Raw genomic sequence first — 56,930 nt, forward strand, 5'->3', positions numbered from 1 at the left:
TGGGCGATGCAAGTTTCGAACTTGCGACCCCCACAGTGTGAAGACTATGGCAGTTCGCCAATTTACCCAATTAAATCAACAATTTAGCCACTTACACAAGTCTCAAAGTAGTATAGTTGTAGTATATCAATGAATATTAAATTATTAATTTATATCAATTATTTAGAACTTGTAGGACATCTAGCGTAAAGACTTTTTACGCTTGAGATTTTTTCATCTCAGAAACCAAACTATCGCTCCCAATTCCTATGGCTGACTGCTCAGCTGTTGGCGGACGTAAGATTTCTAAACGCCTGCTTATTTGGATCTGGTCAGTTCAACCGCCTTGACAATGTCTGAGATCAATTTTTCCTTTGCTGAATAGTCAGACCCTGTCCAAGAAAATGTCACATTGTCGGTACCGTAGGTCAGCATCTTTCGATCAATGGGGCCTTGAAGAATGCCATGCGCTGCATTTTCGTAGCGAACTAAATCAATCGTAGCGCCCTTCTCCTTCATCCTTGCCATCCAATCCACAGGCTTTTCAGTTTGGGCTTGCGGGTTAGTTCTACCGTTGCAGTTTTTAGCATTGCCTTCCGAAATCCATTTGACATAGGCATTGATGCGGCAAAACTCCGATCTATCAGACATCCAGTCTGTGTCATGTTTACCACCGTAGTTATCAATGGCGCCATAAACAAGCCTGACTGGCACAGACAAATTGTCTGGTAAACCAATTCCCATGCCGGGTAACCCCTCTGCGATCACCAACCTCACATGCTTGGGGTCGACTACGCTGGCCAAATTCACAACCACTGCGGCACCATTGGAAACGCCCTGCAAATAGATGGAGGAGGTATCTACCTTGTCTGATTGCAATAAGGACCATTGGTAAGCACCTAGCGCCGCTTTATAAATCATCCTTTGACGTGATTCATTTGTTGCCTGCGATCCCCAGAATGGATAGCCCTGGTAGAAGCCATTCATCTGATAGGCATCAAACAAGAGGGTCGCAATGTTGTTTTGATAAAGTGCCGCTACCATGTTTCTTTCTAAGAGTCCTGCGCCTCCACCACCATGAGCAATGATGACCAGTGGTGGCTTCACATCCAAAGGTTTGCCCAGAAACTTGGTTGGTATTTTGAACTCTACTGAACGATGGCAGGGGTCGAAGTCAGCTACCTCTGCGCCCACTGTGTGGAATCTAGGCCGAATCTCTATCAGCTTTGTAGCGCCATCTGGATGAGGTTTGCACTGCGAGCTTGGTTGTGCAGCTACGACAATTGCAGTCACAGTGGTAAAAAAAAGAATCAGCAGGTTTTTGATTTTCATTTTGTATATTTTTTCATGAAATCAAGCGTAATTTTTTAGGGCATGGTATTTTTGAGTTTCAGAGGAAGAGCCAACAGTTAGGACGATTGTTCTGCTTTTCCAGAAAGACAAATTCAAAATACTAGCCACTACAACCTGTACAACGCATATGCTGCAACAAACCTTAAGGGAGGGTGCTCGCAGTTTTTTTAATTTGCGCTTAGAGCCCTTGCTCACGAAGCGTGAGCATATGAAGTTTTGTAAGCCGTAGCAAACAGAATTGGCGCGAAGTCTGAAACAACAAGGTGTAGCTTTTCTACGGGCAAAAAAATGCTTCCTAGGGAAGCATACGCCTAACTCTTGAAAAGTAAATTCTGAAAAGAACTTAAGTGGTTGATATCTTTCAGTATTTGCAAAAATGGTGGGCGATGCAAGTTTCGAACTTGCGACCCCCACAGTGTGAATGTGGTGCTCTACCCCTGAGCTAATCGCCCATCTTTACCGTTTTTCCGTCTCTGGAAAGACAGCAATTATGTCACAGAATTTTCCAGATTCCGCCACACTGTTTTGCCCGCGCTAGATTTGTCCAACTGAACCAGCACATCGGCGTGTTGCGTCAACTCTTGTTCAGTGGCGGCAATGATGGGCAACTGGAAGCTACTGAGATCCACACGCATGGTGCTGCGGGTTTGCTGGTCGTTGCTCTCCACTTCCATGAGCAAGGCATCTTGACCGCGTGTCATGTTGATGTACACATCGGCCAACAGCTCGGCATCTAGCAACGCACCATGCAAGGTGCGGCCTGAGTTGTCAACCTCTAAGCGGTCGCAAAGCGAGTCGAGTGAGTTGCGCTTACCCGGGAACATTTCTTTGGCCATCACCAAGGTGTCGGTGATGCCGTCCACAAAGGTGTGGAAACGCGGGCGGCCTTGCAGTTCTAGTTCTTTGTTCAAAAAGCCCACGTCAAACGGGGCGTTGTGGATGATGATTTCTGCGCCCTCGATGTATTCGAGCAACTGATCCACCACGTCTGCAAACTTGGGCTTATCTTTCAAGAACTCGTTAGAGATGCCATGCACGCGCAAGGCTTCTTCGTGGCTGTCACGTTCGGGGTTTAAGTAGAAATGTAGGTTGTTGCCCGTGAGCTTGCGGTGCAGCAGCTCGACGCAACCAATCTCAATCACGCGGTCGCCGTTGTCAGCCGAGAGGCCCGTGGTTTCGGTGTCTAGAAAAATCTGGCGCATGGTCAGTGGTTTTCTTTGGCGTGGTTGATGGTGTACTTTGGAATCTCAACCACCAAGTTTTGCTGTGCCACGATGGCTTGGCAACTCAGGCGCGAATTAGGCTCAAGGCCCCAAGCACGGTCAAGCAAGTCGTCTTCGTTTTCATCGGTCTCGTTGAGGGACTTGAAGCCCTCACGCACGATGACGTGACAGGTGGTGCACGCGCAACTCATGTCGCAGGCGTGCTCGATGTTGATGTTGTTTTCCAACAGCACTTCGCAGATGGTGCTACCGGCTGCAACTTGCAGTTCTGCGCCTTGTGGGCAGAGCTCAGCGTGGGGCAAGATTTTGATGACTGGCATTTAAAGGTTCTCGATGTTTTGACCGGCCAAGGCATGTTGAATGCCTCGGTTCATGCGTTGTGCGGCAAAGGCTTCTGTGCCTTTAGCCAGAGCCTCGGTGGTGGCTTCAATGGCGGCGGCGTCTTCTAGCTTTTTAGCTTCGAGTGTGGCCACCATCAAGGTGTCGATGCGGGTGCGGTCTTCGGCATACAACAAATCGCCATCGGCTTGCAAAGCGCTTTGCGTGGCTAGCCACATGCGGTCGGCGTCCACCCGCGCTTCCACCAAAGCACGGGCTTTGATGTCTTGCTCTGCCGTCTTAAAGCTGTCTTGCAGCATGTTGGCAATTTGGTCGTCTGACAAACCATACGAGGGTTTGATCGTGATGTTGGCTGCGACGCCACTAAGCTGTTCTAGGGCACCCACGCTCAGCATGCCGTCTGCATCGACGGTGAAGGTCACGCGAATGCGGGCAGCGCCTGCGGCCATCGGTGGAAAACCGCGCAATTCAAAGCGGGCCAAGCTGCGGCAGTCGGCCACCAAATCGCGCTCGCCCTGCACCACATGCAAGGCCAAGGCGGTTTGGCCATCTTGATAGGTGGTGAAGTCTTGCGCCATGGCTGTGGGAATGGTTTGGTTGCGCGGCACGATACGCTCCACCAACCCGCCCATGGTTTCAATGCCCAGCGACAAAGGAATCACATCAAGCAACAGCAAATCGCCATCGGGGTTGTTACCCGCCAGTTGGTTGGCTTGAATAGCAGCACCGAGGGCCACCACTTCGTCAGGATTGAGGTTGTTCAAAGGAGCGCAACCCAATAAATCGGCCACGGCCTGCTGCACTTGGGGCATGCGGGTGGAGCCACCCACCATCACCACACCTTGCAAGTCGTCGTGGCTCAGCTTGGCGTCGCGTAAGGCTTTGCGCACGGCAGACAAGGTACGTTGAGTTAAAGCGGTTGAGGCAGCTTCAAACTCTGCGCGTGTGACGGTGTGACTCAAAGCGCCGCCAGAGAGGGCCACTTCAAACGTCGCGCTATCAGCAGCAGACAAAGCTTCTTTGCACGCACGTGCGGCCACCAACACATTAGATTTATCGGCAGGTGTGGCAATGGTGCAGCCCGTTTGGCTTTGCACCCAATCGACCAAAGCACGGTCGTAGTCGTCGCCACCCAAAGCGGAATCACCGCCCGTGGAGAGCACTTCAAACACACCGCGTGACAAACGCAGGATAGAGATGTCAAACGTGCCGCCGCCCAGGTCGTACACCGCATACACACCTTCGCTGCCTTGGTCCAAGCCATAGGCAATGGCAGCAGCGGTAGGCTCGTTGATGAGGCGCAGCACGTTGATGCCCGCCAGTTGCGCAGCATCTTTGGTGGCTTGGCGTTGGGCGTCGTCAAAGTAGGCGGGCACGGTGATGACCGCGCCGTACAAATCGTCGTTGAAGGTGTCTTCGGCACGAAAACGCAAAGTGGCCAAAATTTCTGCACTCACCTCGACGGGCGATTTCTCGCCCATACGGGTTTGAATAGCCAGCATGCCAGGCTTGTCCATAAACACATAGGGCAGCTGGTCGCGGTTGGCAATGTCAGCCAAACCACGACCCATGAAACGCTTCACAGACACCAGCGTGTTTTGTGGGTCTTCTGCTTGCGATGCCAAAGCAGCTCGGCCAATTTGGCGGCCGTCGTTTTCAAGGTAGCGCACAGCCGACGGCAAGATGGCATGGCCCTCAGCGTCAGGCAAGCACTCGGCCACGCCGTTGCGCATAGAAGCCACCAAGGAGTGGGTGGTACCCAAGTCAATGCCCACCGCGATACGTCGCTGGTGCGGGTCTGGCGCTTGGCCAGGTTCGGAAATTTGTAACAACGCCATAAATGTGTATTGTCTCAGTCGATTCGGGCTTCGATGTCGCGTAAAAACTTTTCAATGAACATCAGCCCCCTCACCTGCTGCGCGGCAGCGGGCAGGTCGTGGCCCGTGTCAATAAGTTGAGCGCATTGCTGCAGAGCGGCTTTGTGGGCTTGCTGCACATCATCCAACAAGGCTTCGAGCGCGGATACATCGGTGGCATCGTCCATAGCTTCACGCCATTCCATCTGTTGCATCAAAAATGCGGCGGGCATGGCGGTGTTGATCTCGGCATCAATGGGTGCGCCACCCAGTTCACACAAATAGGCGGCACGACGCATCGGGTCTTTCAGGCGTTGGTAAGCCTCGTTGATGCGCACCGACCACTGCATAGCCACACGCTGAGCGGCAGTGCCTTGAGAGGCAAATTTATCGGGATGGACTTCGCGCTGGAGGTCTTTCCAACGTGCGTCCAGATGCGCGCGGTCTTGTGCAAACTGCTCGGGCACACCGAAGAGTTCAAAGTCGCTGACAGCAAGCTGCTCCGACAACGGCTGGGCCGGTTCGATCAAGTTGCGCCTCGCTTTAACCTATGGGAATTTAAATACGGAACGATTCGCCGCAACCGCAACGGTCACGTTCGTTCGGGTTCAAAAATTTGAAGCCCTCGTTCAGACCTTCACGCACAAAGTCGAGTTGCGTGCCATCAATGTAGGCCAAGCTTTTGGGGTCGATCAGTACTTTCACGCCATGATCTTCAAAAATTACGTCTTCGGGTTCTTGGTCGTCCACGTATTCGAGCTTGTACGCTAAACCTGAACAGCCTGTGGTCTTGACGCCCAAGCGCACACCCACGCCTTTGCCGCGTTTGGAAAGGTAGCGGGTCACGTGTCGTGCCGCGGCTTCAGTCAGTGTGATCGCCATGATGTTCTTTTTGGTTTATGCAGCGGTAGCGTGTTTCTTTTTGTAATCTTCCACCGCAGCCTTGATGGCGTCTTCAGCCAAGATGGAGCAATGGATTTTTACGGGTGGCAGCGCCAACTCTTCGGCAATTTCGCTATTTTTCAAGGCGGCCGCTTGGTCCAGGGTTTTGCCCTTGACCCACTCGGTCACAAGTGACGACGAAGCAATGGCAGAGCCACAACCATAGGTTTTGAAACGAGCATCTTCGATCACGCCCGTCACAGGGTTGACCTTGATTTGCAACTTCATCACGTCGCCACATGCGGGCGCACCCACCATGCCGGTGCCCACAGAGTCGTCACCCTTATCAAAGGCGCCCACGTTACGGGGGTTTTCGTAGTGATCGATAACTTTTTCAGAATATGCCATGGTGAATCTCCTAAATTAGTGAGCAGCCCATTGGATGGTGCTGATGTCGATGCCTTCTTTGTACATGTCCCACAAGGGGCTGAGTTCGCGCAGCTTGGCCACGTTGAGGCGAATGGTTTCGATGGCGTAGTCGATTTCTTCTTCAGTGGAGAAACGGCCTACTGTCATGCGCAAACTGCTGTGCGCCAACTCATCGCTGCGGCCCAAGGCACGCAACACATAGCTGGGCTCCAAGCTGGCCGAGGTACAGGCCGAGCCCGACGACACTGCCAATCCTTTGATGCCCATTATGAGCGACTCGCCCTCTACATAGTTGAAACTGATGTTCAAGTTGTGGGGCACACGATGTTCCATGCTGCCGTTGATGAAGACTTGCTCCATATCTTTAAGACCATCAAGCAAACGCTTTTGCAAGGCTTTGGCCTTAGCCAAATCTTTGGCCATATCTTCTTTGGCAATTCGAAAAGCCACCCCCATCCCCACGCATTGGTGAGTGGGCAGGCTACCGCTTCGCATGCCACGCTCGTGGCCGCCACCATGCATTTGAGCTTCCAAGCGGACGCGAGGCTTGCGGCGAACGTACAAAGCACCAATGCCTTTGGGACCATAGGTTTTGTGCGAGGCTAAGCTCATCAAATCAACTGGCAAAGTGGCCATGTCAATCTCAACTTTGCCAGTGGACTGCGCAGCATCCACATGAAAGATGATGCCTTTTTCACGGCACATCGCACCAATACCTGCAATGTCTTGAATCACGCCAATTTCGTTGTTCACATGCATGACGCTGATCAAGATGGTGTCTGGGCGAATCGCGGCTAACAGCGCATCCATATTCAGCATGCCGTCTTCTTGCACATCAAGGTAGGTCACATCAAAGCCTTGACGCTCCAACTCGCGCATGGTGTCAAGTACAGCTTTGTGCTCGGTCTTTACAGTGATGAGGTGCTTGCCTTTGGACTTGTAGAAGTGAGCTGCGCCTTTGATGGCGAGGTTGTTGGATTCGGTCGCGCCAGATGTCCACACGATTTCACGTGGGTCTGCGCCGATCAAAGATGCCACGTCTTCACGGGCTTTTTCAACCGCCGCTTCTGCCTCCCAGCCCCAAGCGTGGCTGCGGGAAGCGGGGTTGCCAAAGTGCTCGCGTAGCCAAGGAATCATGGCGTCCACAACCCGTGGGTCACATGGATTGGTAGAGGCGTAATCAAGATAAATGGGGAAATGAGGTGTCATGTCCATGATGGGTCAATCAAAATTTAAAGAAACGTGAATTAGTTTTTGGCAAAGGCATTGCCCAAAGCAAACACCGAATTGGGCGCGTTGACGCGGATGGGCTTGACCACGGGCATAGGTTGAATGGCACGCTTCAGGGTGGGCTTATTTTCAATTTCCACACCTTTGGCAAGTTGCTCGTCCACCAGTTTTTGCAGGGTCACGGAGTCCAAAAACTCCACCATGCGTTGGTTGAGCGAAGCCCACAACTCGTGCGTCATGCAGCGGCCGGTTTCGCCCAAACAGTTTTCTTTGCCACCGCAGTGGGTGGCGTCGATGGGCTCGTCCACCGACAAAATGATGTCGGCCACGGTGATCTCAGCCGCCTTGCGACCCAACGAGTACCCACCGCCGGGGCCGCGTGTGGACTCGACCAGATCGTGGCGGCGCAGCTTACCAAACAGCTGCTCGAGGTAAGACAGCGATATTTGTTGGCGCTGGCTGATAGCTGCCAAGGTTACGGGGCCGCTGTTTTGACGTAGGGCCAAATCAATCATGGCAGTGACCGCAAAACGGCCTTTGGTGGTGAGACGCATAGCAAACTCCTGGATAATTAGGCTTTGTCGACTAATTTGGTCAAGTATAGATCAATCCCTACGGATTTGCTCGGGTACTCAGTCAAAAGCCCTATTTGTCGATGACAAAGCTCATGGGTTGAGGGTCAGACTTTTTACGCCAGCACCGCCACGTTGTCGTGTCCCGCACCGCCAAAAGCTTGTTCGCGCAAGGTAGCCAGTTGGTCACGCACACGGGCAGCATTTTCAAACTCGAGGTTGCGGGCGTGTTCCATCATGAGCTTCTCTAAGCGCTTGATTTCTTTGGCCACATCGCGTTCGCTCATGTCTTCAATGGCGGCGCGTTGCAGTTCGCGTTCTTGCGCTTCTTTACCCGCCTTCTCGCTGTAAACGCCATCAATCAAATCGCGAATTCTCTTAACCACACCGCGCGGCGTGATGCCCATCTCGAGGTTGTGCGCAATTTGTTTGGTGCGACGACGCTCGGTTTCGCCGATGGCTTTTTTCATCGACTCGGTCATGCGGTCGGCATACAAAATGGCTTTGCCACTCAGGTGACGCGCAGCACGGCCAATGGTTTGAATCAAGCTGCGCTCTGAGCGCAAGAAGCCTTCTTTGTCGGCGTCCAAGATGGCCACCAGCGACACCTCGGGCAAGTCGATGCCTTCACGCAACAAGTTGATGCCCACCAGCACATCAAAGGTACCCAAGCGCAGATCGCGCAAGATTTCCACACGCTCCACCGTGTCCACATCGCTGTGGATGTAGCGCACTTTCACGCCGTTGTCAGTGAGGTAATCGGTCAACTGCTCAGCCATGCGCTTGGTCAGCGTGGTGATGAGCACGCGCTCGTTCAGCTCCACACGGATGCGAATTTCTTGCAGCACATCGTCCACTTGGTGCGTGGCGGGACGCACTTCAACCATGGGGTCGACCAAGCCTGTCGGGCGCACCAACTGCTCCACCACTTTGCTGGCATGCGTCTTTTCGTAGTCGGCGGGCGTGGCAGAAACAAACACCACTTGGCGCATGCGCTTTTCAAACTCTTCCAGCTTGAGCGGCCGGTTGTCTAAGGCGCTGGGCAAACGAAAGCCATACTCCACCAGCGTGGTTTTGCGTGCACGATCGCCGTTGTACATGCCACCGAGCTGACCCATCATCACGTGGCTTTCGTCCAAAAACATGATCGAGTCTTTGGGCATGTAGTCAGTCAAGGTGCTGGGCGGCGCTCCCACTGGCGCACCCGACAAATGGCGGGTGTAGTTCTCAATGCCTTTGCAGTGGCCCACCTCGCTAAGCATCTCTAAATCAAAGCGTGTGCGCTGCTCTAGGCGCTGGGCTTCGACCAGCTTGTTCATGCCCACCAACTCTTTGAGACGGTCTGATAACTCCACCTTGATCGTTTCTACCGCTGCCAACACGCGGTCGCGCGGTGTGACGTAGTGACTAGATGGGTAAATAGTGAAACGAGGAATCTTTTGGCGAATTCGGCCCGTGAGTGGGTCAAACAGTTGCAGGCTTTCGATTTCGTCGTCAAACAACTCAATGCGAATCGCCAGCTCGGAGTGTTCGGCAGGGAACACATCAATCGTGTCACCGCGCACGCGAAATTTTCCGCGTGAAAAATCTTGATCGTTGCGCTCGTATTGCATCCGCACCAATTGCGCAATGGCGTCGCGCTGCCCAACTTTGTCACCGGCACGCAGTGTCATGATCATCTGGTGGTAGCTCTCGGGCTCACCAATGCCGTAAATGGCCGACACCGATGCAATCACAATCACATCGCGGCGCTCCAAGATACTTTTAGTACAGCTCAAGCGCATTTGCTCAATGTGCTCGTTGATGGCGCTGTCTTTTTCGATGAACAAATCACGATGCGGCACATAGGCTTCGGGCTGGTAGTAGTCGTAGTAACTGACGAAATACTCCACCGCATTGTTGGGGAAAAACTCTCGAAACTCGCTGTACAGCTGCGCGGCCAGAGTTTTGTTGGGAGCAAAGATGATGGCAGGCCGCCCTAGCTGAGCAATCACGTTGGCCATGGTGAAGGTTTTACCTGAACCCGTCACGCCCAACAGGGTTTGAAACACCTCGCCGTCATTCACGCCTTCTAACAGCTGTGCAATGGCCGTGGGCTGGTCGCCCGCAGGTGGGAAAGGCTGAAACAGCTCAAAAGGCGAGCCAGGATAGCTGACGAGGACGCCTTTTGACGCCTCTGTGGCCCCTGCCGTCTCGGAGGCACGCTTAGCGTCAGCAAGTGTTTCTATGGTTTCAGACATGGTGGTGAAAACTGTATAGCTCGAAAAAAACGTGCGGCGCTCAAAAAACTGAGGGTTGACCCTTAAAATTCAAGCCGAACGTGCAAGCCTACCGCAGACTGCGCCTGTTTACCTAACCCCCTCTCTTTATCCGTGTTCAAGGACTGACGATGTCAATGTTTACCGCTGTCGAAATGGCACCCCGCGACCCCATCTTGGGCCTCAACGAGCAATACAACGCCGACGCCAACCCCAACAAGGTCAACCTCGGCGTAGGTGTGTACTTCGATGACAACGGCAAACTACCCTTGTTGCAATGCGTGCAAGCCGCAGAAAAAACCATGATGGCCACGCCCACTCCACGGGGCTACCTGCCGATCGACGGCATAGCTGCCTACGACGCCGCTGTTAAAGGCTTGGTGTTTGGCTCTGACTCTGAAGCTGTCACCTCTGGCCGCGTGGCTACGGTGCAAGGCATTGGCGGCACAGGCGGCTTGAAAATCGGGGCTGACTTCTTAAAGCGCCTGAGCCCCAACGCCACCGTGTTGATTTCTGATCCAAGCTGGGAAAATCACCGAGCTTTGTTCACCAACGCAGGCTTCAAGGTCGACACCTACGCCTACTACGACGCAGACAAACGCGGCGTGAACTTTGACGGCATGTTGACTTCTCTCAATGCCGCTGCCGCCGGCACCGTGGTGGTGTTGCACGCCTGCTGCCACAACCCCACCGGCTACGACATCACTGCAGCCCAATGGGACCAAGTGGTAGCCGTGGTCAAGGACAAAAACCTCACCGCTTTTCTAGACATGGCCTACCAAGGCTTTGGCCACGGCATTGCCGAAGACGGCGCTGTGATTCAAAAATTCGTAGCCGCCGGCCTGTGCTTCTTTGTGTCCACCTCGTTCTCCAAGAGCTTCAGCTTGTACGGCGAGCGTGTAGGTGCTTTGAGCGTCTTGTGCGCCGACAAAGAAGAGTGCAGCCGCGTGTTGTCACAGCTCAAAATCGTGATTCGCACCAACTACTCCAACCCACCTATCCACGGCGGCGCGGTGGTTGCTGCGGTGTTGAACAACCTCGAGCTTCGCGCTTTGTGGGAAAAAGAATTGGGCGAAATGCGCGTGCGCATCAAGGCCACGCGTCAAAAGCTGGTTGATGGCCTCAAAGCCGCGGGCGTGAAGCAAGACATGAGCTTCATCACCACCCAAATCGGTATGTTCAGCTACTCAGGTTTAAGCAAAGACCAAATGGTGCGTTTGCGCTCTGAGTTTGGTGTGTACGGCACTGACACCGGCCGCATGTGCGTGGCTGCGTTGAACAGCAAAAACATTGACTACGTGTGCCAAGCCATTGCGAAAGTGATGTAACAACACACCGTTTGCACGCATCACGTGCAGCAGAGGAAAAGGGCCGTGAGGCCCTTTTTTTCTAGCCCCAAATGACAGAGCGCATCGCAATTGATGCCAACTGATACCCCTCGTTGAAAAACTCAACCGGCTCACCCGCATCTGCCGCCCCTGCAGCGTAGAGCAAAGGCAAGAAATGCTCGTAGCTGGGGTGAGACATTTTGGCTTTCTCGTCTTGGGCTTGGAAATCTGCCAACGCTTCTAGGTGGCCCGATGTGATTTGCTGAGCTACCCATTGGGCAACAAAGCAGGCATGCGTGTAATATTTATGTATGTATTCGCAATTAACGTGTGTGGTTGCTTGCATTGAGCAAATTGGGGGACAGACTCCATTTTCAACCAAGTAACAACTGCTATATTGCACTGCAACATACTGAGATAAAACCATGCTTTACCAAATCTTCGAAACGCAACGTAGCCTCATGGAGCCGTTCGCAGACTTTGCGCAAGCGGCCTCCAAACTTTACGCTCAACCCAACTCAGTCATTGCACAAAACCCCTTGGCGCAGCGCGTATCCGCGGGCTACGACCTGCTGTACCGTTTGGGCAAAGACTACGAAAAACCACAATTTGGCATTCACACTGTGGAAGTTGAGGGCAATGAAATTGCCATTCATGAACGCGTTGAAGTCGACAAGCCATTTTGCGAACTGCTACGTTTCAAACGTTTCACAGACGACATCGACATGCTGAGCGAAATCAAAGGCCAGCCCGCGGTGCTTATCGTTGCTCCGCTGTCTGGTCACTACGCCACCTTGCTGCGTGACACCGTGCGCACCATGCTGAAAGACCACAAGGTGTACATCACCGACTGGAAAAACGCACGCTTGGTGCCGTTGACCGAAGGTGAATTCCACCTCGACGACTATGTGAACTATGTGCAAGAGTTCATCCGTCACCTCCAAAGCAAATACGGCAACTGCCACGTGATGAGCGTGTGCCAGCCCACGGTGCCTGTATTGGCAGCTGTGTCATTGATGGCCAGCCGCGGCGAAAAGACCCCCATCACCATGACCATGATGGGCGGCCCGATTGACGCCACCAAGTCGCCCACCTCAGTGAACAACTTGGCTATGAACAAGAGCTTCAGTTGGTTTGAAAACAACGTCATCTACCGTGTGCCAGACAGCTTTCCGGGCGCGGGCCGTCGCGTGTATCCTGGTTTCTTGCAGCATACGGGCTTTGTGGCTATGAACCCTGACCGCCATTTAAAGAGCCATTACGACTACTTCCAAGATTTGATCAAGGGCGACAACTCAAACGTTGATTCGCATCGCGATTTTTACGATGAGTACAACGCCGTACTGGACATGGATGCCGACTACTACCTTGAAACCATCACCACGGTGTTTCAAGAATTCAAGCTGGTGCGTGGCACGTGGGAGGTCAAAAACCCGCAAGGCAAGCTCGAACTGGTTCGCCCACAAGACATTCGCACCACAGCCCTGTTGACGGTCGAAGGCGAGTTGGATGACATCTCCGGCTCTGGCCAAACCGAAGCAGCTCACAAGCTGTGCAGCGGTATTGTGCGAAAAGCGCAGCACCATCTTGAAGCCAAAGGCGCAGGCCACTACGGTATTTTCAGTGGCCGCCGCTGGCGCGACATGGTGTATCCACATGTCAAGAGCTTCATCTTGGCGCACAGCAAAGCTGACAGCACAGACGTTGGCGCAGCCGTTGCAGCTAAGCCCAAGGCTGTAGCTAAGATAGCAAAACCCGTGGCTAAAAAAGCTTCACCCACAGTGGCTAAAGCTACCCCAGCCGCTAAAAAAGCAACGGCAAAGCCTGTTGCCAAAAAAGCCCCTGCCGCACAAAAGTGAGCCTGATCGAGCAGCTCAACAACGCCCTGCCACAAACGCAATGCACGCGTTGTGGCTACCCTGACTGTCAGCGTTATGCCCAAGCCATTGCGCTAGGCGAGGCTGTTATCAACCAGTGCCCGCCTGGCGGCACTGAGGGCGTTGAACGGCTGGCTGCTCTTACAGGAAAGCCTGCCCTCCCCCTGAACCCAGACAACGGCTTTGAAGGCCCGCGCACCATCGCCATCATTGACGAGGCTTGGTGCATTGGCTGCACTCTGTGCATTGCGGTGTGCCCGACCGATGCCATCGTGGGCACTAACAAACGCATGCACACCGTGGTGGAGCCCTATTGCACCGGCTGCGAGCTGTGCATTCCGGCCTGCCCTGTGGATTGCATCTCGCTTGAGCCCATCGACATCCATTTGAGCGGCTGGGCCTCATGGCCGCAAGAAATGGCCGATATCGCACGCCAACGCTATGACGTGCGCACGGCGCGTCTCAAGCGTGAAGCGACAGAACACGACGAACGGATGCAAGCACAAGCCGTCGAAAAACTTGCAGACCTGCCTGCACACACCAAAGGCGCAGAACACGCGCCTGAGGCTGATCGTAAACGTGCGATCATCGAGGCCGCACTCGCTAAAGCTAAAGCACGCCAGCCCTCCAAGGCCTAGTCCGCCAAGCGTTTTTGGGGCCTCTACTGCCCCATGTGCGATACCTGAAATTTCCATGCACACCCAATTAACTGCGCGCAGAGAACTTCTGCTTCTTTTGTCGCTTGCCGGCATTCAGTTCACACACATCGTGGACTTCATGATCATGATGCCGCTGGGGCCCCAGCTCACCCGCCTGTTTGATATCAGCTTTGCTGAGTTTGGCTTGTTGGTCTCTGCCTACACGGTGGCAGCGGGGCTGTCTGGCTTGTTTGCCACCACCTTCATTGACCGCTTTGACCGCAAGCGTTTGCTGCTCACGCTGTATGTGCTGTTTGCCCTCACCACCGTGGCCTGCGGCATTGCGCCTACCTATGGCTGGCTGATGGCGGCGCGCATTGCATCAGGCTTTTTTGGTGGCGTGTTGTCCACCATGACGCAAACCATCATTGGCGATGTAGTGCCCTTTGATCGCCGTGGTCGCGCCACAGGCATTGTGATGACATCTTTCTCGGTGGCCACCGTGGCAGGCGTGCCAGCAGGCTTGTTGTTTGCCAACCTGTGGGGGTGGCACAGTGCCTTCTTTGCCATTGGTGTGCTGTGCGTAGCTGTGGGTGCAATGGCCAACTACAGCGTGCCCAAGCTTGATGCCCATGTAGCCCACGCCAAAGACAAACATGTGCTGCACGCCATGGGGCAAGTGCTGGGCGAGCCCAACCAACGCATGGCCTTGCTCTTGTCAGCCACCATGATGTTTGGTGTATTCACCATCATTCCGTACATCACGCTTTATTTGCAAAACAACCAGATCATGGCGGCTCACGAAATTCCATGGCTCTACTTTTGTGGCGGTGTGGTCACACTCTTCAGCGGGCGCTGGGTGGGCGGGGTGACCGACCGTTTGGGTAAGCGCAAGACCTTTCAACGTGCCGTGTTGTTCTCCATCGTTCCAATGGTGGTGGTCACTCTGCTAGTGCCTATGCCCCTGCCCTTTGTGTTGCTGGCATCGACCACTTTGTTTTTTGCCATGAACGCTCGCATGATTCCAGGCATGGCCTTGCTCACCTCAGCGGCCAACCCTAAATTTCGCGGCACCTTCATGTCGCTCAACGGCGCGGTGCAATCGTTTTCGATGGGCGCAGCCGCATGGGTAGGCGGCATGTTGTTGCAAAGCGAACCCAGCGGCCAAGTGACGCATTATTGGTTGTGTGCCGTGGTAGCTACGTGTGCGTCTTTGACGGCATTTGCCCTCGCCAAACGGGTAACGATGCACGAATAGCGCGTTAGGCGTGCGCAGCCGCCAAGGCCGCAAAGGCCTGTACGACTTCAGCCGGAGCTTGCACCAACTCAATCAACACACCTTCGCCGCTCAAAGGAAACTCGTCGTTCGCCTTGGGGTGCATGAAGGTAATGTCAAAGCCAGCAGCACCTTTGCGGATGCCACCGGGTGCAAAACGCACACCTTGGGCAGAGAGCCATTCCACCGCCACAGGCAAGTCATCGATCCACAAGCCAATGTGATTCAAAGGCGTGGCGTGAACCGCTGGTTTTTTGTCGATGTCCATGGGTTGCATCAAGTCGACTTCAACCTTAAAGGGGCCAACGCCAATGGCACAAATGTCTTCGTCCACGTTCTCGCGCTCGCTTTGAAACGTGCCCGTGACTTCGAGACCCAACATGTCCACCCACAGTTTTTTCAAACGCCCCTTATCGGTGCCGCCGATGGCGATTTGCTGGACGCCTAGTACTTTAAAAGGTCGGGTGATGTGGCTCATTTATTCGAACTCCACAATCATCTGGTCCACCGTGAGTGACTCGCCTTTAGCCGCCACCACTTGTTTAACCACGCCGTCTGCAGCAGCAAACAACACGTTTTCCATCTTCATGGCCTCGATCACAGCCACACGCTCGCCCGCTTGCACTTTTTGACCGGGGGTCACGGACACCTCAACCAACAAGCCCGGCATGGGCGACAACACGTATTTACTCAAGTCTGGAGGTAGCTTGAATGGCATCAGCTTGTGCAACTCGGCCATGCGTGGCGACATCACCAAGGCGTCAATTCGTGTGCCGTTGTGCTGCACTTGTAAAGCCAATGGATTTTTCAAAGTGCCGCGCTCGACTTGTGCCGTGAAAGCCTGACCGTTACAAGTGCCTTGAATACAAATGTCGTTCAAGCGTGACTTGCTTTCGATGGCGTAGGTTTTGCCCGCGATGTTGATTTGCGCCACACCGGGCTTGCCCACAAACTCGTCCACATGCACTGACACATAGCGGTTGTCGCCACCTTGACCCAGTTCGACCACTGCGTAGTCTTGCCCAATTTGCACGTCATAGCCAGGCAACTGACCGCTTAAACCTGCTGCGCGTTCGCGCGACTTGCGACGCACAAACGCAGCCAAGGCAGCCAAGAAGTTGTGGTCGTCGTGCGGCACGTCTTCGGCTCGAAAGCCCTTGCCGTATTGCTCGGCAATGAAGCCGGTGTTGAAGTCACCCGACACAAAACGCGGGTGGGCCAACAAAGCGGCCTGGAAGGGGATGTTCGAGCTGATGCCGCGAATCACAAAACTATTCAAAGCTTCGCGCATTTTGGTAATCGCGTCGTTGCGGTCCTTGCCGTGCACGATGAGCTTGGCGATCATCGAGTCATAAAACATAGGGATCTCGCCACCGTCTTGCACACCCGTGTCCACGCGCACGCCCAACAAGTCAGCTGTGTTGCCTTGAAACATGGTTTGTTTCGGTGTTTGGAAACGCACCAAACGACCTGTGGAAGGCAAGAAATTGCGGAATGGGTCCTCGGCGTTGATGCGGCACTCGATGGCCCAGCCATTGCATTGCACGTCTTTTTGCTCAATAGGCAACTTCTCGCCCGCGGCCACGCGAATCATCATCTCCACCAAGTCGAGCCCGGTGATGGCTTCAGTCACTGGATGCTCCACCTGCAAGCGGGTGTTCATCTCCAAGAAGTAAAAGCTTTGGTCTTTGCCGACCACAAACTCCACCGTACCGGCCGATTGATATTTGACGGCCTTGGCCAACTGCACCGCTTGCTCGCCCATGGCTTTGCGAGTGGCGTCGCTGATGAAGGGCGACGGCGCTTCTTCAATCACTTTTTGGTGACGGCGCTGAATCGAACACTCACGCTCGTTCAGATAAATCACATTGCCATGGCTATCGCCCAGCACTTGTATTTCGATGTGACGAGGCTCCTCGACAAACTTCTCGATGAACACGCGGTCGTCGCCAAAGCTGTTGCGCGCTTCATTGCGGCAAGAGGTAAAGCCTTCAAACGCTTCTTTGTCGTTGAACGCCACGCGCAGGCCTTTGCCGCCGCCACCGGCCGATGCTTTGATCATCACGGGGTAGCCAATGCCTTTGGCGATCTCGACTGCTTTTTCAGCAGTTTCAATCGCATCGTTCACACCGGGTATGCAGTTCACGCCCGCAGCGCCTGCCAGCTTTTTGGACTCAATCTTGTCGCCCATGGCGGCAATCGAAAAGTGGCGCGGGCCGATGAAAGCAATACCTTCATCTTCGCAACGCTTAGAAAACTCAGCGTTCTCGCTCAAAAATCCGTAGCCTGGATGAATGGCCTGGGCCCCAGTAGCCTTGGCAGCGGCAATGATTTTGTCAGCCACAAGGTAAGACTCGCGCGAGGACGCTGGGCCTATTAATACCGCTTCGTCAGCCAGTTGCACATGGCGTGCTTCTTTGTCGGCTTCCGAGTAAACCGCCACGGTTTTGATGCCCATTTTGCGGGCGGTGGCGATAACGCGACAGGCGATTTCGCCACGGTTTGCAATCAAAATTTTGGTAAACATCTTATTCTTCTCCTTGGCCATCACAGTGGAATGTTGCCGTGCTTGCGCCATGGGTTGTCAAGCTTCTTGTCTTTCAACATCACCAGCGAGCGGCAGATGCGCTTGCGTGTTTCGTGCGGTTGTATCACGTCATCGATGAAGCCGCGAGCGCCAGCAACAAACGGATTGGCAAAGCGAGCTTTGTATTCGGCTTCTTTGGCCGCCAGTTTTTCGGGGTCGCCTTTGTCTTCTCGGAAGATGATTTCCACCGCACCCTTGGCACCCATCACCGCGATCTCGGCGTTGGGCCAAGCAAAGTTCACGTCGCCGCGCAAGTGCTTGGAAGCCATCACATCGTAAGCACCGCCGTAGGCTTTGCGAGTGATGACCGTGATTTTTGGCACCGTGCACTCGGCATACGCGTACAGCAATTTGGCGCCGTGTTTGATGATGCCGCCGTACTCTTGCGAGGTACCGGGCATGAAGCCAGGTACGTCCACAAACGTCACCACGGGAATGTTGAACGCATCACAAAAACGCACAAATCGTGCGGCCTTGATGGAGCTCTTGATGTCTAAGCAACCTGCCAACACCAGAGGCTGATTGGCCACGATACCCACGGTTTGGCCTTCCATACGGGCAAAGCCAATCAGGATGTTTTTGGCGTAGTCGGGTTGCAGTTCAAAGAAGTCGCCATCGTCCACTGTTTTGACGATGAGCTCTTTCATGTCATAGGCTTTGTTAGGGTTCTCGGGTACCAAGGTGTCCAAGCTCATGTCCATTCGACTTGAGGGGTCACCGCTGGCACGCACAGGCGCTTTTTCACGGTTGTTCAAAGGCAGGTAGTTGTAGAGGCGACGCAGCATCAACAGCGCTTCCACATCGTTCTCAAAAGCCATGTCGGCCACGCCGCTCTTGGTGGTGTGCGTCACAGCACCACCCAGTTCTTCGGCGGACACTTCTTCATGGGTCACGGTCTTCACCACTTCGGGGCCGGTGACGAACATGTAAGACGTGTCTTTGACCATAAAAATAAAGTCGGTCAACGCTGGCGAATACACAGCGCCGCCCGCCGATGGGCCCATGATCATGCTGATCTGGGGCACCACGCCACTGGCCATTACATTGCGCTGGAACACGTCGGCATAGCCACCCAATGCGGCGACACCCTCTTGAATTCGAGCACCACCCGAATCATTGAGGCCAATCACAGGTGCGCCGACCTTCATGGCTTGGTCCATGACCTTGCAAATTTTTTCAGCATGCGTCTCGGACAACGAGCCGCCCAGCACGGTGAAGTCTTGGCTGTACACAAACACCAATCGGCCATTGATCATGCCGTAGCCAGTGACCACGCCATCGCCCGGAATTTTGTCGTCGCCCATACCAAAGTCGGTGCAGCGATGCTCCACAAACATGTCCCATTCTTCGAAGGTGCCTTCGTCTAGCAACACTTCGAGGCGCTCACGCGCCGTAAGCTTGCCTTTGGCGTGCTGCGCGTCAATGCGCTTTTGTCCGCCACCCAAGCGGGCTGCAGCGCGCTTTTGTTCTAGTTGTTCGTTGATATCTTGCATGCTCTCTTTTCTCCGGGGAAATTCTCAAATTAACTCTGCGCCCTAAGCTTTCGATTCATAGGCGCCGAGCAGTTGACGGGCAGCAGTCGAAGCGGCCAGTTGGCCCGCCGCGACTTGTTGGCTGAGTTGGGGCAGCAGCGTTTGCACACGGCCATGCGCCCTGAAGTTTTGTTTTAAGCCAGCGTCGATGCGTTCCCACATCCACGACAAGGCTTGGTGCTGGCGTCGCTCTGCAAAGCGTCCGCTGTGTTGTTGCAGAGCTTGAAAGTCCCGCACGGACGCCCAAAACTCAGCCACGCCTTGGTTGAGCAAGGCGCTGAGCTGCACCACTTTTGGATGCCACACCTCGGTGTTGCGATGCGCATGGCCCGCACTGCCGTGCATGCCCAGCAGTTGCAAGGCACTGGTAATTTGCAGCTGCGCGCGGGTGGCCGCATTGACATCGATGTCGGCTTTGTTGATCACCACCAAATCGGCGATTTCCATCACGCCTTTTTTGATAGCTTGCAAATCGTCGCCCGCATTGGGCAATTGCATCAAAACAAACATGTCCGTCATGTTGGCCACCGCAGTTTCACTTTGGCCCACGCCTACGGTTTCGACAATCACCACGTCGTAGCCTGCGGCTTCGCACACCAACATGGACTCACGCGTTTTCTCAGCCACGCCCCCCAAGGTACCGCTAGATGGACTGGGGCGAATGTAGGCTTGGTCGTGCACACTGAGCAACTCCATGCGGGTTTTGTCACCCAAGATGGAGCCGCCCGATACCGTGCTGGATGGATCGATGGTCAGCACCGCCACACGATGGCCTTGGGCAATCAAATACAAACCCAGTGCTTCGATGAAGGTGGACTTACCCACGCCCGGTACACCGCTGATGCCGAGTCGAAACGCATGGCCTGCATGCGGCAACATGGCCGTGAGTAACTCATCGGCAGAGGCGCGATGATCCGCGCGCGTGGACTCGAGCAAGGTAATTGCTTTGGCCATCGCACGACGCTGCGTGGGCGGGTTGCCCTGCAGCAAATCATCGAGCAACTGTGCAGGCGTCACCCAATGGCCTTTTTGATTTGCTCCAGCACATCTTTGGCGCTAGCTGGAATAGGAGTGCCCGGGCCGTAAATGCCTTTGACGCCCGCTTCATACAAGAAGTCGTAGTCTTGACGCGGAATCACACCGCCCACGAACACAATGATGTCGTCAGCGCCTTGCTTCTTGAGCTCTGCAATGATGGCCGGCACCAAGGTCTTGTGACCCGCCGCAAGTGTAGAAACGCCGACCGCATGGACGTCGTTTTCAATCGCTTGTCGTGCGCACTCTTCAGGTGTTTGAAACAGTGGGCCCATGTCCACGTCGTAGCCCAAGTCAGCAAACGCAGTGGCCACCACTTTGGCGCCACGGTCATGACCGTCTTGGCCTAGCTTAGAAATCATCACGCGAGGACGACGGCCTTGCGCGTCTGCGAAATCGGCAATGTCAGCCTTCAGGGCATTCCAATAGTCCATGGTGTCTCCCACGTTTTCGCCATCGTCATAGGCGGCGGCGTAAACGCCGGTCACTTTTTGAGGGTCAGCACGGTGGCGGCCAAACACTTTTTCGAGTGCATCGCTCACCTCACCCACCGTGGCTCGAAGGCGCATCGCTTTGATAGTCAAGTCAAGCAAGTTGCCCGCGCCAGACTCAGCCGAGGCCGTGATTGCGTCCAACGCAGCTTGCACTTTGGCGTTGTCGCGTTTGGCTTTGATTTTTTGCAAACGTTCAATCTGGCCGTCACGCACGCGCACGTTGTCGATCGACAAGGTTTCGATGGGGTCTTCTTTGGCCAGCTTGTATTTGTTGACGCCCACGATGACGTCTTTGCCAGAGTCGATGCGCGCTTGCTTTTCGGCAGCAGCCGCTTCGATCTTCAACTTGGCCCAACCGCTTCCCACAGCTTTGGTCATGCCGCCCATGGCTTCGACTTCTTCGATGATGGCCCAAGCTTTGTCGGCCATTTCTTGCGTGAGCGACTCCATCATGTAAGAGCCGGCCCAAGGGTCGATCACGTTGGTAATGTGGGTCTCTTCTTGAATGATCAGCTGCGTGTTGCGAGCAATGCGAGAGCTGAACTCGGTGGGCAATGCAATGGCTTCGTCAAACGAGTTGGTATGCAGCGACTGTGTGCCGCCAAACACCGCAGCCATAGCTTCGATGGTGGTGCGCACCACGTTGTTGTAGGGGTCTTGCTCGGTGAGCGACCAGCCTGAGGTTTGGCTATGCGTGCGCAGCATGAGACTCTTGGGGTTTTTGGCGTCAAAGCCCTTCATGATGCGGCACCACAGCAAACGGGCGGCGCGCATCTTGGCGATTTCCAAATAGAAGTTCATGCCCACCGCCCAGAAGAACGACAAGCGACCCGCGAAGGCATCGACATCCAAACCTGAAGCAATGGCGGTCTTTACATACTCTTTGCCGTCGGCCAAGGTGAAGGCCAATTCCAAGGCTTGGTTGGCACCTGCCTCTTGCATGTGGTAACCCGAAATCGAGATCGAGTTGAACTTAGGCATGTGCTGGGCGGTGTAGCCAATGATGTCGCCAATGATCTTCATCGACGGCTCGGGCGGGTAGATGTAGGTGTTACGCACCATGAACTCTTTCAGAATGTCATTCTGAATCGTGCCGCTCAGTAATTCTTGGCTGACGCCCTGCTCTTCAGCCGCCACCACGTAGCCTGCCAACACAGGCAACACAGCGCCGTTCATGGTCATGGAGACCGACACTTTGTCCAAGGGGATTTCGTGGAACAAGATTTTCATGTCTTCCACTGAATCAATGGCCACGCCGGCCTTGCCCACGTCTCCGGTGACACGCGGATGATCAGAGTCGTAGCCACGGTGGGTGGCTAAGTCAAACGCCACCGACACACCTTGGCCGCCAGCAGCCAGAGCCTTGCGGTAGAAAGCGTTGGACTCTTCTGCGGTAGAGAAGCCCGCGTATTGACGAATCGTCCAAGGGCGAACCGAATACATGGTGGCTTGTGGACCACGCAAATAAGGCTCAAAGCCCGGCAAGGTGTTGGCGTAGGGGAGGTTTTGGGTGTCTTCAGCGGTGTACAGAGGTTTGACGCTGATGCCGTCCAAGGTTTTCCAGTTCAGTGCGTTGACGTCGCCGCCTGGGGCTGATTTGGCCGCGGCACGCAACCACGATTCGTGGCTGCTTTCGGCAAATGTGGGCCAAGCTTGCGCGTTGGCACTTGTGAATTCGGTCGGCTTTTGGCTCATGGCAAATCACTCTTCAAAGGGGTGTGCAGCAATCAAAGAAACCCAAGCTTAGCCTAGGGTCTGATCGTTTAAAAGGATCATATCATTTATAATTATTGATTCAAAATCCCATACAAGCTTAGAATTCAAGTCATGGCTGCCGTCACCCTCACCCCTCGTGCTCTGTATGAAGAAGTGGCTGAACTGCTGCGCCAGCGCATTTTTGCTGCCGAGTTAGAGCCTGGCAGCTGGATTGATGAGATGCGCTTGGCCGAGGAATACGGCATCAGCCGCACGCCCATGCGCGAAGCGCTCAAGGTGCTGGCTGCCGAGGGTTTGGTCACCATGAAGGTGCGACGCGGCGCCTATGTGACCGAGGTCAACGAAAAAGACCAGCGCGACGTGTACCACCTGCTCTCTTTGCTCGAATCAGACGCCGCAGGCGTGGTGGCCACTGAAGCCACAGCCGAACAACTGCAGGACTTGCAAACTCTGCATTCGGAGCTGGCAGCCAACGTGACTGACCGCCAAAAATTCTTTGAAGTCAATGAGCGCTTTCACATGCGCTTGCTAGAAATTGCTAACAACCGCTGGCGCGACCAAATGGTGGCTGACCTGCGCAAGGTGATGAAGCTCAACCGCCATAACTCGCTTTTCAAAAGTGGCCGCCTACAAGAATCGCTCAAAGAGCACCAAGCCATCATGGATGCCTTGATGTCACGCAATGCCCCCTTAAGTGCGCAGCGCATGAGCGAACACTTTGCCAACGGCTTAGAAGCAGCGATCTAAGTTAGCTTGTAGGGGGTTGTTTGACGGCTAACACCAAGCCAACGCCTGACAAGATAAAAAGGCCACCCGCCAAGTGGTGCAGCCCTAAGGGCTCGCCCAACACCCACCAGCCGATGACGGCCGTGTAGAGGGGACCGAGATAAAGCGTCATCGCCACGCGGCTGGCACCTAGAATTTTTTGTGTCCAGCCATAAATCCAATAAGCCCCCACACCAGGCAACAAGGCCACAAACACCATCATCAGCAGCGCATGGTGGCCAACAGTGGGGGTGTCAGCCTGCAACAGCTCCCATGCAGCGAACGGCACCAGCACCACCACGCCACCCCAACATATAGCCGCCAATTGCGCGGTAGCACTCATGGCGGTGGGCCAACGTTTTTGTAACAAGGCGTATGCGGCCCAAGAGATCGCCGCAGCCACGATCCACAAATCCCCTGGCACCAACTTCACCTGTGACAAGTGCTGCCATTCCCCCTTCACCACCACGTGCACCACGCCCATCAGCGCCAGCATGACCCCAAACGCTTGGCGCTTAGAAAATCTCTCGCCCAGCCACAACACCGACCCCACCGCGATCATCACGGGGGAGGAGGCATAGATCAGGGATATGTTCAGGGCCACCGTGCTCTCGCCCGCCAAATACACCCAAGCGCCGCAAATCCACATACCGCAAGCACCCAAGGCGATATAGCGCCAAACCTGCGCACGTAAGGTGTGACGGTTCTGCCAAAGCTCTTGGCGACTCACCATCGCCAAAATCAAGCCAGCAATAACCCATCGACCCAAGGCCAAGACATGCGGTGAAACCACGCCAGGCGCTTGGCGAGCCACCACCATATTGACTGTCCAAAGCAAAGGGATGAACCACATCAAGCACAGCGCGATGCGTGTTTTGGCTTTGAGCTGCAAGGCCTCAGTGGGCATCCAGAGGTCTTTCTGCACCTTTTGCCAAAGCCTCACGCGCAATAGCCAAGACCTCACGCGGCGGCAAGGGTTTGAGTTTGTGGTTACTCCACACTTGGCGCCACAAACGCGCACCGCGCTGGCCATGAAACAAACCCAGCATGTGACGTGCAATCGGATACCAAGGGCAGCCGTCTTCAGCAAAGGCTCGTTCCATGTAAGCCACCATCGCCTCCTCCACCGCTTCGCGGCTGAGTGTCTCGTGCGGATCGTTGTAAAACTCGGCGTCCCATGTGGTCATCAACCAAGGACGGTAATAGGCTTCGCGGCCTAGCATCACCCCGTCGACATGCTGCAAGTGCCTGGCCATTTGTGCATTGGTGGTGATGCCGCCGTTGATGACGATCAACAAATTAGGGAAATCTTTTTTCAGCTGGTAGCCAAGGTCGTAGCGCAGGGGCGGCACTTCGCGGTTTTCTTTGGGGCTCAAACCATCCAGCCACGCGTTGCGCGCATGCACGATGAACACCTTGCAGCCCGCGTTGCTGACCGTGCCCACAAAGTCGCGCACAAAGTCGTAGCTCTCGATGCGCTCAATGCCAATGCGGTGCTTGACCGTCACAGGAATACTCACCACATCCATCATGGCTTTCACACCATCGGCCACGGTGTGTGGCTCGTTCATCAAGCACGCACCAAACGCGCCGCGCTGCACGCGGTCTGAAGGGCAGCCGCAGTTGAGGTTGATTTCGTTATAGCCCCACTGCTCGCCCAGCTTGGCGCCATGCGCCAAATCGGCCGCATCGCTACCACCCAGTTGCAAAGCCACAGGATGCTCTTCAGCGTTGAAACGCAAATGCCTTTGCGTATCACCATGGCGCAGCGCACCGGTGGTGACCATCTCGGTGTAGAGCAAGGTGTTGCGGCTAAGCAGGCGGTGGAAGTAACGACAGTGACGATCTGTCCAATCCATCATGGGTGCAACTGAGGTGCGCCAAAGCGAGGCATCGGGAAAATTCATGAAGCAATTATCCCGTGCGACCCTTTTCAAATTGGGCACAATGCGGATGAACCTAAAAATATTCACTTTGAAGGCATGTTAAATGGATAACCCCACCCTCTGGTTGATCGTCGCTGGCGGACTCGTGATCGCCGAGCTGATGACGGGCACGTTTTACTTACTCATGCTGTCGCTCGGGGCTGCAGCGGCTGCGCTGACAGCCTATGCGGGGGGCACACTCACTTGGCAAATCGTCACGGCGGCCTTTGTGGGTGGGGCCGCTGTGGTGTTGTGGCACCTAAAAAAACCGATCAGCAACGACGCGCTTGACAGCAATGTGCACCTTGACATCGGCGAAACCGTCACCGTTGACGCGTGGGACGCACAAGGCCACACCCAAGTCAAATACAGAGGTGCGCAGTGGGCTGCGGTATGCACGCCAAATGCAGCTCTCGAGCCCGGCTTGCACCGCATCAGCGAGATGCAAGGCAACCGCTTGGTGCTAGAAAAAATTTAATTTATCGCAAAGGTCTACTTATGGAAATCGCAATTCTCTTTTTGGCTATCGCCGTTTTGTTCATCATCAAAACCGTGAAAGTGGTGCCTCAGCAAAACGCTTGGGTGGTCGAGCGCTTAGGTAAGTTCCATGCCAGCCTGACACCCGGTCTGAACTTTGTAGTGCCCTTCATTGACAAGGTGATTCAAAAGCACAGCCTCAAAGAAATTCCACTTGATGTGCCTAGCCAAATTTGCATCACGCGTGACAACACGCAGTTGCAAGTCGACGGCATTTTGTATTTTCAAGTGACCGACCCACGCTTGGCCAGCTACGGCTCGTCCAACTACATCGTGGCTGTAACACAGCTGGCACAAACCAGCTTGCGCAGCGTGATTGGCAAACTCGAACTAGACAAAACCTTTGAAGAGCGCGACATCATCAACGCACAAGTGGTGGCAGCGATTGACGAAGCAGCTTTGAACTGGGGCGTGAAGGTATTGCGCTACGAAATCAAAGATCTCACACCCCCCAAAGAAATCTTGCATGCCATGCAATCGCAAATCACGGCCGAGCGAGAAAAGCGTGCGCTGATTGCTGCCTCAGAGGGCCGTCGTCAAGAACAGATCAACATCGCCACAGGCGAGCGTGAAGCCTTCATTGCCCGCTCAGAAGGCGAGAAGCAAGCGGCCATCAACAAAGCCCAAGGCGATGCAGCCGCCATCACAGAAATGGCCAACGCGACGGCACAAGCGATTGAGCGTATTGCAGCCGCCATTCGCCAACCCGGTGGTGAACAAGCGGTGCAACTCAAAGTGGCAGAGCAAGCGGTGCAGGCTTATGCCAAGGTGGCTTCTGACGCCAAGACCACACTCATTGTTCCAAGCAATATGACCGAGGTGTCGGGCTTGATTGCCTCGGCCATGCAAATGGTCAGCATAGGCAAGTCGGCGTCTTAATCTTTCGCGTTCAAGGCCACGCGAATCGACTGCGTGGCCACATCTTCCAGCCAGCCCAAGTCCATGTGCTGATGGGCTTCGCATATGAACCACGGCTCGCGCGAATCCGGCTCTAACATCACACCACGCGCAATCAACTCCCACGCAAACTTGCGGAATAACTCGCTGTTGGTCACGCGCCAATCGCGGTAGTTGGTGGGTACTGTCGAGCTGAAGTGAATGCCAAACATGGCAGGCGGCCCTGCAAAGGCATGTTCCAAGCCAGCCGCAGTGAACACGCGTCCCAGCACGGCTTGGATTTGTTCACCCGCATGGTTGATGGTTTGCTGCGCATTGGTTTCGGCCAAAATTTTGAGTGTGGCGTGTGCTGCACTGAGGGCCACCAAATTTGCCGTATAGGTGCCGCCATGCACCACACCGCCGACGTGTGAGCCCACCACATCCATCACATGAGCTTTGCCGCCAAAGGCCGCGACAGGGTAGCCGTTGCCCATAGCTTTGGCGTAGGTGGTGAGGTCACCATGGATGCCGTACAACTCTTGCGCCCCACCCTTGGCCACACGAAAACCAGACTTCACCTCGTCAATGATGAGCACCGTGCCGTGCTGAGTGCACAGGTCACGCAACCGTTGCAACCATTCTTGGGTGGCGGCAACGCTGCCCGCGTTACCAATGATGGGCTCGATCACCACACAGGCCAAGGCGTCGCCTTGGGTTGCAAACAAATTTTCTAAGGATTCAAAGTCGTTGTGGCTGATGATGCTCAGCAACTCACGGCTGCGCTCGGGAATGCCGCTGCCAAATGGAATGACCTTTGGTGCAACCTGGCTGCCCGGCTGCCAGCGCTCGATGTCTGACTTCCACATCATCTCGTCGTATAAGCCGTGGAAAGAGCCTTCCACAATCGCCACACGGTCACGCTGGGTGAAGCCGCGTGCGGTGCGCACCGCTCCCATCACGGCCTCTGTGCCCGAGTTGGCAAATCGCATCTTGTCGATGTTGGGGCACAGGGCTTTGACTTGCTTGACTACTGCGGTATCGAGCTCGGTCGAGAAGCCAGACAGCGTGCCGCGCTGGGTAATTTGCTCTATCACCGCGTTGTCCACGCGTTCGTCGCGGTAGCCCAAGATGATGGGGCCGTAGCCTAGACGAAAGTCCACATAGGTTTTGCCATCCACATCGGTGAGCGTGCAGCCTTTGGCGCTGGCGATGAACACGGTTTCTTTTTCGCCCCAATAACGATAGTTTTCTGCCACGCCTTGCGGCATGTGCAAATGGGCTTCGGCAAGTAGGCGAGCTTGGTTCGTCATGGTCGCAGCAAGTGTCCCACACGTTCTTCAAGAAGCTTCACCACATGCAGCTCGGCCGCATCGGGACCATAGTTGGCCATAGCTTGTTGAAACAACTGCTGCGCCATGCCTCCCATCGGCAAGTCATAGCCTTGCGATTTAGCAATGCCATTGATCAGGCCCAAATCTTTGCAACACAGCGCCAGCGAAAAACTCGGGTCGTAGTGGCCAGCAAAGATAGACGGCACATCGTGCTCGGCCACCCAGCTATTGCCAGCACTCGACTTGATGGCTTCCCATACGGTGTGCAGCGGAATGCCAGCCTTAGCACCCAACATCAAACCTTCGCCAATGGCAGCGGCGCTGACGAACCACAGCAAATTGGTGAGCAGCTTGATGGTGGCGCCGTTGCCGGGCTCACCTACGTGAAATATTTTTTCACCAATCACGTCGAAGATGGGCTTGTGCTTTTCAAAACAAGCTTTGTCGCCCCCTACAAAAATAGACAAGCGACCCAAAGCAGCCATGTCTACCGCATTGGTCACAGGCGCTTCTAAAAAGTCAATGCCTTTGCTATTGGCCAAAGCAACCAACTCTTGCACCAACTCGACGGCGCTGGTGGAGGTGTCAATCACGGTTGCGCCTGCTCTGACGTGGGCCAATACGCCCTGCTCGCCCAGCATCACCTCACGCACTTGCACAGGGCCTGGCAGCGAAGCCATCACCACATCGGCGTGTGCCGCGCCTTCAGCCAGGCTGCCCACCCAAGTGGCACCCAAGGCTAGCAAGTTGTCAGCCTTGGCTGGCGACACATCAAACACGGTGACGGGGTAACCCGCCTTCACCAAGTTGGCAGCCATGGGGTTGCCCATGTTGCCCACGCCAATAAAAAACAACTGGGGTTTTGCGCTGCTCATCAGTTCACCTTTTTGAACTGCAAAAACAGTTGATGGGTAACTTTCTCAGCCACGTATTCAAAACCATAAGCACCCATCAACGCTTGCGCCTCAGCAAAGGTGTAGGTGCGGTAGGTGACCGTTTGATCCATGACTTTGTGGTTACCGTGTTGCAAATAATAGTGCTTGGTAAAGCCAATGTCGGTGGGGTCAATTTTTTGCGAATACGTCATGCCGTTGGAAATAACGGTTTCGTAGTCATGGTGCGGGCCTTGAATACCCAACAACAAGGTTCCACCTGCGGCCATGTGCTTGGCCAGATGCTCAAACCCCAAATGGTTAGCTTTCTCATCGGCAATATGGCTCACCAAAAAGGGCTCTTTGTCGCCGTCAATTACAAAATACCAAACGCCGCCATAGGAGAACGCCAATTCGTGCTTTTCATCTAAAGCCAGCTCGGTGATGTTTTGCTGAGACAAGGACACGGTAGAAAACGGGGCTAATCGTTTTTGAGCAATCGACAACATGGGAGCAGTCAAATCAATACCGGTGATGGGTAGTTCAGGCTTGCGCTTGGCCAACTCCTCCAAAATCAAACCCGTGCCACAACCAATTTCTAAGACATTACGCTTAGGGTGGTGGGCCACAAGGCAGTCCACAATTTTTTCGTAATCGTAGTAACCAGAAGTCATGATTACATCGTAATAACCCGCCATATTGCTGTAATCACCCATAGACCTCCAGCATTTCTGCCATTTTTATTATTAATACATCTACTTTATCAAAATTACATGACGGTTTTGCAGACTATGTATTACCTAACTAAAAAGGCCACAGAGTTCTCTGTGGCCTTTGGATGAAAACACCTAAAGATGCATTACCCCATGTGCAAACCACCGTTCACGGCAAAGTCAGCACCCGTGGTGTAACCACCATCATCGCTGGCCATCCAGGCAATGATGGAGGCGATTTCGCTAGGCTTGCCCAAACGCTTAACGGGAACAGTGGCCACAATCTTTTCCAACACGTCGGGTCGGATCGCGTTGACCATGTCGGTGCCAATGTAGCCAGGTGACACGGTGTTGACCGTCACGCCTTTGGTGGCCAACTCTTGGGCCAAGGCCATAGAGAAACCGTGCATACCAGCCTTTGCAGCCGAGTAGTTGGTTTGACCCGCTTGGCCTTTTTCGCCGTTCACCGATGAGATGTTGATGATGCGACCCCAGCCACGCTCGACCATGTCAGGCACCACTTGCTTGGTCACGTTGAACATCGAGTCGAGGTTGGTGCTCATGACCGCGCTCCAGTCTTCGCGCGTCATCTTCAAGAACATGCGGTCTTTGGTAATTCCAGCGTTGTTAACCAACACATCAATTGGGCCATGTTCTGCTTTGGTCTTGGCAAAGGCATCTACTGTGGAGTCCCAATCACCAACGTTACCGACGGATGCGTAGAAGGAGTAACCCAGAGCTTTTTGCTCGTCCAACCACTTTACAAAATCACGCGTAGGACCGCAGCCAGCGATGACTTTGAAGCCTTCTTTGTGAAGGCGCTGGCAAATTGCGGTTCCGATGCCACCCATACCACCTGTGACGTACGCTACTTTTTGGCTCATTTTTTGTCTCCTGATTTATGAGTTTTGACTGAAAGATTTTTTATTTACTGAACAAATGAACGCTCTATCAACGCTCTAAGGCCAACGATACGCCCATACCGCCACCGATACACAGCGCGGCCAAGCCCTTTTTGGCGTTGGTGCGCTGCATTTCGTGCAGTAAGGTCACCAAAATGCGGCAGCCAGATGCTCCGATAGGGTGACCAATGGCAATGGCGCCACCATTAACGTTGACCTTGGCTGGATCGATGTCCAACTCTTGGTTGACCGCGCAGGCCTGTGCAGCAAAGGCTTCATTGAGTTCAAACAAATCGATGTCAGAGGCCTTCCAGCCTGCACGCGCCAATGCTTTGCGCGAGGCAGACACGGGCCCCATGCCCATGACCGAAGGGTCCAAACCGCTGGTGCCAAAGGCTGCAATGCGCGCTAAAGGTGTCAAGCCCAAAGCAGCCGCTTTTTTAGCCGACATTACCACCACTGCGGCGGCGCCGTCGTTGATGCCTGATGCATTACCAGCGGTTACCGAGCCAGCTTTGTCGAATGCTGGACGCAACCCAGCCAGCACTTCGGCTGAGGTTTTCTTGTTGATGTACTCGTCGGCATTGAATGCCAGCGGGTCGCCCTTGCGCTGCGGGATGTTGACCGTCACGATTTCGTCTGCAAACTTGCCTGCATCTTGCGCGGCAGATGCTTTTTGTTGACTAGCCAGCGCCAAGGCGTCTTGCATGTCGCGTGTGATGTGAAATTCTTTGGCCACATTCTCAGCCGTGATGCCCATGTGGTACTGGTTGTAAACGTCCCACAAGCCGTCCACGATCATGGTGTCGATCATGTTCCAGTTGCCCATGCGTTGGCCGTCACGCGAGCCCAACAGCACGTGGCCAGAGGCGCTCATGTTTTCTTGGCCACCGGCCACCACGATGTCGCTGTCGCCATAAGCCACGGCTTGCGCAGCCAACATGACCGCCTTGAGGCCAGAGCCGCACACGGCATTGATGGTGAGGGCAGGCACGGCGTTAGGAATGCCTGATTTCATCAAGGCTTGGCGTGCAGGGTTTTGACCTGCGCCAGCAGCCAACACTTGGCCCATGATGACTTCACCCACCAGCGAAGGGTCCACCTTGGCGCGTGCCAAAGCTTCGCGAATAACGATAGATCCCAGATCAGTGGCCGCAATTTTTGCGAGTGAACCACCAAACTTGCCTACCGCTGTGCGTGCGGCTGAAACGATCACGATGTCTTCCATTTGCTATCTCCAAAAATTAAATGAAATTAAAAATCAGTTGCTTGAACGTTCTTTGACGTAGCGGCCAGGTGCCGCTTCGATCGCTTTGTGCTTGCCTCGTCCATAAGTCTTGGGCGCGACAGTTTGTTTACCTGCGTGGGTTTTGAGCCATGCCGACCAATCGGTCCACCAACTGCCTGCATGCTCTTTGGCCTTGCCAGTCCATTGCTCTGCATCTTTAGGAAAGCTGGTCTCGCTGCCCGTCCAATAGCAACGCTTGTTGGCGGCCGGTGGGTTGATCACACCTGCAATGTGGCCCGATGCGCCCATGACAAAACGCTTCTTGCCAGGGAACACCTGCGTGCTGGCATATGCGCCACCGATGGGCACGATGTGGTCTTCGCGCGAGCCATAGAGGTACATGGGCATGTCTACTTTGCGCAGGTCGATCTTCTCGCCGCACACGGTGGCTTTGCCAGGCTTAATGAGGTTGTTTTCGAGGTATGTGTTGCGCAAGTACCAGGCATACATGGGGCCAGGAAGGTTAGTGGAGTCGCTGTTCCAGTAAAGCAAGTCAAACGGCGGTGGCGTTTCGCCTTTGAGGTAGTTGCCCACCACATAGTTCCACACCAAATCGTTGGGACGCAAGAAACTGAAGGTCGACGCCATGTCTTTGCCCTTCATCAACCCACCTTCTGCAAACTGACCTTCGCGGTACTTCACAAAGGCCTCGTCAATGAACACATCCAACACGCCCGTGTCGGTGAAATCAATCAAAGTGGTCAGCAAGGTAGTGCTGGCCACAGGCTTTTCGCCACGCGCCGCCAACACGGCAAGTGCGCTTGAGAGGATGGTGCCGCCCACACAAAAACCCAAGGCATTAATTTGTGGAACGCCACCAATCTCTTGCACCACCTGGATGGCTTGAATTGCGACGTCTTCTACGTAGTTGGACCAGGTGGTGTTGCGCAGGTCCTCATTAGGGTTGCGCCAACTCACCACAAACGTGCGATGTCCTTGTGCAACCGCATAACGGATCAGGGAGTTCTCGGGTTGCAAGTCCAAGATATAAAACTTATTGATGCAAGGCGGAATGAACAAGAGCGGACGCTCGTAAACTTTAGCGGTGAGTGGCTTGTATTCGAGCAATTGGAAGAACTCATTTTCAAACACCACTTTGCCTTCGGTGGTGGCAACGTTTTTGCCCACTTCAAACAAGCTCTCGTCGGTCATCGACACATGACCTTGTTGCATGTCGTGCAATAGGTTTTGAATGCCTTTGGAGATGCTTTCGCCCTTGGTCTCGATTGCTTTTTGTTGCGCTTCGGCGTTCAGCGCCAAGTAGTTGCTAGGGGCAGCAGCAGCAGCCCACTGCTCGACGGCGAATTGAATACGGGCTTTGGTTTTTGGGTCTGTGTCTGCGGCGTCGGTCAGCGCCATCATGGTGCGGGTGTTGAGCAAATAGGCGGCGGCTGTGAAGGCAGCCATCGGGTTTTGCCCCCAAGCGTCTGCTTTGAAACGACGGTCTTTGACTTCAGGCATGCCATGTAGACTTTGATTCCATAGTGCGGTGGCTTCTTCGATGTATTGTTTTTGCAATGCATCGAGTTTGTCTGGAGAAAAGCTCAGGGCCGGTGCACTTGCATCACCACCGCCGACTTTTTGAAATGAGGCCAAGGCTTTGAGCCAGCTATCCCCTAGGCTCTTGAGGGCCGCATTTTGATCCATCACTAACTCCTATACAGTCGCTGTTGTTGTTATAACTGTCACAAGTATGTCAGTGAAATCCCTTCGAATTTCTGACAAAAATCAAACCCACGAGAAAACCCCTAGATGTATTTGGTCCTGATCGCTTGGATTTACGTGGCTTTGATGATGGCCATCGCTGAAGCAACGAGCCCCGTGGGATCTTTGCTTGGTGCAGTTGTTACTTTTCTGCTGTACGGCGTGTTGCCCATGAGCGTGGTGGGCTACATCATGGGTTCACCCTCAAGGCGCCGCGCCATCAAGGCCAAAGAGGCTGCCGACCGTGCGCAAGCCATCGCAGCACACGCCTCGCAAAACGCTGCTGAGCACGTGAACTCAGTCGCGCCAAATACACACAGCGAAACGTCCAGTCACCCCATCGCGGCGGTACGAAAAGAGCCGTGAGCTTTGTTGCACGGTGCACCAATCGGATGTGCTGTTGTTGCCCGCTACCGAGGTCACGCCCAACGCCTTTAGACGTTGACGAGCCAAGCCCGCAAGATCAGCCAACCATTTGCCAGCATGTGCTGGGTGAGGTTTGAAATACCGTTGGGCTTGCACTGACTCTGCGGCTGCCCCTGAAGTAAACGCTAAACGCACATCGTCTCCCACCTCAAACGCATCTGGGCCAATGCATGGCCCAAGCCAAGCTCTTACTTGTGCTGCATCCACTCTCGCTTGGCTACAGAGCGAAAGAACGGTTTGCTCAATCACACCCGCGGCTAAGCCACGCCAACCCGCATGAGCGGCTGCCACCACTTGGCCCGCATCATCGGTAAACAACAATGGCAAACAATCGGCCACCATGATGGTGCAGGCCACGTGTGCATCTTGAGTGATGCACGCATCAGCGACCGTGGCGCTGGGCGTGGTGGTGTTGAGCTGGGCCACCGCTACACCATGCACCTGCTTTAAAAACACGGCCCGCGCAGCGCCAAGGTGCTCTTGCAGCAAGGCTCGGTTGGTGGCCACAACCTGTGGTTCGTCACCCACATGATCACCTAGGTTGAAATGATCAAACGGCGCCTTGGACACGCCCCCCACACGCGTGGTGCACACGGCATGCACGCCAGCAGGCAGCGCCCAATCCATGGGCCAAAGCAAGGGCATGGGCAAAGAAGGTGCAGTGTCGGTTGGGCTTTGCATAAAGATGAAGGATATCCCGAACACGGCCCTTGACTTTGCGCGGTAACGGTAGACTTGAGGCCAAATACAACTCATCACACCATCACCATGATTCTCGAACTCGCCGATATCCGCATTCATGCGGGCCAACAAGCTGCTTTTGACGAAGCCATCCAACGTGGCGTGGATACCGTCATCTCAAAAGCCAAAGGTTTTGAGGGCTACAAAATCAACCGTGGCATCGAATCGCCCGAGCGCTATGTATTGCAAATTTTCTGGACCACGCTTGAGAACCACACGGTGGACTTTCGCCAGTCACCCGCCTTCGCTGATTGGCGCGCCATTGTGGGCCCCTTCTTTGCGCAGCCCCCTGTGGTGGAACACTTTGACCTGGTGAGCAAATCGCAGGGCTAAGTCTCATGCTGCACCGCCCGCTTATCCAACACTGCAAAGCCTGCGGCAGCGCGGTGACCTACCGTCTGCCCGACGATGGCGACACGCGTGAGCGTGCGGTGTGCAACGCCTGCCACACCACCCACTACGAAAACCCGCTTAATGTGGTGGGCACGGTGCCCGTGTGGGGCAACCAAGTGCTGCTGTGCAAACGCAACATCGAGCCGCGCTTGGGTAAGTGGACACTGCCAGCGGGCTTCATGGAGCTCAACGAAACGGTGGCCGAAGGTGCTGCACGTGAAACCGTAGAAGAAGCCGGTGCGCAGTTTGAAATGCAAGAGCTGTTTGCCATGATGAACGTCACGCGCGTGGGCCAGGTGCATTTTTTCTACCGTGCCAGACTCACCAGCGACAAATTTGACCCCGGCCATGAAACGCAAGAAGCGCGCTTGTTTGCCGAGCACGAAATACCGTGGGACGAGATTGCGTTTCGTACAGTCAAAGAAACTTTGCAGCACTACTTTGCAGATGCAAAGAAGGGCAAGTTTGAGCTGCACCAGGTGGATATTGTTTAAAGATCTTTGAACGAAGCCAGAAAAGACAAAAGGGTTAGCAACTTACATTGCTAACCCTTGTCATTCTTGGTCGGTGTGAAAGGATTCGAACCTTCGACCCCTTGCACCCCATGCAAGTGCGCTACCAGGCTGCGCCACACACCGAATCTGATGTTGAGTATAACGCCTACTCAGTGCAGCTCAGAGAGCAGGTCACGAATATGTGTGAGTTCTTTGCGCAGCGTTTGCAGGGCTTCGTCGCTGCTGCTCAAGGCCAGCGGTGGCAACGTGGTGTGTGTTGTGGGCGCGTCATCCAACCCGTCAGGCAATGCATGATCGTCGCTGAAATCTGCATCACTCAACTCGCCGCCCGCACGTCGTGCTTCGCGGTCTAAATGCACCAGCTCTTGCAACTTGTTGCGCGCACCCGTGATGGTGAAACCTTGGTCATACAAGAGATCGCGGATACGGCGAATCATCAGCACTTCGTGGCGCTGGTAATAGCGGCGATTGCCGCGACGCTTCATGGGGCGCAACTGCGTAAATTCCTGCTCCCAATAGCGCAGCACGTGCGGCTTAACGCCGCACAACTCGCTTACCTCACCAATGGTGAAGTAGCGCTTGGCTGGAATGGATGGAAGGATGGATTTCTCCATGAAAATCAGTAGCTTGTGAACGGGACCGCAGAGGTTACACGAAGAACCGCTCGGAATCACATCTCATGACAGTTTTATCAAAAAAAAGAGGCCGCGATGGCCTCTGATTCATTTACTTGTCAACTTTGGGATTACTGTCGCCCTGAATTTGCTCTTTTAGTTTGTGACTTGCATGAAAAGTCACCGCGCGTCGCGCCTCAATGGGAATCGATTCGCCGGTGCGCGGATTACGCCCCGGGCGAGGCGCTTTGGTGCGGATTTGAAAATTGCCGAAGCTTGAAATTTTCACATCTGTGCCATTGACCAAGCTTTGCGCGATGAGGTCAAAAAAGGCATCAATCATGTCTTTGGACTCGCGCTTGTTCAAGCCAATTTGTTCAAACAACAAATCAGCCAACTGCGCCTTGGTCAGCGCTGGCGTTTCTAGGCTCTCAAAAGAAAGTTCCATAAGGTTCTCTTGTTAACGTAAATATATCAAGCGCGCAAACGCGCAGAAATTTGGGTGGCCAATTCGGTCAGCACGGCTTGCACAGCGCCTTCGATTTGCACTTCATTTAAGGTGGCTTCGTCGCTGTTAAGCGTCAGACGCACGGCCAAACTCTTTTCGTCGATGGCCATGGCCGTGCTTCCATCCTTGGGGCGATAGACGTCAAACAACACGGCATTGCGCAGCAGGCCATGTGTTTGAGAGGCTCGCACAGCCGCCATCAACTGGGCGTGCGTGACGCTGTCTTTGACGATGACCGCAATATCGCGTTCGACGTTGGGAAACTTGGCCACGCCGGTGGACTTGGGCACATCGCGGTGCAACACGGCGTCGAGCAAGAGTTCAAACATCACAGGGGCTTGAGCCAAGTCCCAGCCTTGACGCCAGCGCGGGTGCAACTCGCCCACATGGCCTACAGCTTGACCGTTGACCCACACCTTGGCGCAGCGGCCTGGGTGCATGGCGGGGTGCTCAGCCGCTTCAAACTTAGGCACTGCTGGGGCCAACAAGGCTTCCACATCCGCTTTTACATCAAAGAAGTCTGCAGCTTGCTCTTGAGTGCCCCATTGCAAAGGGGTAGCGCTGCCAAAAGCCATGCCTGCCACGTGCATGGGTTGGTCGAAGCCTTGCACCGTGGTGTCAGTGTTTTGAACCATCGCGTCTTTGTGGAACACGCGGCCCAACTCAAACACCCGCACGCGTGAGGCTTTGCGATCGACGTTGAACTTCACCACGTTGAGCAAAGAGCCTAACAAGGTGGAGCGCATCACACTCATTTGGCTAGCAATGGGGTTGAGCAGTTTGATGGGATTGGCATTGCCTGCCAACTCGTGTTCCCAACGCTCATCCACAAAGCTGTAGTTGATGGTTTCTTGGTAGCCCAAAGCGGCCAAGTGATGGCGCAAAGCGTGTGGGCTGCGTTGTGCTTCTTGGCAAGCGCTAGCGGTGATGGGCGCCAACGGGGGCGTGGTGGGCAGGTTGTTGTAACCCACCATACGGGCCACTTCTTCGATCAGGTCTTCTTCGATTTGCAAATCGAAACGGAACGATGGGGGTTGCACAGTGACACGCCCACCACCAGAGGTGGCATCACCCTGCTCTTCTGTGACAGGCAAGCCCAAGCCACGCAAAGCATCCGCCACGCGTTGCTGGGTCAGCGGCATGCCAATGACTTTTTCTGCACGTGCCACGCGCAAAGTGACCGGCTTGACCACAGGCATGTTGACGCACTGGTCGTCAATGGGACCCACGGTTGTGTTGGGCGTGCCACAAATGTCGATCACCAATTGGGTGATTCGCTCGATGTGCTCCACCGTCAACTCGGGGTCCACACCGCGCTCAAAGCGGTGGCCGGCGTCGGTGCTGAAGTTGAAGCGGCGTGAGCGGCCTGCGATGGCTGTGGGCCACCAGAAGGCAGCTTCGATGTAAATGTTTTGCGTGTCGTCGCTCACGGCTGTAGCATCGCCGCCCATGATGCCGGCGAGGGACTCGACTTGGTGTGCATCCGCAATGACGCCCACTTTGTCATCCACGGTGACGGTGTTGCCGTTCAAGAGCTTGAGCTGTTCACCCGCTTTGCCCCAACGCACATCCAAGCCACCTTGAATTTTGTCGAGGTCAAAAATGTGCGAAGGACGACCCAACTCGAACATCACGTAATTAGAAATATCCACCAAGGAACTCACGCTGCGTTGGCCGCAACGGGCCAAGTGGTTCACCATCCAAGCAGGTGTTGGCGCTTGTGTATTTACACCACGCACCACGCGACCAGAAAAGCGACCACACAAATCAGGGGCGCTGATCTTCACAGCCAAGGTGTCTTGGTTGGTCGCAGCAACGGCTGGGAAGGTAGGCGCCTTCAACGGTGCACCTGTGAGGGCCGACACTTCGCGAGCAATGCCATACACGCTCAAGCAATGCGCCAAGTTGGGCGTGAGCTTTAACGTCATCAAGGTGTCGTCGAGGTTCAGGTATTCGCGGATGCTTTGGCCCAAAGGTGCATCAGCGGGCAACTCAAGCAAGCCGCCGTTGTCGTCTGCAATTTTGAGTTCTTTGGCTGAGCACAACATGCCTTGGCTTTCGACGCCACGCAATTTGCCCACTTTGATTTTGAAAGGTTTGCCATCTTCACCCGGTGGCAACTCTGCACCCACAGTGGCACACGGTATTTTGATGCCCACGCGTGCATTGGGTGCGCCGCACACGATGTTGAGCAAGGCGCCCTGCCCCACGTCCACTTGGCAAATGCGCAAGCGGTCAGCGTCGGGGTGCTGCACGGTTTCTTTGATCTCGCCCACCACGATGCCTGTGAAAGGCGGCGCTACGGGCTGGAGTTCTTCGACTTCCAAACCAGCCATGGTGAGGGTATCGGCCAGCTGTTGGGTGGTGAGTGCGGGGTTGCAGAATTCGCGCAACCAGGATTCGGGGAATTGCATGATGAATCTCGTGTGTGCGTGAAATTATTGAAACTGGCTCAAGAAGCGAATGTCGCCATCAAAGAACAAGCGCAAGTCGTTCACGCTGTAACGCAGCATGGTGAAACGGTCCATGCCCATGCCAAAGGCAAAGCCGATGAAACGCTCGGGGTCTAGGCCCATGTTGCGCACCACGTTCGGGTGCACTTGGCCAGAGCCGCCCACTTCGAGCCAACGACCAGCGAGCGAACCACTTTGAAACTGGATATCAATCTCAGCGCTGGGCTCTGTGAATGGGAAAAAGCTGGGACGGAAGCGCAGCACCAAATCGTCGCTCTCAAAATACGTGCGGCAGAAATCGGTGATGACCACTTTGAGGTCTTTGAAGCTCACGTTCTCACCAATCCACAAGCCTTCGCATTGGTGGAACATGGGCGAGTGCGTAGCATCGCTGTCCACACGGTAGGTGCGGCCTGGCGCGATGACGCGAATTTCAGGCATGCCTTGACCGGCATCCAAGCGCGCTTGGTAGCGCTTGACGTGTTGCACCGCATGGCGCACTTGCATCGGGCTGGTGTGTGTGCGCAGCAAGTTCGGCGCCTCGGCGCTGCCACCTTCCACATAAAAGGTGTCGTGCATGGAGCGTGCTGGATGATCTTCTGGCGTGTTGAGCGCGGTGAAGTTGAACCAATCGGTTTCAATCTCAGGGCCTTGGGCCACTTCAAAACCCATCGAACCAAAGATGGCTTCGACGCGTTCGAGCGTGATCGTCACAGGGTGCAAACCGCCAGTCATACGGGCGCGACCGGGCAAGGTCACGTCGAGGGCTTCAGCTTTGAGTTGGGTTTCGAGCTCGGTATCAGCCAAGGCTTGGCGGCGGGCATTGAGCGCCGCTTCAATCGCTTGCTTGGCCACGTTGATGGCAGCGCCAGTGGATTTCTTTTCTTCCACGCTCAAAGCAGCCATGCCCTTCATCATCTCGGTGATGCGGCCTGACTTGCCCAAAAACTGGGCTTTGGCGTTTTCAAGATCAGCCGGTGTGGTGCTTTGTGCAAACAGTGCCTGGGCACTGGCGACCAGAGAGTCCAACTCGTTCATATGAATATTGGGAATGAGAAAACAAAAAAGGGATTGAAGCTTTTTAGCCCCAACCCCTTTACTCGTGGGTGGTTAACCCTTGACTATCAAGCAGCCAATTTGGCTTTGACTTGATTCACGATGCTGGTGAAAGCAGCCATGTCGTGAACGGCCAAGTCAGCCAACATTTTGCGGTCGATTTCGATCGCAGCCTTTTTAAGACCATTAGCAAATTGGCTATAAGTCAGGCCACACTGACGTGCAGCAGCATTGATACGAGCGATCCACAACTGACGGAACACGCGCTTTTTAGTGCGGCGGTCGCGGTAAGCATATTGACCCGCCTTCATCACCGCTTGTTTAGCGACGCGGAAGACATTACCGCGGCGACCGCGGAAACCTTTGGCTAAAGCCAGAACTTTTTTGTGACGGGCACGGGCCGTAACACCACGTTTAACGCGAGGCATATTTTTTCTCCTTGTTCGTCAGTTAATTACAGGCCGCACTTGGGCAGCATTTGTGCCATGTGACCCATATTGGTCTCATGCACAGCGACTGAACCGCGGAGGTGACGCTTGTTCTTGGTCGTCTTCTTGGTCAAGATGTGACGTTTGAAGGCTTGACCGCGTTTGACGGTACCACCTGGACGAACGCGGAAGCGCTTTTTAGCGCTGCTTTTGGTCTTCATTTTGGGCATTTAGATGCTCCTTTAATTTGTGCTCGCGAGGCGCCTGCGCAGGGTGCGCAGTCTTGTAAGCCCCGAGACACTAATTTGCTTGCCTTTCAAGCGCGGCAGCACGCCGCGCTGCCAATTTATACAGAAGCTACCGAAGCGGCTTCTGCAGCGGGTTTGGCGGCGCCACCCGTTTTCTTCTTGCCTGGCGCGATCATCATGATCATTTGACGCCCTTCGAGTTTGGGGAACTGCTCGACAACGATCAGGTCCGCCAACTCATCACGTATGCGCTGCAACAGCGCCATACCGATTTCTTGATGCGTGATCTCGCGGCCACGATAGCGCAGCGTGATCTTGCATTTATCTCCGTCATCCAAGAAGCGCTTGATGTTGCGCATCTTGATGTTGTAGTCACCATCATCGGTACCGGGACGGAACTTGATTTCCTTGACCTCAATAACCTTTTGCTTGGATTTCGCTTCAGCGGCCTTCTTTTGCTCTTGGTACTTGAACTTACCGTAATCCATCAAACGGCACACCGGCGGCACAGCCGTGGCGGCAATTTCTACCAGGTCGACGTCAATCTCTCCAGCCATGCGCAAGGCTTCTGCCAAGCTCACGATTCCGAGGGGTTCGTTTTCAGGACCTGAAAGGCGGACTTCCGGGGCCATGATTTCCCGGTTAAGGCGGTGTTTGCGTTCCTCGCGCTGGCGGCGGTCGCGAAATTCTGTAGCGATGGTGACTATCCTTTTAAAACAAAAAACAAACCGACACAGGTGTGCAACGCACAACTCTTGGCAATTTCTAAGTGAAATCAGCTTTTGAGAGAGATGTCAGAAGCTATCTTCTCAGAGAAGGCTTCGAGGGACATCACACCGAGGTCTTGATTGCCTCGGGCGCGCACTGCGACGGCGCCAGCTTCCTTCTCTTTGTCGCCAACGACCAAGATGTAGGGAAGCTTTTGCATTGAATGCTCACGTATTTTATACGTGATTTTCTCGTTGCGGAGGTCTAAATCGACACTAAGCCCTTGATTTCGCAGCATTTTTGCAACTTCTTGGGCATATTCAGCCTGGGAATCGGTGATATTGAGCACCGCAACTTGGGTTGGAGCCAGCCAAGTGGGCAAGGCGCCCGCATGCTGTTCGATCAAAATTCCAATGAAACGCTCCATGCTGCCCACGATGGCGCGGTGCAAGATCACAGGGCGTTGGCGCGAACCGTCTTCGGCTGTGTATTCGGCATCCAAGCGCTCCGACAGGTTGAAGTCGACCTGAATCGTGCCGCATTGCCACTCCCGACCAATCGCGTCTTTCAGTGTGTATTCGATCTTGGGGCCGTAGAAAGCGCCATCGCCTTCAGAGATGACGAAGTCGCAACCTGCGGCGGTCAAGCTGTCCATCAAGGCCTTTTCGGCCTTGTCCCACAAGTCGTCCGAGCCAATGCGGGCTACGGGGCGGGTGGACACTTTGTACAAAATATCGGTGAAGCCAAAATCTGCGTACACCTTCTTGAGCACCTTGGTGAAGGTGTCGCACTCGGGCAAGATTTGATTTTCGGTACAAAAAATGTGGCCGTCGTCTTGGGTAAAACCACGCACGCGCATGATGCCGTGCAAGCCACCCGAAGGCTCATTGCGGTGGCACTGACCAAACTCGCCGTAGCGCAGTGGCAAATCGCGGTAGCTCTTGATACCCTGTTTGAAAATCAGGATGTGGCCGGGGCAGTTCATGGGCTTCAAAGCGTAGTCACGCTTCTCAGACTCGGTGGTGAACATGTTGTCGCGGTACTTGTCCCAGTGGCCTGTTTTCTCCCACAGCGATTGATCCAAAATTTGCGGGCCTTTGACTTCAAGGTAACCGTTGTCGCGATACACCTGACGCATGTATTGCTCAATGGTCTGCCACACAGCCCAACCCTTAGGGTGCCAAAACACCAAGCCGGGCGCATGCTCGTCGATGTGGAACAAATCCAACTCGCGGCCCAGTTTGCGGTGATCGCGCTTTTCGGCTTCTTCTAAACGTTTGAGGTAGAGCTGCAGATCATCCTTGCTAGCCCAAGCTGTGCCGTAAATGCGCTGCAGCATTTCGTTCTTGCTATCACCACGCCAGTAAGCACCGGCCACTTTCATCAGCTTGAAGTGCTTGAGCTTGCCAGTGCTAGGCACATGCGGGCCACGGCAAAGGTCTTCAAAAGCACCTTCGCGGTAAAGGCTCACGTCTTCGTTGCTAGGAATGCTGGCAATGATTTCGGCCTTGTAGTGCTCGCCCATCCCTTTGAAATAAGCCACCGCCTCATCACGCGGCAATACACGGCGCACCACGGCCTCATCTTTGTTAGACAGCTCAGTCATACGCTTTTCAATGGCCGCCAAGTCTTCGGGGGTAAAGCCGCGAGTGAACGAGAAGTCATAGAAGAAACCGTCGTCAATGACGGGGCCAATGGTCACCTGCGCTTCGGGGTGCAACTCTTTCACCGCATAGGCCAACAGGTGGGCGGTGGAGTGACGAATGACCTCCAAGCCCTCAGCGTCTTTGGCCGTGATGATGGCCAAACTCGCATCGCTGTTCATCGTGAAGCTGGTGTCCACCACCTTGCCATCGACCTTGCCAGCCAAGGCCGCCTTGGCCAAGCCTGCGCCAATTGACGCCGCCACTTCGGCCACGGTCACAGGGCCTGGAAATTCACGTTGCGAACCGTCGGGGAGAGTAATCTGAACCATGGATATTTAATTGAAACACTAAAAAAATCATTTTACGCTGGGCATTACCCCAAACTCTTAGATAGGTCGCTCAGCGCAGCGGGCTTCCGAGGTTGCCGACTTGGGCAACGCTGCTGAATGGCGCTTGAGACGCAAAATTGCCAAGAGGCGTTTCACACACCTCTAGACCTTCACGTTAGATGCAAACCAGAACAAGGCTGGCTTCCTTAGGCTTTGGGATCTGCCAATAAGCCCCGCACCGTTTCAATGACCATTGAAATAGACAGCAATTTGGTGCCTGAACCAATGGGCCGTCAATCTCCATACCCACAGGTAAATCGCTTGCCGTCAGACCTACGGGAATCGACATCCTAGGCAGAAACCATTTCACACTTAAGTACATACCCTTAAAAGCGACCCTTGACATCGAGAAGCGATACTTTTTATAAATTTTTGGTCAATAATAAGTAACATATTAACTGCTGTTTGATTTGATTTACAGCAAATCAAGCGTTTAAAGATGCGCACAATTTGCTGCGTTTTGGTCTGTTTAAATTAGATGGAGACACCCGCCATGAAAGAAATGCTTTGCCTAACCGTTCATGAATGCAAGATGTTGAGAGGGCTTCAGTAATGTTTTCAGAGTTTTTACAATTTTTGTTTTCCGGCATCACGGTGGGTGCAACCTATGCGCTTGCCGCGTTGGGCTTCACTCTAATTTACAACGCTAGCAATGTGATCAACTTTGCGCAAGGCGAGTTCATCATGCTCGGTGGCATGCTGGCTGTTTTCTTTGCCCAAATGGGTTTGCCCATGCCAATGGTCTTGATCTTGGCAATTTCTATTCCTGCAATGGTTGGCATATTCATGGAAAAAGTTGCTATTGAACCCGTCAAAGGAGCCGATACGGTATCTCTCATCATCATCACGATTGGCGCTTCACTGGTCATTCGGGGACTGATTCAGGTGTGGCTAGGCAAAGGCACCTTCAGCATGCCCGCTTTTTCTGGTGATGAACCGATCCATATTCTTGGCGCCACCCTACTTCCGCAAAGTCTTTGGGTTTTAGCCGTCACAGCGCTACTGGTTGGGTCTCTTTGGTACTTTTTTGGCAAAACACTCACTGGCAAAGCCATGCTGGCAACATCTTTCAATAGAACAGCCGCAGAGTTAGTAGGCATCAATACCAACTGGGTGTTATTCCTGAGTTTCGCCATGTCAGCGGGCCTAGGAGCAATAGGTGGCATTTTGGTCACGCCCATCACGATGACGTCTTATGACGTGGGCATCATGCTAGGTCTTAAGGGCTTTGTTGCAGCAGTGGTAGGTGGACTGGGCAGTGGCTTAGGAGCAGTGTTAGGCGGTTTGCTCGTCGGCATCTTAGAAGCTATGGGCGCAGGCTACATCTCATCAGCCTACAAAGACGCCATGCCTTTTGTGCTCATTCTGTTCATTCTTTTCTTCATGCCTCGAGGTTTATTCGGCGGCAAATCTACGGACCGCGTTTAATCATGCATAAGAATGCTTATCTTGGCTTAGTGCTTGTCATTGCTGTTTTGTTGGTGCTGCCCTTCGTGCTGCCTAACAGCTATTACATGGATTTGGTGATCCGCATGGCCATCAACGCCATCATCGTGATTGGTCTTAATCTACTGATTGGTTTTGCTGGGCAGATCAGTTTGGGTCATGCCGGTTTCTTGGGTATTGGTGCCTACGCATCGGCAGTACTACCCACGCACTTTGGGTTTCACCCATTGCTAGCCATGGCTGCAGGCGCTGCTGCAACCGCAGTAATTGCCGGCGTAGTAGCTAAGCCTATCTTTAAACTCAAAGGCAACTACTTAGCCATGGCCACACTTGGGCTGGGCATCATCATCAACATCGCACTGCGCAACGAAGCACAGTTGACCGGCGGACCAGACGGTATGCCCGTTCCAGCGTTTGGATTGTTTGGCATCGAAATCAACAGCGACCAGCAGTGGTACTGGGTGGTAGCAGCACTGCTGGTGATCAGCGTGTGGGCTTCGTTGAACATCATCGACTCCCCTTTTGGCCGTGCTTTACGCGCTTTGCATGGGTCAGAGGTCGCGTCACAAGTGGTGGGCGTGAACATCGTGCGGTACAAGGTATCAATCTTTGTTCTCTCAGCCGTTTTTGCCAGCCTCATGGGCAGCATCACCGCGCATTACATTGGGTTTGTCACACCCAACTTCGCGGACTTTTTCCATTCGATTGAGTTGGTGACTATGGTGGTGGTCGGAGGGATGGCGTCCGTGTTTGGCTCCATCGTCGGCGCTATCTTGCTGACCGCTTTACCTCAAGCGCTCGCTACTTTTGAAGGCTGGGAAACCGTGGTTTTTGGTTCAGTCTTAATGCTCTGCATGATATTTTTGCCCAAGGGTTTGGTCCCCACTTTGGCCGCTAAGTTTGGCAAGGGAGATTGAGCATGTCATTGCTTGAAGTAAAAGATCTCTCCATCCATTTCGGCGGAGTGAAGGCGGTTCAAAATGTGTCATTCAACATTGATGCTGGAATTGTTTATTCTGTCATTGGCCCTAATGGTGCAGGTAAAACAACACTCTTCAACCTAATCACTGGCGTATATAAACCCACTTCAGGTGAAATTCGTCTTGATGGGGAAATGATTCAAGGCAAGTCGCCCAACGAGCTCGCAGAGCGTGGCGTGGCGCGAACGTTTCAAAACTTGCAAATTTGCATGAACATGAGCGCCCTAGAAAACGTGATGGTGGGAGCGCACTTGCGACTTAACCGCAACGTGTTGAAAGCCGCCGTTCGCTGGCCGTCCTTGCGCTGCCGTGACAAAGAGCTGCGCGAAGAAGCCTCTGAGCTCATGAGGTTTGTGGGCTTGGGGCAATACATAAATGCGCGCTCCGACGCCATGTCTTATGGTGTTCTTAAACGTCTTGAAATCGCCCGTGCCTTGGCCATGAAGCCTCGTATGATTTTTTTGGACGAACCCGCAGCTGGCTTGAATCAAAAAGAAACCATCGAAATAGATCATTTGGTACGCAAATTAGCTGATTCAGGCATCACCGTTGTTTTGGTTGAGCACGACATGAAGATGGTGATGAATTTGTCTGATCGAATTCTGGTGCTTGACTACGGAAAAAAACTCACTGAAGGTACTTGCGAGGAAGTTCGCAAAAACCCCGATGTGATAGCAGCTTATTTAGGCGCAAACGCCTGAGGACCAAAAGATGGAAGCATTACGAATTATTGACGGTGATATTCTTTTAAAGGTCACAAACCTAGAGAGCAGTTATGGACGCATCAAAGCATTGAAAGGCTTGAGCCTCGTTGTGCATCGCGGAGAAACTGTGGCGCTCGTAGGTGCAAATGGCGCTGGTAAGACCACCTTTTTGCGAGCACTGTCTGGCGTTCAACCAATGTGCGCAGGCCAAATTTGGTTTGATGGCGAGGATGTCTCCAAGGTTCGCTCCGACCAGCGCATGAGTAGAGGCATTTGCCATAGTCCTGAAGGTCGTCAAGTGTTTGGCCCTCTCTCAATCGAAGACAACCTTCGGCTAGGGGCTTACACACAATCCAAAGAGTTTTTACCACAAGATCTTGAGCGTGTTTACACAATGTTCCCGATCCTGAAAGAAAAACGCAAACTTCCTGCAGGTACGCTCTCTGGGGGCCAACAGCAGATGCTTGCGATAGGGCGAGCGCTCATGGGACGTCCAAAACTGCTCCTGCTTGACGAACCATCGATGGGCTTGGCGCCTTTGTTAGTCGCAGAAGTATTCAATGTGGTCAAAGCACTCAAACGAGAAGGCATGACGATCATCCTCGCAGAGCAAAACGCTTTTGCCGCATTGGCATTGGCAGATCGCGGCTATGTATTGGAAACAGGAGAAATCACACTCACCGGCCACGGCCAAGATCTGATTAAAAATGAAAAAGTTAGAGCCGCATATTTAGGTATGTAAATCTCAAAAATCAGGTGTAAACCCTGATTTTTTTTTAACCTTAATACGATACATTTTAATCAACTAATAAAATTTATTTGTAACGTTTAAGCCCATCACGAACCACCTTTTAGAGCAACATCCATGACTCACCCTTTGTTTGAAAAACATCACGCCACTTTGGAAGGCGCACTTAATGCAATCGCTACACGCGGCTATTGGGCTTCTTACAGCGAAATGCCCAGCCCAAAGGGCTATGGAGAGACAGCAGCAGCAGATGGCAAAGCCGCCTACGACGGGCATTTAGGCAAGAACTTTGAACTGAATCAACCTGGCCAAACAGGATGGGTGGGCGCAGAAGTGTCACCTTACGGTGTTTCTCTTAATGTGAAGTACCCGCTCTGTGATCACGAAGCACTTTTGCATGCAGGGGAAGCTGCCATGCAAGACTGGCAAGCAGCAGGAGCAGAAGGCCGCACCGGCATTTGCTTGGAAATCCTAGATCGTTTGAACAAGCAAAGCTTTGAACTTGGTCACTCAGTGATGATGACGACAGGTCAGGGTTGGATGATGGCGTTTCAAGCCGGGTCCCCTCATGCGCAAGACCGTGGCCTAGAAGCCGTAGCCTACGCTTGGCGCGAACAAAGTTTTGTGCCAAAAGAATCCACCTGGGAAAAGCCTCAAGGCAAAAATCCATCCTTGGTCATGAAGAAGCATTTTGAAATTGTCGGTCGCGGTGTGGGACTGGTTGTAGGCTGTGGCACCTTCCCTACTTGGAACACCTACCCGGGTTTGTTTGCGGCTCTATCCACAGGCAATGCGGTCATCATCAAGCCACACAGCAATTCAGTACTTCCAGCCGCCATCACGGTGCGCACGATTCGAACCGTGTTGACCGAAAACGGTATAGACCCCAACTTAGTCACCTTGTGCGTGACTGAAAACCGCAGCACCACTCAAGAGTTAGCAACACACCCGTTGGTAAAGTCTGTCGACTTCACGGGCAGCAACGTATTTGGTCAATGGTTGATCGATCACAGCAAACAAGCGCAGGTTTATGCCGAGTTAGCTGGCGTCAACAACATCGTGATTGATTCAACCAACGCCTACAAAGCAATGCTGGGTAACCTTGCATTCACCTTGTCGTTGTACTCGGGCCAAATGTGCACTACTTCACAAGCCATCATCGTTCCTGCAAATGGCATTGAGACCGACGAAGGGCACAAGAGCTATGACGAGTTTTGCGCCAATTTAGCAAATTCTATTGAGAAGTTCCTTAGCAAACCCGAAGTGGCATGTGCAGTTCTTGGAGCCATTCAATCCAGCGCAACCGCTGACCGAATTAACTTAGCCAACAGTGGAAAACTGGGCAAGGTGGTATTGGCATCCAGCAAGTTAAGCAATCCAGAATTCAGCCATGCCGATGTGCGTACGCCGGTGCTGCTTGCTTGCGATGCGGCAGACGAAAGCGCCTACATGGAAGAACGCTTTGGGCCCATCACCTTCATCGTCAAAGCGGCTGACACACAAACGGCCATCGCTTTGTCTGAGCGGATTGTTCGCACCCACGGTGCCTTGACGGTGGGGTTGTATGCAACCCATCAAGAAGTCATTGATGCCATGACTCATGCCACATGGCGAGGCAAAGTGGCTCTGTCCATCAACCTAACCAGTCATGTGTTTGTAAACCAGTCATCCGCTTTCTCTGACTACCACGGCACGGGCGGCAATCCATCTGCCAATGCGTCCTATGCTGACTCTGCGTTTGTTGCCAATCGCTTCCGCGTCGTGCAACGCCGTTACCACGTTTAAGTGGGCTATTGATCGATGACCTACACACTCATTCAGTTTGAAGTTCGCGATGCAATCGCACGCCTCACACTCAATCGCCCTGACAAAATGAACAGCTTCAATGCTGAGATGCACGCCGAAATCCGCCATGCATTGGATGGCGTCCAATCCAATCATGATGTGCGTGTGTTGGTGATTACTGGTGCTGGGCGAGGGTTTTGCGCAGGCCAAGACTTAGCAGATGCCGAAGTCCGATTCATCCCCGGTGAAGCTCTGCCAGATCTAGGTGATGTCGTTGAACGACATTACAAACCCTTGGTCATGCGATTAAACCAGTTGCGAGTCCCTACGATTGCAGCAGTGAACGGTATTGCTGCCGGAGCGGGTGCTAGTTTGGCACTGGCTTGTGACCTGGTGCTGGCCACGCAGTCGGCTTCTTTTGTACTGCCCTTCGCAAATATTGGTTTGATTCCAGATACGGGCTGTTCGTGGCACCTGCCTCAAAGAATTGGTCAAGCACGGGCCATGGGACTTGCTATGACGGGTAAAAAAATATCCGCACAACAAGCTGCCGATTGGGGGATGATTTGGGAATCTGTTGAAGATGCAAATTTTGCAACCTATATAGATTCACTTGCCGTCAAGCTCTCCACCATGCCCACTAAGGCACTAGTCCGAACACGTCGGGCCATGCAATCAGCAAGCAGCCACACGTATGAAGAACATCTAAGCTACGAAGGCATGCTGATGCGTGAACTAGGAAAGAGTAGCGACTACGTAGAAGGTGTTTCAGCGTTTCTAGAAAAACGCGCACCTAAGTTCACAGGGGCATAAAAGTGAATTTTCAAGCTCTTTCCACCTCAACCTCCATCGGCGTCATTGGGGCAGGAGCTATGGGTGCTGGCATTGCACAAATTGCAGCAGCAGCAGGTCACACTGTGCACATTTTGGATGCCCGTGAAGGCGCTGCCGCACAAGCCATTGCAAATATCCAAGCTCAATTTTTAAAACTAGTCGCCAAAGGAAAAATGACGGCCGAAGATGCTAACGCTGCCGCACAGCGTTTAATGCCTGCATCTTTGATTTCAGAATTGTCAAGCACAGGCTTGGTGATTGAAGCGATTGTTGAAAATCTGGATGTCAAACGTGAATTGTTTAGTTCACTCGAAGCTGTGTGTGATGCTTCTTGCATTTTTGCAACCAATACCTCATCCATTTCAATCACATCCATCGCTGCAAGTTTAAAAAATCCCGCGCGTTTGGTGGGCATGCACTTCTTCAATCCAGCGCCTCTGATGGCGTTGGTTGAAATCATCTCCGGACTCGCCACCTCTAAAGAATTAGCTGAGACCTTGTATGCAACCGCCAAAGCTTGGGGCAAGACACCCGTTTACGCCAAGTCAACGCCAGGCTTTATCGTCAACCGTGTCGCGCGTCCTTTTTACGCTGAGGGTTTACGTCTTCTAAATGAGGGAGCAGCTGATTGCGCCACACTAGATGCCATCATGCGCGAATCAGGTGGCTTCAAAATGGGTCCATTTGAGCTGATGGACATGATTGGTCATGACGTTAACTTTGCGGTCACTCAGTCTGTTTGGCGGGCCTTTTATAACGACCAACGGTTCTTGCCATCATTGATCCAGCAAGAAATGGTTGAGGCAGGCCATTTAGGCAAGAAAACAAAGCGCGGTTTTTACAACTACGATGATCACGCCACCCCTTCCATGCCAAACACAGAAGGTCTAGCTAAGCGGCCTTTAGATATCACCATCTTCGGCAATTCACGTGCTGCTAGCGCATTGGCTCATCGACTGCATTCCGCAAGTATCGTATTTGTTCAAGGCGAGGCCTCGGATGATCGAATTGTGCAAGCCGATGGCGTAGTCATCTATGAAACCGATGGGAGAACTGCCACTCATCGCGCACAGGCAAATGGTATTCACCAATTGGTGTTGTCCGACATTGCCCTCGATTACGAAAAAGCTACTCGCATAGCCATTACCGTGGCACATCAAGCCAATTCGCAAACCAAACAAATTGCCATTGGATTATTTCAGGTTGCAGGCTATCACGTCTCTAGTTTGAACGATGTTGCTGGCATGGCGGTGATGCGGACAGTGTCGATGCTGGCAAACGAAGCCGCAGATGCCGTCAACCAAGGCGTCTGTGATGCTGCAAGCGCCGACACTGCCATGCGTCTTGGCGTCAACTATCCACGGGGGCCTTTGGCCTGGGCCGATGAAATTGGCATTCTTAAAGTCAATCAGGTTTTGAAACATTTGAATGATTTTTATGGCGAAGACAGATACCGCGTCTCACCCCTAATTCAGCAATGCATTTTTGCAGGGACCACTATTTATGCCTGACACATTTAACCCTCAAGAATTGGCATCGGCCGCTAGCCAAGCCATGTGGAAAAGAGACAACGCCACGCATGCCTTGGGCATGGAGCTTGTGTCAATCGCGCCTGGTCGAGCGGTCATGCAAATGAAGGTTCGCTCAGACATGGTCAATGGTCACAACATCTGTCATGGTGGTTTGATCTTCACGCTGGCGGATAGCGCTTTTGCTTACGCATGCAATAGCTATAACCTGAACACAGTTGCCTCTGGATGCAGTATTGATTTTCTAGCCCCAGCACGGGACGGCGATTTACTAGAAGCAACCGCTTTAGAACGTTCTGCTGCTGGTCGCACGGGTGTCTATGACGTCGAAGTCAAGGTTTTAGGTGCAAACACAGTCGCACTTTTTCGCGGCAAAAGCTATCGTATAAAAGGCGAAGTCATCGAAGGCTTCGAAAGTCATCAATAAATCAAAAAAATCGGAACAGACAAAATGACCACACAACAAAGCCCAAATAGCGCGCTACTAGACCCCATCGAAAAGGCAAGCCGCGATGAAATTACCGCCTTGCAACTTCAAAGGTTGAATTGGTCGTTGCGTCACACCTATGAAAACGTTGCACCGTACCGGGAAAAATGTTTAGCTAAAGGCGTACACCCTGATGACTTGAAAACGCTCGCTGATTTGGCCAAGTTTCCATTTATGACCAAATTGGATTTGCGTGACAACTACCCTTTTGGATTATTTGCAGTCCCAAAAAATAAAATTGCGCGCTTGCACGCATCGAGCGGAACCACAGGCAAGTCGGTCGTGGTCGGCTATACAACCCAAGACTTAAACAATTGGGCAGATTTGATGGCTCGTTCACTTCGCGCTGCCGGTGTGCGTCCTGGTGAAATGGTTCACAACGCCTATGGCTATGGCATGTTTACCGGTGGCTTGGGCGCGCATTACGGAATTGAGCGAGCAGGCTGCACGGTGGTTCCCATGTCCGGCGGTCAAACTGAAAAACAAGTTCAGCAAATCATGGACTTCAAGCCTGATGCCATCATGGTCACGCCCTCTTACTCGTTGGTCATTGCCGAAGAGTTTGAGCGCCAAGGCATCAGCCCCAAAGACATCTCATTAAAGGTGGGCATTTTTGGTGCTGAACCTTGGTGTGAAGGAATGCGTACTGCCATCGAAACCAAACTTGGTATCGATGCAATTGACATTTATGGATTAACGGAAGTGATGGGGCCTGGTGTAGCTTCAGAGTGCATTGAATCTAAAGATGGCCCAGTGATTTGGGAGGACCACTTTTATCCCGAAATCGTAGACCCGGAAACAGGTGAAGTTTTGCCTGAAGGGTCAAAGGGCGAACTGGTTTTCACATCCTTAACCAAAGAAGCCTTCCCCGTCATTCGTTATCGCACCCGTGATTTAACTCAACTTTTGGCACCGACTTCTCGCTCATTCCGCCGAATTGGAAAAATTACAGGCCGCTCAGACGACATGTTGATCATCCGCGGTGTGAATGTGTTTCCAAGCCAAATTGAAGAACAAATTTTGCGTGACGACCGCTTAGCTGCAATTTATCAAATTCATTTGAGCCGTGAAGGACATATGGACAGCGTTGAAGTTCATTGCGAATTGCAACGTAATACCAACAACTCCTTAAGTAGTGATGAAGTTCAAAAAATCTCAAAAGAACTGCAGCATCACATCAAAACAGTCATTGGCATCACGACGCGCGTTCGTGTGCTACCTGCCGAGAGCTTGCAGCGCACTGAAACAGGTAAAGCACGCCGAGTCATCGACACGCGTCCCAAACAACTTTAAAAAGAATCGAACATGACTGAAGCTTTTATTTGTGACGCAATTCGTACACCCATAGGCCGATATGGTGGCACTCTTGCATCTGTCCGTGCGGATGATTTAGGGGCCGTTCCAATCAAAGCACTAATGACTCGCAATACCAACGTTGATTGGACGGCAGTCGAGGATGTCATTTACGGATGCGCGAACCAAGCGGGAGAAGACAACCGAAATGTGGCGCGCATGTCAAGCCTTCTGGCTGGATTGCCTGCCGAGGTCCCTGGCACCACCATCAATCGTTTGTGTGGCTCAGGTATGGATGCGGTTGGTTTGGCTGCAAGGTCCATTAAATCTGGCGAAACAGAATTGATGATTGCGGGTGGCGTTGAAAGCATGAGCCGCGCACCTTTTGTCATACCAAAGGCCGAAACTGCATTCACTCGAAACAACGCAATTTTCGACACCACCATTGGTTGGCGATTTATCAACCCGTTGATGAAAAAAATGTATGAAACACATTCGATGCCGCAAACCGCGGACAACGTTGCTGCTGATTTCAACATCGGTCGAGAAGAACAAGATGCATTTGCCATTCGATCACAGCAGCGCTGGGCTGCTGCACATGCGGCTGGACATTTTGAAGATGAAATCGTGCATGTCACGATTTCACAAAAAAAGGGAGATGCGCTGGTTTTCACAACAGATGAACACCCGCGACCTGAGACAACGTTGGCGATGCTCTCCAAACTCAAAGGGGTAAACGGGCCCGAGCTAACAGTAACCGCTGGTAATGCGTCGGGCGTAAATGACGGGGCATGCGCCTTGTTACTGGCCTCTGAAGACGCAGCAATCAAGCATGGCTTGACGCCAAAAGCACGCGTGGTTGGCATGGCAACCGCTGGCTTGGCGCCACGCATCATGGGCTTTGGCCCCTCGCCTGCCGTACGCAAAGTATTGGCAAAAACTGGCTTAAAGCTAGAACAAATGGATGTCATTGAACTAAATGAAGCTTTTGCTGCCCAAGGGTTGGCTGTGTTGCGTGATTTGGGTCTGCCCGATGACGCCGCGCACGTCAATCCCAATGGCGGTGCTATTGCCTTGGGTCACCCCCTTGGCATGAGCGGTGCACGCCTGATTACCACGGCCAGTTACGAGCTGGCACGCCGTGGTGGAAGGTATGCCCTTTGCACGATGTGCATTGGTGTGGGACAAGGCATTGCCTTAATCATCGAACGTATTTAAAACATAACTAGGAGACAGATCATGAAATTTAATTTGAAACAAATCGCCCTCGGCACTGCCATTGCGGTGAGCTCAATCACTGCACATGCGGCTGACACAATCAAAATTGGCTCAGTACTATCCGTGACAGGACCAGCCGCTTTCTTGGGTGATCCCGAATTGAAGACGCTCCAGCTCTATGTTGAAGATTTAAATAAAAAAGGCGGCGTATTAGGCCGTCAACTTGAACTCATTCACTATGACGACGGCACTGATGCCACGAAAGCCAACAGCTTTACCAAACGATTGATTGAAGACGACAAGGTCGACATCTTGATTGGCGGCACTACCACGGGTGCCACCATGTCGATGGTGCCATTGGTAACCAAAGCTGAAATACCATTCATTTCTCTTGCTGGTGCAGTTGTGGTGATCGAACCCGTGAAAAAGTGGGTTTTCAAGACTCCCCATACTGACCGCATGGCTGCTGAGAAGGTGTTTGAAGACATGAAAAAGCGAGGCATCAGCAAAGTTGCTCTGTTGTCTGAGACCAGCGGCTTTGGCCAATCAGGTAAGAAAGAAACCGAAGCGGTTGCGGCTAAATACGGCATTACTTTGGTCGCCAGTGAAACCTACGGACCAAAAGACACCGATAGCAGCCCTCAACTGACAAAAATTAAAAACACAACTGGCGTGGAAGCTGTCTTTGTTTTTGGTTTAGGTCAAGGCCCAGCCATCGTGACGAAAAACTACCGCCAACTTGGCGTCACCTTGCCTCTGTATCAATCGCATGGTGTGGCATCTGATGAGTTCTTGAAGCTTGCTGGCCCTGCTGCGGAAGGTGTTCGCTTACCCTCGCCTGCCCAATTAATTCCTGAACAGCTACCTGCGAACGACCCACAAAAAGCGATCGTTACAGCTTATGACAACGCCTACAAAATGAAATACAAGACTGAAGCTTCTACGTTTGGCGGCTATGCATATGACGCACTCTTGCTAACCGTAGACGCTATCAAACGCGCAGGCAGCGTCGATAAAGCCAAAGTTCGCGACGCACTTGAATCAACCAAAGGATTTGTAGCCACAAGCGGCACATTCAATATGTCGGCTGATGATCACATGGGCCTGAATCTTTCTGCCTTCCGCATGTTGGAAGTCAAGAACGGTAACTGGGTATTGCTTAAGTAACCCAACACTAGCTCAGAACCATGTACAAAACTTTGAAAATCGACCATCAAAATCGTATTGCCACGATTTGGATGGACCGTCCAGACGTCTTTAATGCTTTTGATGAGCAGTTAATTTCTGATTTGCATGCCGCATGCAAATCGCTGGACACAGATTCATCTGTGCGTGTGGTGGTTCTGGGCGGTGTGGGCAAGCATTTTTCAGCAGGTGCAGACCTTAACTGGATGAAGCGTGCGTCCACATTTGGTGAAGAAGATAACCGGGCAGATGCCAAGTTTTTCGCCCAAATGCTTCATGCTCTTTCTACGCTCTCCAAACCAACCATTGCGCGCGTGCAAGGCGCTGCGTTAGGAGGAGGCACTGGATTGGCAGCCGCATGCGATATGGCAATTGCCACCACAGACGCTATGTTTGCCACATCAGAAGTTAAGTTTGGAATCATCCCCGCCGTGATCAGCCCTTATGTTTTGCGTGCCATTGGACCAAGACATGCTTTACGTTACTTCCAAACCGGTGAAAGATTCACAGCGCAACGTGCGCTTGAAATTGGCTTAATCACGGAGTTATGTGCCAGAGAAGAACTGGACGCCAAAGTGCAGGCTTTGGTTGAGCTATTACTTGCGGGCGCACCACTTGCGCAAAAATCCGCAAAAGATTTGATATCGGCCATCAATGGACGTCCTATTGACGCCCACATCTGCGAAGAAACAGCACAAAGAATTTCCCGCCAACGCGCCACACATGAAGCCAAAGATGGCATTGCTTCATTTTTAGAAAAACGCACCCCAGCTTGGATAGCTGACTAACGCAACATTTACTCTTTCACTCAAAAGGAAAACACATGTACACACAATCTTTCAGTGTTCCCGACGACTCCGCCCCAAAAGGCAAGTCCTCTGTCACGGCGATTGAGCCTGCAGAATTCATGAAAAAATTTGATGCATGCGTTGACGCAGATGGTCGAATTGAACCTCAAGACTGGATGCCCGAAGCCTATCGAAAAACACTGGTGCGCCAAATAAGTCAACATGCACACAGTGAAATAGTGGGAATGCTGCCAGAAGGCAATTGGATCAGTCGCGCACCAAGCTTGA

Annotated in this window: 56 protein-coding genes and 2 tRNA genes (1 of these 58 running past the window's edge); 23 read left to right on the forward strand and 35 right to left on the reverse strand. The window is 53.3% G+C overall.

All coding sequences use genetic code 11. The annotated features are described in order from the left end of the window. Positions 1-297: 297 nt before the first annotated feature. The 11 genes from ABWP81_RS04660 to uvrB all read right to left on the reverse strand — a co-directional run bounded on the left by ABWP81_RS04660 (position 298) and on the right by uvrB (position 10,103). Positions 298-1,311 carry an alpha/beta hydrolase family protein gene (locus ABWP81_RS04660; protein WP_353139920.1) on the reverse strand — a complete coding sequence of 338 codons (1,014 nt, stop codon included), beginning with the start codon at positions 1,309-1,311 and terminating at the stop codon, positions 298-300. A gap of 398 nt (positions 1,312-1,709) precedes the next feature. Continuing rightward, positions 1,710-1,784, reverse strand: a tRNA-Val gene (locus ABWP81_RS04665). Between the two features lie 36 nt (positions 1,785-1,820). Continuing rightward, the gene (gene dnaQ / locus ABWP81_RS04670; protein WP_353139922.1) at positions 1,821-2,534 is read right to left on the reverse strand and encodes a DNA polymerase III subunit epsilon; all 714 of its coding nucleotides are present in this window, start codon (positions 2,532-2,534) and stop codon (positions 1,821-1,823) included. 2 nt (positions 2,535-2,536) lie between these two features. After that, positions 2,537-2,875 (reverse strand): ISC system 2Fe-2S type ferredoxin, encoded by a 339-nt coding sequence (gene fdx / locus ABWP81_RS04675; RefSeq protein WP_353135944.1) that lies wholly within the window; start codon positions 2,873-2,875, stop codon positions 2,537-2,539. After that, complete coding sequence (gene hscA / locus ABWP81_RS04680; protein WP_353139924.1) at positions 2,876-4,732, reverse strand: Fe-S protein assembly chaperone HscA; 1,857 nt, start codon at positions 4,730-4,732, stop codon at positions 2,876-2,878. Between the two features lie 14 nt (positions 4,733-4,746). Next, positions 4,747-5,280 carry a Fe-S protein assembly co-chaperone HscB gene (gene hscB / locus ABWP81_RS04685; RefSeq protein WP_353139926.1) on the reverse strand — a complete coding sequence of 178 codons (534 nt, stop codon included), beginning with the start codon at positions 5,278-5,280 and terminating at the stop codon, positions 4,747-4,749. Between the two features lie 28 nt (positions 5,281-5,308). Continuing rightward, positions 5,309-5,632, reverse strand: a complete 324-nt coding sequence (iscA, locus tag ABWP81_RS04690; RefSeq protein WP_353135938.1) for an iron-sulfur cluster assembly protein IscA — start codon at positions 5,630-5,632, stop codon at positions 5,309-5,311. Positions 5,633-5,647: 15 nt separating this feature from the next. Then, positions 5,648-6,040, reverse strand: coding sequence for a Fe-S cluster assembly scaffold IscU (gene iscU / locus ABWP81_RS04695; RefSeq protein WP_353135935.1), 393 nt, complete (start codon positions 6,038-6,040; stop codon positions 5,648-5,650). A gap of 15 nt (positions 6,041-6,055) precedes the next feature. Next, positions 6,056-7,276: an IscS subfamily cysteine desulfurase gene (locus ABWP81_RS04700; RefSeq protein ID WP_353135932.1), complete on the reverse strand. Its 1,221-nt coding sequence runs from the start codon at positions 7,274-7,276 to the stop codon at positions 6,056-6,058. A 32-nt stretch (positions 7,277-7,308) separates the two neighbouring features. Then, complete coding sequence (iscR, locus tag ABWP81_RS04705; RefSeq protein WP_353135929.1) at positions 7,309-7,845, reverse strand: Fe-S cluster assembly transcriptional regulator IscR; 537 nt, start codon at positions 7,843-7,845, stop codon at positions 7,309-7,311. Positions 7,846-7,979: 134 nt separating this feature from the next. Next, on the reverse strand, positions 7,980-10,103 hold the full coding sequence (uvrB, locus tag ABWP81_RS04710) for an excinuclease ABC subunit UvrB (RefSeq protein ID WP_353139928.1): 2,124 nt from the start codon (positions 10,101-10,103) through the stop codon (positions 7,980-7,982). Between the two features lie 149 nt (positions 10,104-10,252). Between uvrB and ABWP81_RS04715 the strand changes: the two genes are divergently transcribed. Then, a complete protein-coding gene (locus tag ABWP81_RS04715; protein ID WP_353135923.1) occupies positions 10,253-11,449 on the forward strand; it encodes an amino acid aminotransferase in 1,197 nt (398 codons plus the stop codon). A 61-nt stretch (positions 11,450-11,510) separates the two neighbouring features. On the opposite strand, the gene ABWP81_RS04720 is transcribed toward ABWP81_RS04715, so the two are convergent. Continuing rightward, positions 11,511-11,795: a hypothetical protein gene (locus tag ABWP81_RS04720; RefSeq protein ID WP_353139930.1), complete on the reverse strand. Its 285-nt coding sequence runs from the start codon at positions 11,793-11,795 to the stop codon at positions 11,511-11,513. A 79-nt stretch (positions 11,796-11,874) separates the two neighbouring features. On the opposite strand from ABWP81_RS04720, the gene ABWP81_RS04725 reads away from it, so the two are divergent. From ABWP81_RS04725 to ABWP81_RS04735, 3 genes are read left to right on the forward strand one after another with little or no spacing between them, the layout of a single operon-like run. After that, on the forward strand, positions 11,875-13,308 hold the full coding sequence (locus ABWP81_RS04725) for a polyhydroxyalkanoate depolymerase (RefSeq protein ID WP_353139932.1): 1,434 nt from the start codon (positions 11,875-11,877) through the stop codon (positions 13,306-13,308). Then, positions 13,305-13,964, forward strand: a complete 660-nt coding sequence (gene rsxB, locus ABWP81_RS04730; protein WP_353139934.1) for an electron transport complex subunit RsxB — start codon at positions 13,305-13,307, stop codon at positions 13,962-13,964. The genes ABWP81_RS04725 and rsxB overlap by 4 nt, the downstream gene beginning before the upstream one ends. Positions 13,965-14,019: 55 nt before the next feature. Then, the gene (locus ABWP81_RS04735) at positions 14,020-15,222 is read left to right on the forward strand and encodes an MFS transporter (protein ID WP_353139936.1); all 1,203 of its coding nucleotides are present in this window, start codon (positions 14,020-14,022) and stop codon (positions 15,220-15,222) included. Positions 15,223-15,226: 4 nt separating this feature from the next. On the opposite strand, the gene ABWP81_RS04740 is transcribed toward ABWP81_RS04735, so the two are convergent. The 5 genes from ABWP81_RS04740 to scpA are packed head-to-tail and all read right to left on the reverse strand — an operon-like array spanning position 15,227 to position 22,583. After that, a complete protein-coding gene (locus tag ABWP81_RS04740; protein ID WP_353139938.1) occupies positions 15,227-15,718 on the reverse strand; it encodes a VOC family protein in 492 nt (163 codons plus the stop codon). Continuing rightward, positions 15,719-17,767, reverse strand: coding sequence for an acetyl-CoA carboxylase biotin carboxylase subunit (locus ABWP81_RS04745; protein WP_353139940.1), 2,049 nt, complete (start codon positions 17,765-17,767; stop codon positions 15,719-15,721). A gap of 20 nt (positions 17,768-17,787) precedes the next feature. Then, positions 17,788-19,320, reverse strand: coding sequence for an acyl-CoA carboxylase subunit beta (locus ABWP81_RS04750; protein ID WP_353139942.1), 1,533 nt, complete (start codon positions 19,318-19,320; stop codon positions 17,788-17,790). 42 nt (positions 19,321-19,362) lie between these two features. Next, positions 19,363-20,376, reverse strand: a complete 1,014-nt coding sequence (gene meaB / locus ABWP81_RS04755; RefSeq protein ID WP_353139944.1) for a methylmalonyl Co-A mutase-associated GTPase MeaB — start codon at positions 20,374-20,376, stop codon at positions 19,363-19,365. Beyond that, complete coding sequence (gene scpA, locus ABWP81_RS04760) at positions 20,373-22,583, reverse strand: methylmalonyl-CoA mutase (protein ID WP_353139946.1); 2,211 nt, start codon at positions 22,581-22,583, stop codon at positions 20,373-20,375. The genes meaB and scpA overlap by 4 nt, the downstream gene beginning before the upstream one ends. A gap of 132 nt (positions 22,584-22,715) precedes the next feature. Between scpA and ABWP81_RS04765 the strand changes: the two genes are divergently transcribed. Then, positions 22,716-23,351 carry a GntR family transcriptional regulator gene (locus tag ABWP81_RS04765; protein WP_353135788.1) on the forward strand — a complete coding sequence of 212 codons (636 nt, stop codon included), beginning with the start codon at positions 22,716-22,718 and terminating at the stop codon, positions 23,349-23,351. 1 nt (position 23,352) lies between these two features. Here the strand turns inward: ABWP81_RS04765 and ABWP81_RS04770 are convergent, their stop codons facing one another. After that, positions 23,353-24,294 carry a DMT family transporter gene (locus ABWP81_RS04770; protein ID WP_353139948.1) on the reverse strand — a complete coding sequence of 314 codons (942 nt, stop codon included), beginning with the start codon at positions 24,292-24,294 and terminating at the stop codon, positions 23,353-23,355. Then, the gene (gene dusA, locus ABWP81_RS04775) at positions 24,266-25,276 is read right to left on the reverse strand and encodes a tRNA dihydrouridine(20/20a) synthase DusA (RefSeq protein ID WP_353139950.1); all 1,011 of its coding nucleotides are present in this window, start codon (positions 25,274-25,276) and stop codon (positions 24,266-24,268) included. Before dusA ends, ABWP81_RS04770 begins: the two co-directional genes overlap by 29 nt. Before the next feature lie 82 nt (positions 25,277-25,358). Between dusA and ABWP81_RS04780 the strand changes: the two genes are divergently transcribed. Beyond that, positions 25,359-25,772 carry an NfeD family protein gene (locus ABWP81_RS04780; RefSeq protein WP_353139952.1) on the forward strand — a complete coding sequence of 138 codons (414 nt, stop codon included), beginning with the start codon at positions 25,359-25,361 and terminating at the stop codon, positions 25,770-25,772. 20 nt (positions 25,773-25,792) lie between these two features. After that, a complete protein-coding gene (locus ABWP81_RS04785; protein WP_353135776.1) occupies positions 25,793-26,710 on the forward strand; it encodes an SPFH domain-containing protein in 918 nt (305 codons plus the stop codon). On the opposite strand, the gene ABWP81_RS04790 is transcribed toward ABWP81_RS04785, so the two are convergent. The 6 genes from ABWP81_RS04790 to ABWP81_RS04815 form a co-directional block, all read right to left on the reverse strand. Then, positions 26,707-28,020, reverse strand: coding sequence for an aspartate aminotransferase family protein (locus ABWP81_RS04790; protein WP_353139954.1), 1,314 nt, complete (start codon positions 28,018-28,020; stop codon positions 26,707-26,709). The genes ABWP81_RS04785 and ABWP81_RS04790 overlap by 4 nt on opposite strands. Continuing rightward, positions 28,017-28,916 carry an NAD(P)-dependent oxidoreductase gene (locus ABWP81_RS04795; RefSeq protein WP_353139956.1) on the reverse strand — a complete coding sequence of 300 codons (900 nt, stop codon included), beginning with the start codon at positions 28,914-28,916 and terminating at the stop codon, positions 28,017-28,019. Before ABWP81_RS04795 ends, ABWP81_RS04790 begins: the two co-directional genes overlap by 4 nt. After that, a complete protein-coding gene (locus ABWP81_RS04800) occupies positions 28,916-29,587 on the reverse strand; it encodes a class I SAM-dependent methyltransferase (RefSeq protein WP_353139958.1) in 672 nt (223 codons plus the stop codon). The genes ABWP81_RS04795 and ABWP81_RS04800 overlap by 1 nt, the downstream gene beginning before the upstream one ends. 185 nt (positions 29,588-29,772) lie before the next feature. Beyond that, the gene (gene phbB / locus ABWP81_RS04805) at positions 29,773-30,510 is read right to left on the reverse strand and encodes an acetoacetyl-CoA reductase (RefSeq protein WP_353135764.1); all 738 of its coding nucleotides are present in this window, start codon (positions 30,508-30,510) and stop codon (positions 29,773-29,775) included. Between the two features lie 67 nt (positions 30,511-30,577). After that, positions 30,578-31,756, reverse strand: a complete 1,179-nt coding sequence (locus ABWP81_RS04810; RefSeq protein ID WP_353135761.1) for an acetyl-CoA C-acetyltransferase — start codon at positions 31,754-31,756, stop codon at positions 30,578-30,580. Positions 31,757-31,789: 33 nt separating this feature from the next. Next, positions 31,790-33,463, reverse strand: coding sequence for a PHA/PHB synthase family protein (locus ABWP81_RS04815; protein ID WP_353139960.1), 1,674 nt, complete (start codon positions 33,461-33,463; stop codon positions 31,790-31,792). 105 nt (positions 33,464-33,568) lie between these two features. Between ABWP81_RS04815 and ABWP81_RS04820 the strand changes: the two genes are divergently transcribed. Further along, entirely contained in the window at positions 33,569-33,886 is a 318-nt protein-coding gene (locus ABWP81_RS04820; protein WP_353139962.1) for a hypothetical protein, read from the forward strand. On the opposite strand, the gene pgeF is transcribed toward ABWP81_RS04820, so the two are convergent. Then, positions 33,818-34,627: a peptidoglycan editing factor PgeF gene (pgeF, locus tag ABWP81_RS04825; protein ID WP_353139964.1), complete on the reverse strand. Its 810-nt coding sequence runs from the start codon at positions 34,625-34,627 to the stop codon at positions 33,818-33,820. The two genes, ABWP81_RS04820 and pgeF, sit on opposite strands and share 69 nt — an antisense overlap. A gap of 87 nt (positions 34,628-34,714) precedes the next feature. Here pgeF and ABWP81_RS04830 point away from each other — a divergent pair, with 87 nt between their 5' ends. Next, on the forward strand, positions 34,715-35,020 hold the full coding sequence (locus ABWP81_RS04830) for an antibiotic biosynthesis monooxygenase family protein (protein WP_353139966.1): 306 nt from the start codon (positions 34,715-34,717) through the stop codon (positions 35,018-35,020). Between the two features lie 5 nt (positions 35,021-35,025). Further along, complete coding sequence (locus ABWP81_RS04835; RefSeq protein WP_353139968.1) at positions 35,026-35,574, forward strand: NUDIX hydrolase; 549 nt, start codon at positions 35,026-35,028, stop codon at positions 35,572-35,574. A 67-nt stretch (positions 35,575-35,641) separates the two neighbouring features. Here ABWP81_RS04835 and ABWP81_RS04840 read toward each other — a convergent pair. The 9 genes from ABWP81_RS04840 to thrS all read right to left on the reverse strand — a co-directional run bounded on the left by ABWP81_RS04840 (position 35,642) and on the right by thrS (position 43,585). After that, a tRNA-Pro gene (locus ABWP81_RS04840) sits at positions 35,642-35,718 on the reverse strand. Between the two features lie 26 nt (positions 35,719-35,744). Further along, entirely contained in the window at positions 35,745-36,209 is a 465-nt protein-coding gene (locus ABWP81_RS04845; RefSeq protein WP_353135743.1) for a MerR family transcriptional regulator, read from the reverse strand. A 112-nt stretch (positions 36,210-36,321) separates the two neighbouring features. Beyond that, the gene (locus ABWP81_RS04850) at positions 36,322-36,657 is read right to left on the reverse strand and encodes an integration host factor subunit alpha (RefSeq protein WP_353135740.1); all 336 of its coding nucleotides are present in this window, start codon (positions 36,655-36,657) and stop codon (positions 36,322-36,324) included. Positions 36,658-36,683: 26 nt separating this feature from the next. Further along, positions 36,684-39,131: a phenylalanine--tRNA ligase subunit beta gene (gene pheT / locus ABWP81_RS04855; RefSeq protein WP_353139970.1), complete on the reverse strand. Its 2,448-nt coding sequence runs from the start codon at positions 39,129-39,131 to the stop codon at positions 36,684-36,686. A gap of 24 nt (positions 39,132-39,155) precedes the next feature. Continuing rightward, the gene (gene pheS, locus ABWP81_RS04860) at positions 39,156-40,208 is read right to left on the reverse strand and encodes a phenylalanine--tRNA ligase subunit alpha (RefSeq protein WP_353139972.1); all 1,053 of its coding nucleotides are present in this window, start codon (positions 40,206-40,208) and stop codon (positions 39,156-39,158) included. Positions 40,209-40,294: 86 nt separating this feature from the next. Beyond that, positions 40,295-40,654, reverse strand: a complete 360-nt coding sequence (gene rplT, locus ABWP81_RS04865; protein WP_353139974.1) for a 50S ribosomal protein L20 — start codon at positions 40,652-40,654, stop codon at positions 40,295-40,297. A gap of 26 nt (positions 40,655-40,680) precedes the next feature. Then, complete coding sequence (gene rpmI / locus ABWP81_RS04870) at positions 40,681-40,884, reverse strand: 50S ribosomal protein L35 (protein WP_100134218.1); 204 nt, start codon at positions 40,882-40,884, stop codon at positions 40,681-40,683. 116 nt (positions 40,885-41,000) lie between these two features. Continuing rightward, positions 41,001-41,609, reverse strand: a complete 609-nt coding sequence (gene infC, locus ABWP81_RS04875) for a translation initiation factor IF-3 (RefSeq protein ID WP_353140016.1) — start codon at positions 41,607-41,609, stop codon at positions 41,001-41,003. Positions 41,610-41,677: 68 nt separating this feature from the next. Beyond that, positions 41,678-43,585 carry a threonine--tRNA ligase gene (gene thrS, locus ABWP81_RS04880; RefSeq protein ID WP_353139976.1) on the reverse strand — a complete coding sequence of 636 codons (1,908 nt, stop codon included), beginning with the start codon at positions 43,583-43,585 and terminating at the stop codon, positions 41,678-41,680. 612 nt (positions 43,586-44,197) lie between these two features. Here thrS and ABWP81_RS04885 point away from each other — a divergent pair. From ABWP81_RS04885 to paaA, 13 genes are all read left to right on the forward strand, one after another. Further along, positions 44,198-45,073 (forward strand): branched-chain amino acid ABC transporter permease, encoded by an 876-nt coding sequence (locus ABWP81_RS04885; protein WP_353139978.1) that lies wholly within the window; start codon positions 44,198-44,200, stop codon positions 45,071-45,073. Positions 45,074-45,075: 2 nt separating this feature from the next. Beyond that, positions 45,076-46,008 (forward strand): branched-chain amino acid ABC transporter permease, encoded by a 933-nt coding sequence (locus ABWP81_RS04890; RefSeq protein WP_353139980.1) that lies wholly within the window; start codon positions 45,076-45,078, stop codon positions 46,006-46,008. A 2-nt stretch (positions 46,009-46,010) separates the two neighbouring features. After that, entirely contained in the window at positions 46,011-46,772 is a 762-nt protein-coding gene (locus tag ABWP81_RS04895) for an ABC transporter ATP-binding protein (RefSeq protein WP_353139982.1), read from the forward strand. A 10-nt stretch (positions 46,773-46,782) separates the two neighbouring features. Further along, on the forward strand, positions 46,783-47,517 hold the full coding sequence (locus tag ABWP81_RS04900) for an ABC transporter ATP-binding protein (protein WP_353139984.1): 735 nt from the start codon (positions 46,783-46,785) through the stop codon (positions 47,515-47,517). A 123-nt stretch (positions 47,518-47,640) separates the two neighbouring features. After that, positions 47,641-49,308, forward strand: coding sequence for a phenylacetic acid degradation protein PaaN (paaN, locus tag ABWP81_RS04905; protein WP_353139986.1), 1,668 nt, complete (start codon positions 47,641-47,643; stop codon positions 49,306-49,308). A gap of 15 nt (positions 49,309-49,323) precedes the next feature. After that, the gene (gene paaG / locus ABWP81_RS04910; protein WP_353139988.1) at positions 49,324-50,121 is read left to right on the forward strand and encodes a 2-(1,2-epoxy-1,2-dihydrophenyl)acetyl-CoA isomerase PaaG; all 798 of its coding nucleotides are present in this window, start codon (positions 49,324-49,326) and stop codon (positions 50,119-50,121) included. A 2-nt stretch (positions 50,122-50,123) separates the two neighbouring features. Further along, positions 50,124-51,653 carry a 3-hydroxyacyl-CoA dehydrogenase PaaH gene (gene paaH, locus ABWP81_RS04915; protein ID WP_353139990.1) on the forward strand — a complete coding sequence of 510 codons (1,530 nt, stop codon included), beginning with the start codon at positions 50,124-50,126 and terminating at the stop codon, positions 51,651-51,653. Further along, the gene (gene paaI / locus ABWP81_RS04920) at positions 51,646-52,098 is read left to right on the forward strand and encodes a hydroxyphenylacetyl-CoA thioesterase PaaI (protein WP_353139992.1); all 453 of its coding nucleotides are present in this window, start codon (positions 51,646-51,648) and stop codon (positions 52,096-52,098) included. Before paaH ends, paaI begins: the two co-directional genes overlap by 8 nt. A gap of 24 nt (positions 52,099-52,122) precedes the next feature. After that, positions 52,123-53,451, forward strand: coding sequence for a phenylacetate--CoA ligase PaaK (gene paaK / locus ABWP81_RS04925; protein ID WP_353139994.1), 1,329 nt, complete (start codon positions 52,123-52,125; stop codon positions 53,449-53,451). Positions 53,452-53,463: 12 nt separating this feature from the next. Beyond that, positions 53,464-54,669 (forward strand): 3-oxoadipyl-CoA thiolase, encoded by a 1,206-nt coding sequence (pcaF, locus tag ABWP81_RS04930; RefSeq protein ID WP_353139996.1) that lies wholly within the window; start codon positions 53,464-53,466, stop codon positions 54,667-54,669. A gap of 21 nt (positions 54,670-54,690) precedes the next feature. After that, complete coding sequence (locus tag ABWP81_RS04935; RefSeq protein ID WP_353139998.1) at positions 54,691-55,836, forward strand: ABC transporter substrate-binding protein; 1,146 nt, start codon at positions 54,691-54,693, stop codon at positions 55,834-55,836. A gap of 20 nt (positions 55,837-55,856) precedes the next feature. Then, a complete protein-coding gene (locus tag ABWP81_RS04940) occupies positions 55,857-56,642 on the forward strand; it encodes an enoyl-CoA hydratase/isomerase family protein (RefSeq protein WP_353140000.1) in 786 nt (261 codons plus the stop codon). Between the two features lie 35 nt (positions 56,643-56,677). Then, a protein-coding gene (paaA, locus tag ABWP81_RS04945; RefSeq protein ID WP_353140002.1) for a 1,2-phenylacetyl-CoA epoxidase subunit PaaA crosses the window boundary here: on the forward strand, positions 56,678-56,930 show its 5' end (the start). The gene runs 755 nt beyond the window's last position; 253 of the gene's 1,008 nt are visible here — the first part of the coding sequence; it begins with the start codon at positions 56,678-56,680; its stop codon lies off the right edge, out of view.

The organism is Limnohabitans sp. (assembly GCF_040401135.1).
Lineage (GTDB): Bacteria > Pseudomonadota > Gammaproteobacteria > Burkholderiales > Burkholderiaceae_C > Limnohabitans.

Bases quoted from the DNA above. Each gene is read 5' to 3' on its own strand.
- ABWP81_RS04845 (WP_353135743.1), bottom strand. From the start codon at position 36,209: ATGGAGAAATCCATCCTTCCATCCATTCCAGCCAAGCGCTACTTCACC.
- ABWP81_RS04785 (WP_353135776.1), top strand. From the start codon at position 25,793: ATGGAAATCGCAATTCTCTTTTTGGCTATCGCCGTTTTGTTCATCATC.
- ABWP81_RS04850 (WP_353135740.1), bottom strand. From the start codon at position 36,657: ATGGAACTTTCTTTTGAGAGCCTAGAAACGCCAGCGCTGACCAAGGCG.
- ABWP81_RS04900 (WP_353139984.1), top strand. From the start codon at position 46,783: ATGGAAGCATTACGAATTATTGACGGTGATATTCTTTTAAAGGTCACA.
- paaN (WP_353139986.1), top strand. From the start codon at position 47,641: ATGACTCACCCTTTGTTTGAAAAACATCACGCCACTTTGGAAGGCGCA.
- ABWP81_RS04795 (WP_353139956.1), bottom strand. From the start codon at position 28,916: ATGAGCAGCGCAAAACCCCAGTTGTTTTTTATTGGCGTGGGCAACATG.
- fdx (WP_353135944.1), bottom strand. From the start codon at position 2,875: ATGCCAGTCATCAAAATCTTGCCCCACGCTGAGCTCTGCCCACAAGGC.
- ABWP81_RS04720 (WP_353139930.1), bottom strand. From the start codon at position 11,795: ATGCAAGCAACCACACACGTTAATTGCGAATACATACATAAATATTAC.
- iscA (WP_353135938.1), bottom strand. From the start codon at position 5,632: ATGGCGATCACACTGACTGAAGCCGCGGCACGACACGTGACCCGCTAC.
- ABWP81_RS04735 (WP_353139936.1), top strand. From the start codon at position 14,020: ATGCACACCCAATTAACTGCGCGCAGAGAACTTCTGCTTCTTTTGTCG.
- ABWP81_RS04815 (WP_353139960.1), bottom strand. From the start codon at position 33,463: ATGGATCAAAATGCGGCCCTCAAGAGCCTAGGGGATAGCTGGCTCAAA.
- thrS (WP_353139976.1), bottom strand. From the start codon at position 43,585: ATGGTTCAGATTACTCTCCCCGACGGTTCGCAACGTGAATTTCCAGGC.
- ABWP81_RS04800 (WP_353139958.1), bottom strand. From the start codon at position 29,587: ATGACTTCTGGTTACTACGATTACGAAAAAATTGTGGACTGCCTTGTG.
- paaG (WP_353139988.1), top strand. From the start codon at position 49,324: ATGACCTACACACTCATTCAGTTTGAAGTTCGCGATGCAATCGCACGC.
- iscU (WP_353135935.1), bottom strand. From the start codon at position 6,040: ATGGCATATTCTGAAAAAGTTATCGATCACTACGAAAACCCCCGTAAC.
- ABWP81_RS04715 (WP_353135923.1), top strand. From the start codon at position 10,253: ATGTCAATGTTTACCGCTGTCGAAATGGCACCCCGCGACCCCATCTTG.
- ABWP81_RS04895 (WP_353139982.1), top strand. From the start codon at position 46,011: ATGTCATTGCTTGAAGTAAAAGATCTCTCCATCCATTTCGGCGGAGTG.
- hscA (WP_353139924.1), bottom strand. From the start codon at position 4,732: ATGGCGTTGTTACAAATTTCCGAACCTGGCCAAGCGCCAGACCCGCAC.
- ABWP81_RS04750 (WP_353139942.1), bottom strand. From the start codon at position 19,320: ATGCAAGATATCAACGAACAACTAGAACAAAAGCGCGCTGCAGCCCGC.
- iscR (WP_353135929.1), bottom strand. From the start codon at position 7,845: ATGCGTCTCACCACCAAAGGCCGTTTTGCGGTCACTGCCATGATTGAT.
- ABWP81_RS04745 (WP_353139940.1), bottom strand. From the start codon at position 17,767: ATGTTTACCAAAATTTTGATTGCAAACCGTGGCGAAATCGCCTGTCGC.
- ABWP81_RS04740 (WP_353139938.1), bottom strand. From the start codon at position 15,718: ATGAGCCACATCACCCGACCTTTTAAAGTACTAGGCGTCCAGCAAATC.
- paaK (WP_353139994.1), top strand. From the start codon at position 52,123: ATGACCACACAACAAAGCCCAAATAGCGCGCTACTAGACCCCATCGAA.
- ABWP81_RS04790 (WP_353139954.1), bottom strand. From the start codon at position 28,020: ATGACGAACCAAGCTCGCCTACTTGCCGAAGCCCATTTGCACATGCCG.
- pheS (WP_353139972.1), bottom strand. From the start codon at position 40,208: ATGAACGAGTTGGACTCTCTGGTCGCCAGTGCCCAGGCACTGTTTGCA.
- ABWP81_RS04935 (WP_353139998.1), top strand. From the start codon at position 54,691: ATGAAATTTAATTTGAAACAAATCGCCCTCGGCACTGCCATTGCGGTG.
- ABWP81_RS04780 (WP_353139952.1), top strand. From the start codon at position 25,359: ATGGATAACCCCACCCTCTGGTTGATCGTCGCTGGCGGACTCGTGATC.
- ABWP81_RS04885 (WP_353139978.1), top strand. From the start codon at position 44,198: ATGTTTTCAGAGTTTTTACAATTTTTGTTTTCCGGCATCACGGTGGGT.
- ABWP81_RS04820 (WP_353139962.1), top strand. From the start codon at position 33,569: ATGTATTTGGTCCTGATCGCTTGGATTTACGTGGCTTTGATGATGGCC.
- ABWP81_RS04835 (WP_353139968.1), top strand. From the start codon at position 35,026: ATGCTGCACCGCCCGCTTATCCAACACTGCAAAGCCTGCGGCAGCGCG.
- rpmI (WP_100134218.1), bottom strand. From the start codon at position 40,884: ATGCCCAAAATGAAGACCAAAAGCAGCGCTAAAAAGCGCTTCCGCGTT.
- ABWP81_RS04725 (WP_353139932.1), top strand. From the start codon at position 11,875: ATGCTTTACCAAATCTTCGAAACGCAACGTAGCCTCATGGAGCCGTTC.
- scpA (WP_353139946.1), bottom strand. From the start codon at position 22,583: ATGAGCCAAAAGCCGACCGAATTCACAAGTGCCAACGCGCAAGCTTGG.
- ABWP81_RS04660 (WP_353139920.1), bottom strand. From the start codon at position 1,311: ATGAAAATCAAAAACCTGCTGATTCTTTTTTTTACCACTGTGACTGCA.
- ABWP81_RS04830 (WP_353139966.1), top strand. From the start codon at position 34,715: ATGATTCTCGAACTCGCCGATATCCGCATTCATGCGGGCCAACAAGCT.
- ABWP81_RS04700 (WP_353135932.1), bottom strand. From the start codon at position 7,276: ATGGACATGACACCTCATTTCCCCATTTATCTTGATTACGCCTCTACC.
- ABWP81_RS04765 (WP_353135788.1), top strand. From the start codon at position 22,716: ATGGCTGCCGTCACCCTCACCCCTCGTGCTCTGTATGAAGAAGTGGCT.
- paaI (WP_353139992.1), top strand. From the start codon at position 51,646: ATGCCTGACACATTTAACCCTCAAGAATTGGCATCGGCCGCTAGCCAA.
- ABWP81_RS04940 (WP_353140000.1), top strand. From the start codon at position 55,857: ATGTACAAAACTTTGAAAATCGACCATCAAAATCGTATTGCCACGATT.
- pheT (WP_353139970.1), bottom strand. From the start codon at position 39,131: ATGCAATTCCCCGAATCCTGGTTGCGCGAATTCTGCAACCCCGCACTC.
- ABWP81_RS04810 (WP_353135761.1), bottom strand. From the start codon at position 31,756: ATGGAAGACATCGTGATCGTTTCAGCCGCACGCACAGCGGTAGGCAAG.
- pcaF (WP_353139996.1), top strand. From the start codon at position 53,464: ATGACTGAAGCTTTTATTTGTGACGCAATTCGTACACCCATAGGCCGA.
- uvrB (WP_353139928.1), bottom strand. From the start codon at position 10,103: ATGTCTGAAACCATAGAAACACTTGCTGACGCTAAGCGTGCCTCCGAG.
- pgeF (WP_353139964.1), bottom strand. From the start codon at position 34,627: ATGCAAAGCCCAACCGACACTGCACCTTCTTTGCCCATGCCCTTGCTT.
- phbB (WP_353135764.1), bottom strand. From the start codon at position 30,510: ATGAGCCAAAAAGTAGCGTACGTCACAGGTGGTATGGGTGGCATCGGA.
- rplT (WP_353139974.1), bottom strand. From the start codon at position 40,654: ATGCCTCGCGTTAAACGTGGTGTTACGGCCCGTGCCCGTCACAAAAAA.
- dnaQ (WP_353139922.1), bottom strand. From the start codon at position 2,534: ATGCGCCAGATTTTTCTAGACACCGAAACCACGGGCCTCTCGGCTGAC.
- ABWP81_RS04890 (WP_353139980.1), top strand. From the start codon at position 45,076: ATGCATAAGAATGCTTATCTTGGCTTAGTGCTTGTCATTGCTGTTTTG.
- dusA (WP_353139950.1), bottom strand. From the start codon at position 25,276: ATGAATTTTCCCGATGCCTCGCTTTGGCGCACCTCAGTTGCACCCATG.